This is a genomic window from Tardiphaga sp. GW822-FHT04G09 (assembly GCF_058800725.1).
Genome location: NZ_JBXAMO010000016.1, coordinates 56,616 through 112,770, shown reverse-complemented (window position 1 = coordinate 112,770; position 56,155 = coordinate 56,616). Strand labels below are relative to the sequence as shown.

Sequence of the window (56,155 nt, the reverse complement as noted above, 5' to 3'; positions counted from 1 at the left end):
GTGTCACGCCATCGACGGGCATTCTTAGCTATCGTGAAAGCAACGGCGGCCATGGTGATGGCCTGTTTTGCAGTCAACTTAGAAACGAATGACCCTGCCCACGACACCGACCAGCAGTTCACCGAGCCGGCTCTCCGCGCCGGGCGTGATCGTCACGCTGTTCGTGCTGGCGATGAGCGCGTGCGTGCTCGGGCTTGTCGTCTGGAAGGCGCTCGATGCCCGCCAAACCGTACTGGCGCAAAGCGAGACCGATAGTCGAAACCTCGCACACTCGCTGGTCGAACATGCTTCGCACACGATACAGGCCGTCGATGTCGCCATGAGCGGGATGGCGGATCTGCTGAAATACCAAAACCCGCAACCGAATCGCTTCAACACGTTTCTGGCCAATACCGCGAACGCGCTGCCACAGCTGCGCGAAATCGGTGTATTCGATACGCTCGGCAACTGGCGTTATTCCTCGCTGCCGGAAACGCCGACGCATAATAATTCCGACCGCGACTATTTCATCTATCATCGCGACCACACCGACTCCAATATCAGGATCAACGCACCCATCACGTCGCGGCTAACCGACCGCACGTCAATCATCCTGTCGAAGCGGATCGACGGCCCCGATGGCAGCTTCAAGGGCGTGCTGACGGGCGCAATCGACACCCAGTACTTCAGCGATTTCTACAAGACATTCCAGATCGGCGAGAGCGGCGGCATCAGCCTGATCCGAAGCGACGGCACGCTGCTGATTCACTGGCCATCGATGGAGGTTGGGAAGGACCTTTCCGGAACTGAGCTCATTCAGACCCGTCTGAAACAGAGTCTGGCCGGCTTCTACAAGATCGATTCACCGTTCGACGGTATCACCAAATATTTCAGCTACGAGCAAACCACGCAGTACCCGCTGATCGACACGGTCGCGATTCCGGAGGATCAGGTGCTGGCGATATGGAAGAGCAATCTGCTCTCCGACGTTATCGTTGCTTCAGTCCTGCTCTGCACCGTGATTCTGCTCGCCGCACTGCTATCGACCCAGCTTCGCTTCCGCCTCAACATGGAAAACACGCTCCGCGAGCGCGAGTCCCGCTACCGCCTGCTCGCCGACAACATCGCTGATGTCATCATTCTGCTCGATCGCTTCGGGAGCATCGTCTTTGTCTCGCACTCGGTCGAGTTCGTTTTGGGGCACAATCCGAAAGATCTGCTCGGGCGCTCCTGCTTCGAACTGGTGCACCCGGAGGATGTCGAGGCCGTGAAGGCGGCCAGCGCGCAATTGAAAGATCTCACGGCGAACCGCACCGTGATTTTTCGGACTTATCGTGACGACCATTCACTCGCTTGGGTGGAGGTTAACTTCAAACTGGCCACCCGCGAGATCGATCGCGACAAGGTCGAAATCGTCGGCGTGCTGCGCGATGTGACCTTGCGCAAGAGCATGCAGGACGAGTTGACGTCGTTGAATACAAAGCTCGCCGAACTCGCGACCACTGACGGACTGACGGGACTGGCAAACCGGCGCACGCTCGACGGCTTTCTGCGCCGTGCCTACGAGCAACATGAACAGATGTCGGTGCTGCTGATCGATGTCGACAACTTCAAGGGCTACAATGACAGCAACGGCCACCAGGCTGGCGACACCTGCCTGAAACGCGTCGCGGCCGTCATTGCTGATGCCACGATCAATACACCGGCATTGTCCGCACGCTATGGCGGCGAGGAATTTGCCATCGTTTTGCCGGACATATCCGAGGCCGACGCCATCACAATCGCGGAAGCCCTGCGTCTTCGGGTCAGGGCATTGGAGATTCCAAATATGGCATCAACCCGCGGCCACCTCTCGATCAGCGTCGGCGTCGCCAGCCGGAGCAGCCAAACTTCGAGCGAAGCCGTCCTGGTCGGTGAAGCCGACCTTGCGCTTTACGAGGCCAAACGGCGGGGCCGCGATTGTATCGTCGCCAGTTCGGCGCTGGAACGCGAATATTTCAGCGCCGGATTTTCGAACAACAGCTAGGCCGCCAATTCCGCCCGGCATTTCCCCGCCATGATATGTTCTTCGTCATCGCAAAAGGTCCCGCGACGTGCCCGGAATGGTGGCTGGACCTGACCGATAATTCAATTAAACTTCGCCCGGAAACGTGCCAGCTGGCTCAACTGGCCGACGGCTCAACATAACCAGGATGGCGCCCTCGGTGTCGCCCGCGAAGGATTGATCCATGGGAATTCTCGCAGCACTGCTGATCGGCGCCATTGCCGGCTGGTTGGCCGGGTTGATCGTTCGTGGCGCCGGCTTCGGCCTGCTCGGCAATATCGTGATCGGCATCATCGGCGCACTGGTCGCCGGCTGGCTGCTGCCGCGATTGGGCGTCAGCCTTGGCGTCGGGGCGATCCGCGACATCATCAACGCCACCATCGGTGCGGTGATCGTGCTCGTCATCCTCTCGCTGATCCGGCGCTAACCTCTCATCCAGACATTCTGCGATCGCCGACCGCGATCCCCACATTCCGGCGGCACGCCGCCGTGCGACAAGAAGAACAAGGCAAATAACTCCATGAAATTTACCGGCACCGAAAACTATGTAGCGACCGACGATCTCAAGGTCGCCGTCAATGCCGCCATCGTGCTTGAACGCCCGCTGCTCGTGAAGGGCGAACCGGGCACCGGCAAGACCGTATTGGCTGAAGAAGTCGCCAAGGCGCTGGGCGCACCGCTGCTGACCTGGCACATCAAGTCGACCACAAAGGCGCAGCAGGGCCTGTACGAATACGATGCAGTCTCGCGCCTGCGCGACAGCCAGCTCGGCGATCCCCGCGTCTCGGATATCGGCAACTACATCAAGCGCGGCAAGCTATGGGAAGCCTTTACCCACGCCGAGCGACCGGTGCTGCTGATCGACGAAATCGACAAGGCTGATATCGAATTCCCGAACGATCTGCTGCTCGAACTCGACCGCATGGAATTCCATGTCTATGAGACCGGCGAGACCATCAAGGCGGCGAAGCGCCCGATCGTGATGATCACCTCAAACAACGAGAAGGAATTACCCGACGCGTTCCTGCGCCGTTGCTTCTTCCACTACATCAAGTTCCCCGACATCGACACCATGAACCAGATCGTCGAGGTCCACTTCCCCGGCATCAAGCATCGCCTCGTCTCCGAAGCGATGCGTATTTTCTTCGAGGTCCGCGACGTGCCCGGTCTCAAGAAGAAGCCGTCGACGTCGGAGCTGCTCGACTGGCTGAAGCTGCTGGTCAATGAAGACATGTCGCCGGAGATGCTGCGGGAGCGTGACCCGCGCAAGCTGATCCCGCCGCTGCATGGCGCGCTGCTGAAGAACGAGCAGGACGTGCACCTGTTCGAGCGGTTGGCGTTCTTGAACCGCCGGGAAGTCTGAGCCGGCCATCGAGGTATACAGCCCTCACGGAAAACCGCCCTTAGAGGCGGTTTTTTAGTACCTATTTTTTGAATTATACCCAAATTCGGTATACATAAATCAGTTCTCATCCCCGAATTCTTGAGATATCGTCCCTCCAAACGCTGATCCTGTATACAGGCAGGACTCAAGAATTGCGCCATGGAGGAATACGATGCCCGCTTCATTCCCGCTGAACGCCTGGTACGCCGCCGCTTGGGACGCCGACATCAAACACCAGCTGTTCCCGCGCACGATCTGCGGGAAGCATGTGGTGATCTACCGACGCTCCGATGGCGGCGTCAGCGCGCTGGAAGACGCCTGCTGGCACCGGCTGGTGCCGCTCTCCAAGGGCCGACTGGAAGGCGACACGGTGGTCTGCGGCTATCACGGGCTGAAATACAATGCGCAGGGTCGCTGCACCTTCATGCCCTCGCAGGAGACCATCAATCCCTCCGCCTGCGTGCGCTCCTATCCCGTGGTCGAGCGGCATCGCTTCATCTGGCTGTGGATGGGCGACCCCGCGCTGGCCGATCCCGCTTTGGTGCCGGACATGCACTGGAACGACGATCCGCTATGGGCCGGCGACGGCAAGACGATCCATGCGAAGTGCGACTACCGCCTCGTGGTCGACAATCTGATGGATCTCACCCACGAGACCTTCGTGCACGGCTCCAGTATCGGCCAGGACGACGTCGCCGAAGCGCCGTTCGATGTCACCCATGGCGACAAGACCGTGACGGTGACGCGCTGGATGAAGGGCATCGAGGCGCCGCCATTCTGGGCCGCGCAGTTGCGCAAGCCCGGCCCGGTCGATCGGTGGCAGATCATCCACTTCCAGGCGCCGAGCACGGTGAATATCGATGTCGGCGTGGCGCCCGCTGGCACGGGCGCGCCGGAAGGCGATCGCTCGCAGGGCGTCAACGGCTTCGTGCTCAACACCATGACGCCGGAAACCGAGACCACCTGCCACTATTTCTGGGCCTTCGTGCGCAACCACCGCATCACCGAGCAGAAGATCACAACGGAAATCCGCGAAGGCGTTGCGGGTATTTTCCGCGAGGACGAGATCATTCTCGAAGCGCAGCAGAAAGCGATGAACGAGAATCCCGACCGCGTGTTCTACAATCTCAATATCGATGCCGGCGCCATGTGGTGCCGGCGTGTGATCGACCGCATGGTGGCGAAGGAAACTACGTCGCCCACACTGCAGGCAGCGGAGTGAGACCGTGAGCGAATCCGAACGCTCCGTCTCGCAGACCGTCCGCGCGCAGCTGGCCCTGCGCGACATGATCCTGTCCGGCACGCTGCGCCCGGGCGAACGCATCAGCGAGCTGCAGGCTGTGGAGATCACCAGCGTGTCGCGCACGCCGGTGCGCCTCGCACTGGTGCGCCTGGAAGACGAAGGCCTGCTGCAGGCGATCCCGTCCGGCGGCTTCATGGTGAAGGCATTTTCCGAACGCGACATCCTCGATTCCATCGAGCTGCGCGGCACGCTGGAAGGCCTCGCCGCGCGCTTCGCCGCCGAGCGCGGTGCCAGCGCGCGCAATCTCGAGCCGCTCAAGGAATGTCTGTCCGATCTGGATCAGCTGGTGCGGCAGGATCCGATCTCGGTCGAGGCCTTCTCGGCCTATGTCACCATGAATGCGCGCTTCCATGCGCTGCTGACCGATCTCTCCGGCAGCGCGCCGGTGATCCGGCAGATCGATCGTGTCTCGGCAATGCCCTTCGCGTCGCCGAGCGCCTTCGTGATGGCACAGTCGGCGCTGCCGGAGGCGCACAATATTCTCCTCATCGCGCAGGAGCATCACCGCATCGTCGTCGACGCTATCGAGAACCGCGAGGGCGCCCGCGCCGAAGCCGTGATGCGCGAACATGCGCGGCTGGCCGTGCGCAATCTGCGGCTCGCTTTGCGCAATCGCACGCATCTCGATTTGCTGCCGGCGCTGGCGCTGCTGACATCTGCGCAAACGGACTAAGGGAGACACATCATGCGTTTTGCAGAACACTGGATGTGGTGCAGCGTCGATGCCGTCCGCGATGTGACGCGGGGCATCCGCGAGATCACGCTGCGACCGGACGTGCCGTTGACGCCCTATCCGCCGGGCAGCCACATCAACGTCAATCTCCTGATCGACGGGCAACCGCAGACGCGGTCCTATTCGCTGGTCGGCGAACGCGCGAGTGACACGCTGCGCATCGCTGTACGGCTGGCCCCAGATAGCCGCGGCGGCTCGCAGGCGATGTGGCCATTGCAGCCTGGTGGACGGCTGGAAATCTCCAGCCCATCGTCGCTGTTCGACATCGATTGGGCCCGCAAGACCTATTGCCTGATCGCCGGCGGCATCGGCATCACGCCAATCACCGGCATTGCCCATGCGCTGCGCAAGCGATCTGTCGACGTGCGTCTGCATTATGCCGTCCGGTCCCGCCAGGACGCCGCATATCTCGACGAGATGGGTGCGCTGCTGGGCGATCGATTAAGCGTTCACGCCAGCGATGAAGCTGCGCGACTGGACCTCGATGCCACATTTGGCGCCCTCCCCGCCGACGCCATCGCGATCATGTGCGGCCCAATGCGGATGCTGGAAGCCGCGCGGCATGCCTGGAACAGCGCAGGCCGTGCACCGGCCGACCTGCGCTACGAGACCTTCGGGTCAAGCGGCCTGTTGCCAACTGCGGAATTCCGCGTGCGACTGAAAGGCTCCGGCGCCGAGATCGTTGTGCCGCAGAACCGCTCGATGCTCGACGCGCTGAATGATGCCGGACATGAGGTGATGTCGGATTGCCAGCGCGGCGAATGCGGCGTCTGCGCCATCGATGTTGTCGCCGTCGACGGCGAGATCGATCATCGCGATGTGTTCTTCAGCGACCACCAGAAACAGGGCAATGCAAAGATCTGCCCGTGCGTCTCGCGTGTCGTCGGCACGGTGACCGTGGATACGCTGTATCAGCCTGACGCTAGCTGAGCGTCAGCGCGCACTGCGCAGCGATGCGATCATCGAAACGATGGCGAGCAGGATGACGATCGCGCCATAAACATAGGCGACGACATCCAGTCCGGCATATGGCACCGTCAAGCCGGCAGCCAGCGCCGGCAGGCTGAATGCCAGATAGGACAGCACATAGAACGTCGCCAGCAGGCCGGCGCGTTGATGCGCTTCGGCCGTCGGCAGCAAGGTGCTCAGCGAACCGGCGAATGACGCACCGAAACCAAACCCCGCGATTACAGCACCGACAAACAAAGCGGCCACGCTGTGCTGCCAGATGCCGAGCAGCGAGACGGCAACACCCAGCGAGAGTGCGGCAGTGCCCAGCAACAGCAGCCGCCGCGCCGGCAACTGTCGGAGAGCACCAACGGTCAGCGCTGCGGACAGCATGAGCGTCGCTACGACGACGCCGCCGACCCACGGCGCGCTCACGCCCATGGTCGTCGCCACCACGGTTGGCATCAGCGACAGATAGAAGCCACCCAGCGCCCAGGTAGCGGTCGTGGCCGGCGCGACACGCAACAGCGCGGCCCGCGACTGGCTGGGCACGCGCACATTCGGCCGCAGCGATGCGAGCGCGCCAGTCTTGCGCGAAACGGTCTCGGGCATCACGAACAGCAGCACCATCATCAGGGCCGTCAGTCCGAACAGCACCTCGTAGACGAGATGCAGCGGATCAGGCGCGAAAGTTACCAGCGCCGCCGCACCGAGTGCGCCGACCATCAGGCCAAGAAAGGCGGTGACACTGTTAAGCAAGGGTCCACGCTTGCGGTCGGTGTCGAGGATTGCCGCGCCGAGCGCGGTGGTCGCCGTGCCGACGCACAGGCCCTGCACCGCCCGCGCCAGGATCAGTTGCCCGACGTCACTGGCATAGGAGAACAGGATCATCGCGATCGCATTCAGCAACAGACCGCCGAGAATGACCGGACGGCGCCCGACATAATCCGACAGGCCACCGACCGTCAGCAACGCTGCCAGCAGGCTGATCGCGTAGACCGCGAACACCAGCGTGATCATCAGCGGCGAGAGGTGCATGGACTGCTGGTAGAGCCGGTATAGCGGCGTGACGGCGCTGCTGCTGGCCGCGACCAGCGCGGCCCCGACGAAACTGAAGGCCGTCATGGCGGACGGTTTCAGCACCCAACCGGCTCTGCCGGGCAGAGCTTGAGCATTGGAAACACAGGTCTTTTCGGCGCTGCCTTGCATGGCTCGTTCCTAAAAGCTAAATAATTGCATTAGGCATCTAGGTTGGCCCAGGCCTTAATGCAAATATTTTGCGTTAAGAATCTCGGGTTTCTTGTGCATGCTGCGATTGCCGGAGAATGACGTGACAGTGAAGGAACGGGTCCGGATCGGTGGACGCAGCGCGCGGATACAGAGCGCTGTGCATGATGCTGTCCGCAAATTGGGGGCACTTTCCACCCGAAACCAGATCACCGTGCCGCAGATCGCTGCCGAGGCTGGCGTGACACCTTCGACCATTTATCGGCGCTGGGGCGATCTGTCCGCGCTGCTTGCCGACGTCGCCGTGGCGCGACTGCGGCCGATCGCCGATCCCGACGACACCGGTGCGGTCGAAAGCGACCTGCGCGCTTTCATCGAGCAATATGCCGAAGAGATGTCGTCCCCCGTCGGCCAGGCGCTGATGCGGGACGTATTGTCGACGTCGCGCCAGGGCCTGCCCGGCGCCTGTGCCGGCTTCACCTGCGATCACCTCACCACCATCAACGCGCGCGCCAAGGCACGCGGCGAGACGCCGTTCGATATCGACGAGGTCATCGACCATGTGGTGGCGCCGATCATCTATCGCGTGCTGTTCAGCGAACAGATCCCGACGCCGGAGTGCACTCTACTAACGCGGCTTCTCATCCAGCTGATAGGTCAGATGCGCCTTCACCGTCGGCCATTCGCCGGGGATGATGCTGTAGACAACCGTATCGCGCAGCGTGCCGTTCGGCGCGATCTGGTGGTTGCGCAGGATACCGTCCTGCTTGGCCCCGAGGCGCTCGATGGCGCGGCGGGACTGGTGGTTGAAGAAGTGCGTGCGGAATTCCACCGCGATGCAATCCAGCTTCTCGAAAGCATGGCCGAGCAACAGCAACTTGCATTGCGTGTTGAGCGCGGTGCGCTGGACCCATTTGCCGTACCAGGTCGAGCCGATCTCGACCCGGCGGTTGGCGGCATCGACATTCATGTAAGTGGTCATGCCGGCGATCTTGCCATCGGCATCCTTCACCGTGAATGGCAGCATCGCGCCTGATGCCTGCAGAGCCAGCCGACGGTCGATCTCGGCGCTCATCTTGTCGGGCGTCGGGATCGCCGTGTACCAGATCTTCGAGAGGTCGCCTGACCGGGCGGCCTCGATCAGGCCATCGCAGTGATCTTTCGCAAGGGGTTCGAGCCGGGCGTGAGGGCCAGAGAGCGTTACAGGTTCAAGCCACGGCATCGATGATCCTTCGTTCTACTTATTGAGGAAGTTGAGCGGCAATCCACCGCGCGGCCAGTCCATGGCGATCAGCTCACCCTTGCCCGACAGCGTGATGTAGGCCGTCTTCAACTCGGGTCCGCCGAATGCGATATTCGTGGTGACGCGGTCGCCGGTTTGTATCTGTTCCACCAATTTTCCATCTGGCGCAATCACCGAGATGCATCCGCTGACCAGCGTTGCAACGCAGACATTGCCGGAGGCTTCGACCGCGAGAGAATCGAACATCTGATAACCGCCGAGGCCCGCGATGGGACGGCCACGCTCGCCGCGATAGATCACGTCAGCCGGCTTCACCTCGCCGGGTGCGCCAATATCAAAGGCCCACAGCCGCGCGGTCGGCGTCTCGGCCACATAGACGGTCTTCTCATCGGGCGACAGACCGATGCCGTTGGCCGGCAGCATGCCGAAATGGCCTTCGACCACCTCCGTGGCACCCGGCTTCATGTAATAGAACGCGCCGACATCCATGTCGCGGTGCCGCCGTTTGCCGAGATCGGTGAACCAGAGCCCGCCCTGCTTGTCGAACACCAGGTCGTTCGGCCCCTTCAACGGATGTGCGCCGCATTTGTCGAACAGGGTTTCGACCTTGCCGGTGGAAAGATCGACGCGCTGGATCGAGCCACCGATATATTCGTGCGGCTCCGGCGCGCCGGGCATGATGGCCCCGCGCGACGGCGCCCAGCTGAAACCGCCATTGTTGCAGAGATACATCTTGCCGTCCGGGCCGAGCGCGGCGCCATTCGGGCCGCCGGGAATTTTCGCCACCACTTCCTTGCGGCCATCGGGCCAGACCCGCGTCAGTTGCTGCGCGCGGATTTCAACCAGGACGACGGAGCCGTCCGGCATCACCACCGGGCCTTCGGGAAATGCGAGATCGGTGGCGAGGACACGGATGTTGGGGCTGGACATGGAAACTCCCTGACATTTTCTTGGTTTGTTGTGGCGCCTTTGGCGGGTGACGCAGCGTGACCAAAGTAGAGCAAACATGTCCCGCGCTGCCAAGCCGCGCAAATGCATGGCCACTTGCGTGGAATTTCCATTCGGCTTTAGCTGCAACCAATGATAACGCGAAAAGCCTGAGGAAACACGATGCCGACCGACACCGCAGCTGCGCCTGAAGCCGATGACGAAGTGCTCTACTCTGTCGCCGATGGCATCGCGACCGTCACGCTCAACCGCCCGCAACGGTTGAACACGATCTCACGCAAGATGCTGTCGCAGCTCAGCGAGATGTTCCTGAAAGCGGACGCCGATACGGACGTGCGCGTGGTTATCCTGACCGCCGCCGGTCGCGCCTTCTGCGCCGGGCTCGACATGGCCAGCGCCACCAAGGGCACCGGCATCGGCTCCGCCAACGACGCCAACAACAGCCGCACCACGCTCGACCTCAAGACCGCGCCTCCGATCGTGATGTTCAACATGGAGAAGCCGACGATCTGCGCCATGAATGGTGCTGCCGCCGGCTATGGCATGGACGTCGCACTCGGCTGCGACATGCGCATCATGGCAGAGAGCGCAAAATTCGCGGCCGCCTTCGTCAAGCGCGGCGTGGTGCCGGAATCCGGCGGTACCTGGTTTCTCCCACGCATGATCGGCTGGGCGAAGGCAGCCGAACTGATCTTCACCGGCCGCACACTGTCAGCACGCGAGAGTCTCGCGATGGGCCTCGCCAACGAGGTGGTGCCCGATGCCGAATTGATGACACGCGCCAATGCCGTCGCGGCTGAGATCGCCGCCAATGCGCCCCTCGCAGTGCAGGCAGCCAAACGCATGATGCGCTCCGGTCTGTCCGAGAGCTTTGGCGACCACGTCCATCACGTGTTCCTGCAGTTGCTGCCGCTGTTTCGCACAGCGGATTTCCGCGAAGGCATGGCGTCGTTTCTTGAGAAGCGCCCAGCCAAATTCACCGGCAACTGAGCGCGACGCACAAACATATGACGCGGCGTTGTGCGCCGCGTCATGCTTTACTGATTGAGCCAGCTTTCCAACTTCAAGGCTTGGTGCATACTCCCGGCATTCGAGCCGCATCATAAAACCTGCGTAGACGGGCCGATGCGGTTGATCGAACCACAGGGAGGACACTTGACCATGCAGCATGACTGGAAATTTCTGCGCGCAACTTTGCTCGCCAGCGTTGTCGTCGCCCTTACATCCACTGCGAGCCATGCCCAGAAGAAATACGACACCGGCGCCACCGACACCGAAATCAAGATCGGCAACATCATGCCGTATAGCGGCCCGGCTTCCTCCTATGCGACCATCGGAAAAACCGAGGCTGCCTATTTCAAGATGATCAACGAGAAAGGCGGCATCAATGGCCGCAAGATCACCTTCATCAGCTATGACGACGGCTACAGCCCGCCGAAGACAGTGGAGCAAGCGCGCAAACTGGTCGAGAATGACGAAGTGCTGTTCATCATGAACCCGCTGGGCACGCCGGGAAATACGGCAATCCAAAAATACATGAACACCAAGAAGGTGCCGCAGCTGTTCGTCTCCACGGGCGCCGCGAAATGGGCCGATCCGAAGAACTTCCCGTGGACCATGGGCTGGCAGCCGAGCTACCAGGCCGAGGCGCGCATCTACGCGCAATACATCATGAAGAATCATCCCGGCAAGAAAGTCGGCGTGCTCTACGCCAATGACGACTTCGGCAAGGATTACATCATCGGACTGCACGAGGGGTTCGGCGACAAGGCCAAGGACTACATCGTCAGTGAAGTACCTTACGAGACCGCGTCGCCGACGGTGGATTCGCAGATCGTGCAGATCAAGGCAGCCAACCCCGACGTCTTCATCAACATCGCCACGCCGAAATTCGCTGCACAGGCCATCAAGAAGGTCGGCGAGATGGGCTGGAAGCCCGTTCATATCGTCACCAATGTCTCGGCATCGGTGGGCAGCGTGATGAAGCCCGCGGGCTATGCCAACTCGCAGGACGTGCTCAGCGCGGCCTACATGAAGGATCCCAAGGATCCGACATGGAAGAACGATCCCGGCATGCTGGAATGGTCGGCCTTCATGGACAGGTACTATCCCGAGGGCGACAAGGAAGACGGCGCTACCGTGTTCGGCTACGGCGTGTCGCAGGGCATCGTCCAGGTGCTCAAGCAATGCGGCGATGACCTCACCCGCGAGAACATCATGAAGCAGGCCGCCAATCTCAACATGGAGATCGGCATCTATCTGCCGGGCACCAAGATCAAGACCAGCCCGACCGACTTCAGCCCGCTGGAACAGCTTCAGATGCAGCGGTTCAAGGGCGAAAGCTGGGAGCTGTTCGGTCCGCTGATGTCGGGTGAGAAGAACTCGTAAGCGATACGCTCCGGCGTCCCCTCTCCGGCACCAGAGGGGACGCACACGCGCTGAGCCACGCGCTCTCGTTGCTGGCTCCCTCTCCTCAATCGTGCATACTCGGCGCAAGTCGTGGCGATCGATGTCCACCCAGATGGACCACACCGCGGACATACAAAACGTCAGAGGAAACGATGCTCAAGACACTGCCCCGCGTGACGTCTCTCGCGCTTTCCGCGCTCATGCTCGGCGCGCTTGCCACGCCATCTCACGCACAGAAGAAATACGATCCGGGAGCCAGTGATACCGAGATCAAGGTCGGTAACATCATGCCCTATAGTGGGCCGGCTTCATCCTATGCCTCGATCGGAAAATCAGAAGCGGCCTATTTCAGGATGCTGAACGACCAAGGCGGCATCAACGGCCGCAAGATCAATTTCATCAGCTATGACGATGCCTACTCGCCGCCGAAGACGGTGGAACAGGCGCGCAAGCTGGTTGAGAGCGACGAAGTATTGCTGTTGTTCAACCCGCTGGGCACCGCGACCAATTCTGCGATCCAGAAATACATGAACATCAAGAAGGTGCCGCATCTCTTCGTATCGTCCGGCGCCTCGAAATGGGCCGACCCCAAGCACTTCCCGTGGACCATGGGCTGGTCGCCCAGCTACCACAATGAGGGGCGCATCTGGGCTGCATGGATCCTGAAGAACCATCCCGATGCGAAGATCGGCGTGCTGTTCCAGAACGACGATATGGGAAAGGACTATTTCAGCGGCGTACGTGAGGGGCTCGGCGACAAGGCCGACAAGATGATCACGGTGCAGGCGAGCTTCGAGACCAGCTCACCCACGGTGGATTCGCAAATCGTCCAGATCAGAACCGCCAATCCCGACGTGTTCCTGAACATCGCCTCGCCGAAATTCGCCGCGCAGGCGATCAAGAAGGTGGCCGAGCTGAACTGGAAGCCAGTGCAGATGCTGGTCAATGTGTCGCAATCGGTCGGCTCGGTGATCAAACCGGCTGGCTTCGACAATGCGCAGGGCGTGATCAGCGCGGCCTATATGAAGGACCCTACCGATCCACAGTGGAAGGATGATCCCACCATCAAGGAATGGCTTGCCTTCATGGACAAGTATTATCCGGACGGCGACAAGAACGACATCTACACGCTGTATGGCTTCGGCATCGCGCGCACGCTGGCGCATATTCTCGAACATTGCGGTGATACGCTCACGCGGGAGAACGTGATGAAACAGGCCACCAGCCTCGATTATGAGGTCGGCATCTTCCTGCCCGGCACCCGCGTCAAGACAAGCCCCACCGACTACAGCCCGCTGCAGCAATTGCAGATGATGCGCTTCAAGGGCGAGCGTTGGGAACTGTTCGGGCCTGTGCTGAGCAGCGAGTAACGCGGCCTACTTCGCAGCGTCCTTGGACGCCGGCGCGGGCGCATCCTTCGCGGCGGCCGGAGCATCCTTCGCAGCCGGCGCTGGCTTCTTCTGCGCCGCCTGCAAGTCCTCTACCGTCTTCTGCAGAGCTGCGACCGTCGCCTTCAGCGCTTCCACCTGCCGATTGGCCGCATCCAGCCGCTGTTGCTGATCCAGGCGCAGCTTGCCCAGCGTCTGCTGCAGGAAATTGACATTGCTTTGCAGGCAGCTGGTCCGGCGCTCCATGGTCTTTTCGACCGTGCAGATCTCGATTCCCGGCACATCCTGCGCCTGCGCCTTGGCGGCGCCCAAAATAGTCAGCAATGTCATCGCAAGGATTGTTCGGCCGCGCATCGTTTCCCCCATCGTTCCCGTCATACAGCCAGACCAAGCGGTTCTGGGCCCCGGCTGTCAACCAGGCGTGATGGGAACGAAGAAGATGTCCGCCCGTTCCTTGGACCGGAGCATCTCATGGCGACGCGTGAACGACGGCTGGCTGAATTCGATGGTCAGGGTGATCCTGAGCCTCATCAGACGGTGCAAGTGCTGTGCGAGGACCACAGCGGCACCTATCAGCTGCCCTTCGCTTGCCGGTTCGTCGATGGCGAATGGCGCAATGCCGAGACCGGCAGCATGGTCGAGGCACGCGTGGTCGGATGGCGGCGGCCACGTACGGCGTGATGGCCGCTTCCCTGTTTTGGAGTGCCGGCGGCGCGCTGCGCCGGCCGGCGTCTACGCGTATAGATACCCGACCGGCTTGCCTTCGGTTCGCAGCGGGCGAATGTCCTTCCGTGTGATGATCTTGGCCGCCAAGCCGTCGATTTCGTCTCGTTGGGACGGCGTCCAGCTGCGGAGCTTCTCCATACCCTTCAGAAGGCCCAGCCGGAGGACTTGCGTATTTTCGCTCATCCCGATGAGGCTGGTCGAATTCTTGCCCGCCGTCACTACATCACCGGCCGCAAGTTCGAATGTCTTCCCCGCACTATCCCCGAATTCGGCCGTACCGCGAATGACGCGATAGATGACGACTTCGCCTTTTGCGAAAGAGGCGGCGTCCACTCCCGAGGTGCTCTTCGGCAGGAGGGATTTGCCATGCGGGTCGGTTGCGATGATGTGACCCGTAACAAGATGACCGCTCGGAATCTCGATTCCGATATCCCGCACGTAAACAGGCATGGCCGATTTGACGACACCGTCAGTCAGCGGCTTGAAGAGCGCATCCAGCGCCAGCGGATCCTGAAGCCAGAAGCCTCCATCTTCAGGGCGATCGTGCATCGCGTGAGTCCAGGCCATACGAGGTGTCTCGGCTTCGTTGATCTGATCGGGGCCTACGATCGTCGGGTTCGGGAAGGTGGTCGGATCGGTCACGAAGGCTTCGAGAAACTTGCCGGAGTAGCCCATGGAGAGTGCATCGGGCACGACCGTCTGCGGCGTCTTCAGGTTCTCCTCGGTAGACAATCCCGACCAGGTGTAAAACAGCTGACGATGAACGATCGCGCTTTGCAGCATCACTGCGCCAGGGCCGACATTATAGAAGCGCCCGTCGTAATCGAAGGTGAACATGCCCGAGGTGACCAGCACGAGCTGGAAGCCGCCTGGTGGCAGGTGAAGATGGAAATCGGTGGGGCCAGTATCTTCGCGATAGATCGGCAGATTGGTCGCCACTTCATGGAGAAGGAAGGTTTCGTTGTTGGCGTGAAAGCCCTCATTGGCGCGGCTATAGAGCGCCTGCGGGCGATAGGTTGCCTCGTATGTCGTGTCCTTGTGGCGATCGATGGCTACGAAATCCCCGTGATTCAGGCGGAGAGGATCACCAGACGGGCGCGTAAGCCCAGGCTCTTTGAGGTCGATCGCAGCATGTACATTCATGGGACCCTCCAACGTGTTCAAACAAACACCCGAGGACCGAACTGGGATTGGCGCGCAATCGATCGGCAGCCAACGCAATGCGGCTCGCGAGAAATTGCTGCTATGCGAAAATCGCGCCAGCGGTTCGCGCAGGCGTTTTGATACCAATTGAGATACCCGGCGACGGATTTGAGGCTCAAATCACGCGGAGACGCGGCGATGGCCTACAATTTCTGGGTACAAGTTGAGCAAGCCCTGCCCGATCTGTAAGCCGCCCGAGGCCTAGTATTCGACCTCGAGCTCCTCGATATCGGCCGGCTCCAACCTGGCCGCGGCAATCCATTCCTGCATTTCCGGCAGGTTCATCACCATATTCGCATAGGCCGACAGCTGCGGGTCGAGCTTCACATCATAGGTCATAAAGCGCGTTACCACTGGCGCGTACATGGCGTCGGCCATGCTGCGCTGGCCGAACAGGAATGGTCCACCGGACTTCGCGAGGCACTCGCGCCAGATCGTGCAGATGCGGTCGATATCGGCTTGCGCCCTCGACCAGATCTTGAAGTTCGGAAAGTGCCCCTTCAGGTTGACCGGCAATGACGCCCGCAGCGTCGTAAAGCCTGAGTGGATCTCGCCGGAAATCGAGCGGCAATGGGCCCGCATAATGCGATCGGGCGGTAAAAGTCCTGCTTCCGGCATGATTTCGTTGAGATATTCGGCGATTGCCAACGTATCCCAAACTACCGCGCCCTCATGGCGCAGACACGGCACCAGGATCGACGACGACAGCAGGAGAATCTCCGCCTTGGCCGATGCATCGTCCGGGGCGGTGATGATCTCGTCGAAGTCGAGGCCGGAGAACTTGGTCAGCAACCACCCCCGCAACGACCACGACGAGTAGTTCTTGCTGCTCAGTGTAAGTGTCGCCTTGGCCATGACTTGATCCCCTTACGCCCGAATCGGAGCATTGCCCGCGGCTTGGGCTGCTCTGATTTTGTTCAGCAAACCACATGCCAGTTTTCCAGACGAATTGACTCTTCTCTGGCTTCAATATTGCATAGCAACGAAGCAGGGATAGCTCCGGATGATGTCAATGATGTATCAGGCCTACCAGAACCATATGGATCTGACAGCACCTTGGCGCACCGGTGCGTCTGCCGCATTGAAGTATCTCAATCTCGTCCCGGCCGGCACATCGGAAAAACTATTCGGTCGCCTCGCGGCCGCGCTTGAGCTGATCTCGCGCTCCACCCTCACTTATCATCGGCCCGAATTCGATATCGGCAAGGTGGTGATCGGCAACAGCGAGCATGACGTCACCGAGGAAGTGGTCTTCAAGACGCCATTCGGCTCGCTCCTCCACTTCAAGAAAGAAAACGCACCGGCCCAGCCGCGCATATTGCTCGTGGCGCCGATGTCCGGACATTTCGCGACGCTGTTGCGCGGCACGGTGAAAACGCTACTGCAGGATCACGACGTCTATATCACCGACTGGCACAATCCGCGAGATATCCCGCTCAACCAGGGCAGGTTCGGTCTCGACGAATATACCGAACACCTGATCACATTCATGAATGAGCTCGGCCCGCGTTCGCATATGGTCGCGATCTGCCAGCCCTCCGTGTCGGCGCTGGCTGCAGCAGCTATCATGTCGGAGGACAATCATCCGGCCCGCCCGGCAAGCCTGACGCTGATGGCCGGCCCGATCGATACGCGCATTCAGCCGACCAAGGTCAACGACTTCGCCAAGAGCAAGCCGTTGAAGTGGTTTGAAGAGAACATGATCAACTACGTGCCGTTCCAGTGCAAAGGCGCGTTCCGGCAAGTCTATCCCGGCTTCATTCAGTTGACTGCATTCGTCTCGATGAATCTCGAGCGGCACATCAAATCGCATATCGATCTTGCCGATCATCTCGCCAAGGGCGAGACCGAGAAGGCGGACGTCATCAAGACGTTCTACGACGAATATTTCGCCGTGATGGATCTACCGGGAGAGTTCTATATCGACACCATCCGCGACGTGTTTCAGGAGCATCTGTTGCCGCAGGGCAAGCTGACCTACAAAGGCCGGACCGTGAACTGCGCATCGATCAAGCGCATGGGGCTGATGACCGTCGAAGGTGAGAAGGACGATATCTGCTCGATCGGCCAGACTTTGGCAGCCCAGGATCTATGCACCGGCGTCCGCGCCTATCGCAAAGTCCATCACATGCAGGCCGGTGTGGGCCATTACGGTGTATTCAGCGGACGCCGTTGGAACAACGAGATTTACCCGTTGCTCCGTGACTTCGTGCACGTCAATTCCTGAAACCCGGCGTTGTATACAAATAGTCGGGCGCCTCACCCGAATTGGTGACGCGGATGTCGCAGGAATAACCTAGGTCGATGCTGGGCAATTGCTTAGCGGCTGCACCAGCAGCATGACAGCGGTTTCCTATTACCGCTTCGGCGGACCGTGTATTGACGACGGCACGATTTTTTACCGGGTATACTACGCATCAAGGCCGGCATTCGTGCCGGCCTTGTTTATGGATTAGTCAGGCATCCTGGTCCGGGATCAATTGGACTCGCGGCTGGCCCGTCCCGCCTCCGCTAGCGCCGCAGCGGGCAGCCCTATCATCTCCAGCGTTGCGACAGCGATACGCGCGCGTACGAAACCGAGGCGCCCGCCAACACAGCAGCCCGCGCCAGTCACCGCCCAACTAGAACGGTCCCGTACTGCTCGCCAGTGCGAGGGGTTTTACGTCACAGGCGCTTTTGCTGGCGGCAACTCCCGCGGCAAAATCAGTGCGGCGACGATCACCAGCGCCGACAAGGCGGCAAAGGCGTGCAGCATCATGATGAAGCCGCCCTGCTCGTACAACCATGCGACCAGGCCGACCGAGGCACCGGCCGCGGTGAAGCCGACGAAGTAGCGCACGGCATAAGCGCGCGACCGCCACTCCTCGCTTGTATACTTGCCGACGATCGCCTCATTGACGGTGATCTGCCCGAACAGACCCACGATGATTCCGATCGCGACGACAATCAGCGAGATATTCGACTGCGACGCTGCGAAATACAGGAACGGCGCGAGCACCAGCGACAACGGAATGCTCACCGCCCTCAGCGAGTGCTTATCGATCAGCTTGCCGATGTTGTACTGGGTGGCCGCGCCAAAGACGTAGACGCAAGCGGCAATGATGCCGAGCAATGCCGGGCTGTCCGTCATATCGGACAGACGCTCGGCAAACAGTTTTGGCAGTGCGACGGTGATGGCGTTGAAGACAGTGGAGATCGCGACCACCGTGACCAGCAGCGCAAGGATCACGCGCCACATGTCGGACTTTGCAACACGCGCCTGCGCCGCGGCCTGTTTGAAGCCCGAGCGATCCTCGTGCGCGACCTCGCGCATGAAGACGACGCCCGCAGCGATGGTCACAAGGCCGGGAATGATGAAGGCCCAGCGCCAGCCGAGAAACTGACCGAGTACGCCGGTGATCAGTGCGGAAGACGCCACGCCGAAATTGCCGAACACCCCGTTAATGCCCATGGCACTGCCGAGCTTGTCGGCATAGGAGACGATCATCGCCGTACCAACCGGATGATAGATCGACGCGAACAGACCGACCGAGAACAGCGCTGCACCGAGCTGCAGCGGCGTCTGCACCAGACCCACAGCCATCATGGACAGGCCGATGCCGTAGAAGAAGATCACCATCATGTGGCGGCGGCTCCACCGATCGCCGAGCCAGCCGGTGACCAGCGATCCAGCTCCGAAAGCCATGAAGCCGGGCGTCGCATAGGGCAGCAGCTCGGTATAGGTCATGTTCATGGTCGGCCCCATCACGAGCACAGCGGCCGCAAAGATCAGCATCGCGTAATGGTCGATGAAATGGGCGATATTAACGAGGGTGATGACCCGGCTGGGGACGTTCATGAATCGATTCCTTGGCAACCTTGGAATGCCGTTATATGAGCTTGCTCTAACGGGATGTTGCCAATGAATGTCGCAGAACCGCCAATCCTGGACTTATCCGAGCGGCGGCGCCCGGCTACCGACGGCGTCCATATCCTGGCGACGCGCTACCCCAAGGGCATCCGGCTGGACACCCACGCCCATCGCGAAGCGCAACTCGTGTTCGCCGCTGCGGGCACCATGCAGGTGACGACCCCGAAGGGCCGCTGGCTGGTGCCTCCGGACCGCGCGGTCTGGGTGCCGGCCCACCTGCCCCACGCCATCGACGTTCTGGCCGACATCGAGATGCGCTCGCTGTATTTCAACGTGGACTGGCTTGCGCGGGATCGACGCAATAGCGATCTCGCAGCGGAGTTCGTGGTTCGCGTATCGCGCCTGTTGCACGAGTCGATCCTGGCACTATTCGATGGGCGCGACGACGTCGCGCGCAATCAGTTGTTGATCGAGATTGCCATGCTCGAATTGCATCAGGCCGGCGATCCCGCGACATTCATGCCGCTCCCGCAGGAGCCGCGCTGCCGCCGTGCCGCGGAGATCGTGCTGGCCGATCCGACGCAAACGCACGAGATCGAAACACTGGCGCGCACCGTCGGCACGTCGGCGCGCACTTTGTCGCGGTTGTTTGCGGCAGAGACGCAATTGAGCTTCAAGAGCTGGTGTCAGCGCGCGCGGGTCGCAGAGGCGATCCAACGACTGTCGATGAACCGCAACGCATCGGTGAAGCAGCTCGCTGCCGATCTCGGCTATGCCAGCTTCTCGGCGTTTTCGCACGCGTTCCGGCAAGTGACGGGCAAAAGCCCGACAGAATTTATCGAGGCCAAGTAGCGCCGCTTAACGCGGCACCACCGCAGTCGCTTCGATCTCGACGCGCGCAGCGAGCTCAACCAGACGCACGACCTGCACCAATGCCATCGCCGGATAATGCGGTCCGAAGATCTCGCGATAGGCCTGACCGAGCGCTTTCAGATTGCCGAGATATTCTTCCATGTCGACGACGTACCAGGTCAGTCGCACGAGATGCTCAGGCTTCGCGCCACCTTCCGCGAGAATGTCGGAAATGTTCTGTAGCGCCTGACGAACCTGCGAAATGAAATCCGGCTTCAGCTTCTCCTCGGCATCCCAGCCGATCACGCCACCTGTGACGACAATGCGGCCATCTGCCGTCATGCCGTTGGCATAGCCTTTGGGCTTCGGCCAGCCACTCGGCTGCAATGCGCGCGAAACGGATGCTGCGGCATCCCCCTTCGCATTTGGCACCACGGTCAATGTCGGGCCCTTCGGTGCAGTCACCAGACAATCCTCTCTGAAAAACAGCTCTTCATACTTATGCGGCAACAGTCGGTGACGCGCCAGCGGTGGCCTGCTGGCGAAGCGCAAAGCGCTTCAGCTTGCCGGTCTCGGTCTTGGGCAGCTGCGTCACGAATTCGATGGCGCGCGGATATTTGTAAGGCGCGATCTCGCGCTTCACGTGGTTCTGCAGCTCGGTCGCCAGCGCGTCGCTCGCAGCGTGACCGGCAGCGAGAACGACATACGCCTTCACGATCATGCCGCGATCGGCATCGGGGCAGCCGACAACGCCGCAATCGGCCACCGCTTCGTGGGTGAGCAAGGCAGCTTCAACGTCGGGACCAGCGATATTGTAACCCGCCGACACGATCATGTCGTCGGAGCGCGACTGGTACCAGAAGTAACCGTCATCATCCATCACGAAGGTGTCGCCGGTAATGTTCCATCCATCCTGGACGAATTTCACCTGACGCGGATCGGCGAGATACTTGCAGCCAGTAGGGCCTTTGACGGCGAGGCGACCGAGCGTGCCGGGCGCCACTTCGTTGCCTTCGTCGTCAACGACCCTGGCGACATAGCCGGGCACCGGCTTGCCGGTCGAGCCCGGACGGATTTCTTCTTCGATGGCGCAGATGAAAATGTGCAGCATTTCGGTGCCGCCGATACCGTCCATCAGCTTGATGCCGGTGGCCTTCAGCCATGCATCATAGGTGCCCTTCGGCAGCGTCTCGCCGGCCGACACGCATTTGCGCAGCGTCGAGAGATCGTACTGATCAATCTTGCCGAGGATGGCCCGGTAGGCGGTCGGTGCGGTGAAGCAAACCGTGACCTTATGCTTGGCGACGGCAAGTGGCAGCTCGTCCGGACCGGCCTTCTCAAGCACCACGAAAGATGCACCAATATGCAGCGGGAACAGCACACCACCGAAACCGAACGTGAAGGCCAGCGGAGCCGAGCCGATGAAGCGATCTTCCGGACTGGCGCGCAGCACATTGCGCGCAAAACCGTCGCATACCGCGAGCATGTCGCGATGGAAATGCATGGTGCCCTTCGGATCGCCCGTCGTGCCCGAGGTGAAGGCGATCAGGCAGATATCATCCGAGGCGGTATCGACCGCGGTGAATTCCGGACTCGCCTCGGCGATCAGTGCATCGAGTTCGGCTTCGCCGGTGCCCCAATAAACCACGCGCTTCAGCTCTGGCGAGACGGCCTTGGCCTTCTCCATCTCGTCGGCGAGCTTGCTGTCGCAGAGCGCCAGCGAGATCTTCGCCTTCTGCAGCGGATAGGACAGTTCCTTCGCACGCAGCAGCGGCATGGTCGACACACAGACACCGCCGGCCTTGATGATCGCGAGATAGGTCGCAACCATCATCGGATTGTTGGCCGACCGCAGCAGCACGCGGCCACCGGTGACGAGCCCAAGCTTGCCCACCAGCACGTTGCAGATCTTGTTCACGAGCTCATAGAGCTGACGATAGGTGTAGCTCTCATTCAGGCCGATCATGCACGGCGCATCGCCGCGCCCCTCGGCAACCCAGCGATCGAGAAACGGCACAACGCAATTGATGCGCGGCGGATAATGAAATTCGGGCCGGTTGAACAGAAACTCCGGCAGTTGCTCCGGCGGCGGCATGTTGTCCCGCGCGAACGTATCAACATGCGCCGTATAAGGCTTTGTCAGCTGCGTATCAGCGGCCATTGCAATGCTCCCGTCACGTCAGATGCCCGGCAACGTCATCCAAATATCATTTTAGACTTAAAACAGTTTTCCGCAACTGCAGAGTCTTGCGGCACGCCGAAATTTTCGGCTGACAACGTCGATTAGCGCAGTTTGTTTAGGCAACCACGCCTAAAGCGTGGCCAGCGCCTTCAGCCGCAGCACCATGGCGGACTGCGGATCGGCTAGCGGCGCGACGGCGGTAAAATGATTTGCGCCGGGGAGCGCCTCGAAGCGCGCGGGAATATGGGCACCCCAGGCATCGACGATGCTTTGGCTCTGCCGCAAGTATTCGACGCCCTCGTCGCCACCGACCACCGCATCGAGACACCCACGCGAAGGCACTGGCCAGAACAACGGGCTGACCTCACGGGCGCTGGTACCGTTCAAATGCAATGCATTGTTGATGGACGTCGGCACCAGCGGCGCCAGATCGAACAATCCGGAGATCGCATAGGCGCCGGCAATGAGATCTTGCGGCAATGCGGAATCGAGTGCGCGCCAGTCCGTCGCCAGCATGCAGGCGGCGAGATGACCGCCCGCCGAATGGCCCGATACGACAAGCCGCCGGCCTAGTTTGGCCAGCTCGCGCGTTGCCGTACGCATCTGCGCGATGATGTCGGCAACCGACACATTCGGGCACAAATCGTAGCTGGGGACCGCCACGCTGATCCCGTGGATATTCAGCCCGCGCGCCAGATGGCTGAAGAACGAGGCATCCAGCGCCTGCCAGTAACCACCATGAATGAAGACGACGACCGGGCCCTTGTCCTCGGCAGGAAAGAAATCGATCGTATGCCGCGCTCCTGAGCCATACGGGATGACGCGCATGGCGACGCCGCCGTCGCGATACGCCTTGGCATCCTGCGCCCAGCCGGCGATCAGCGCCGCGCTTTCCGGGACTTTTGCGCGATTGTTGTATTCGGCTTCGAGATCGATCACTGCAGTCACCGCGTCGCGTTTTATGGCGCCTTGCCGGTGGCTGCCTTTTGCGCCGCCTTCTGCGCAGAGGCCTTGGTCTTGGCGAGCAACCGCATCAACTCACGAACATCCTTCGGCGCCAGATCGGTGAAGATTTCGGCGATCCAGGTCTCGTGTTCTTCAGCCATCTTGCGGAATTCGGCGCGGCCAAGTTTGGTGAGCCGGATCACCTGCACCCGGCGATCGGTGTCGGAGGTGCGGCGATCGACGTGGCCGGATTCCACGAGGCGCTCGACCAGGCCGGTGACGTTGCCGTTCGAGACCATCATGCGCTTCGAGACATCCGACAGGGTCATACCGTCGGGCACCTTGTCGAGCTGGGCCATCAGGTCGAAGCGCGGCAGCGTAACGTCGAAGCGCTCGCGCAGGCGGCCGCGGACCTCGCCCTCGATCAGAGTGGTGCAGGTCAGGAGCCGGAGCCACAGGCGCAGCTCGTCACCGTGATCATCGGGAAGTTCGACGGCCTTGGTCTCGGAATCGAGAATCATGATGCAATCTTACCTGCTTGGAGCTCTCGCGGCGGCCACGAGACCGGCAATCCACAATCTCGTACCGCCCCGGCACCGATCCTTTGACCTTCAAGGAATTTCCGCCCGACCGCAAGCCAAAACGCCGCAGCCCTGACTGCCGCCGATTTTGAATATTTCTTTAAGGTTCAAATAAATTGGCCTGCGGTTTGCATGGCCAAATCGACTGATTTCTTGAGCCTGCAGATCACTTCACGCTGCTTGCGGCTGCCGCCGTGGTGAGCATAAGCTGGGCAAAAGAACAAAATTTGGGTTGGCGCATTTTTCGGCTGCCTGTCGCGGCCGAGTGGAGGAGAAGTTGATGAAGCAGTCTTTCAAACTGGCCGGTTTGGCCGCCCTGATGAGCGTCTCCGCTCTGCCGGCTCTGGCTCAGGAGAAGATCAAGGTCGGCGTGATCGTGTCGCTGTCGGGCGCCGGTGCCGTGCTCGGCCAGCAGGCCCGCGACGGCTTCAATCTCGCGGTCAAGGATCTAGGCGGCAAGATGGGCGGCAAGGATGTCGAGGTCATCGTCGTCGATGACGAACTCAAGCCCGACGTCGCTGTCACCAAGGTCAAGGGCCTTCTGGAGCGCGACAAGGTCGACTTCGTGGTCGGTCCGATCTTCTCCAACATCCTGGGCGCGATCCACAAGCCGGTCACCGAGAACAAGACCTTCCTGATCTCGCCGAATGCCGGCCCGTCGAGCTACGCCGGCAAGGAGTGCAATCCGTACTTCTATGTGACGTCGTATCAGAACGACCAGATCCACCAGATCCTCGGTAACGTGGCCCAGAAGCGCGGCTACAAGAAGATCTACCTGATGACCCCGAACTATCAGGCCGGCAAGGACTTCGTCGCCGGCGTGAAGATGGACTTCAAGGGCGAGATCGTTGAGGAATCCTTTATCCCGCTCGGCACGCTCGACTTCCAGGCCGAACTCTCGAAGATCGCATCGATGAAGCCTGACGCCGTGCTTACCTTCATGCCGGGCGGCATGGGCGTGAACCTCGTCAAGCAGTACAAGCAGGCCGGCCTGCTCGACCGCATCCCGTTCCTGTCGACCTTCACCGTCGATGAATCGACGCTGCCCGCTCAGCAGGACGCCGCGATCGGCATGTTCGGCGGCTCGAACTGGGCGCCCAATCTCGATACACCGCAGAACAAGAAGTTCGTGGCGGAATACGAGAAGGCCTATAACAGCGTGCCGGCGACGTACGCCTTCCAGTCCTATGACGCGGCGATGCTGATCAACAGCGCCGTCACTGCCGTGAAGGGCGACCTCTCGGACAAGGCCAAGGTGGCTGCAGCCATGAAGAAGGCTGACTTCCCGTCGATCCGCGGCAGCTTCAAGTTCAGCAACAACGGCTATCCCGTTCAGGACTTCTTCCTGACCAAGGTCGCCAAGCGCGCTGACGGCAAGTTCCAGACCGAGATCGTCGAGAAGGTGTTCTCGAACTATGGCGATCATTACGCCAAGGACTGCGCCGCGCAGTAACCGCCCTGGCGATCACTCATCACCGGGCCGTTGCCGCGAAGGCGGGACGGCCCGGTGTTTTATCGGCCCGTGTTTATCTCAGTATAGAAACCAAGTTATCTGATGACCCTCACGCTTGCCCTCGTCCAGATCCTGAACGGCCTGCAGTTCGGATTGATCCTGTTCCTGATCGCCGCCGGCCTGACGCTGGTGTTCGGTGTCATGGACTTCATCAATCTTGCACATGGCGTGCAGTACATGGTCGGTGCCTATCTGGTCGCCGCCTTCACCGCCATGACCGGCAGCTTCGTCGCCGGCCTCGCACTGGCATTGCCTGCCGCCCTGATTTTCGGGCTGCTGCTGGAGGTCCTGATCTTTCGACATCTGTATGATCGCGACCATCTCGATCAGGTGCTCGCGACCTTTGGCGTCATCATCTTCCTCAATCAGGCCGTCAAATACATCTGGGGCGCAGCGCCGCTGAACGTCGCGATCCCCGATGCACTGTCGGGCGCTATCGAGATTACCGACGGCATGCTGTATCCGGTGTGGCGCCTCGTCATCATCGCCGTCGGTCTGGCCGTCGGCCTCGCGCTGTATCTCGTCGTCAATAAAACCAAGCTCGGCATGCTGGTGCGTGCCGGCGCCAGCAATGCGGCCATGGTCTCCGCACTCGGCGTCAATATCCGCCTGCTGTTCACCATCGTGTTCGGCGTCGGCGCCATGCTCGCAGGCTTTGCCGGCGCCATGGTGGCCCCGATCCTTTCGGTCGAACCAGGCATGGGCGACAATGTGCTCATTCTCGCCTTCGTGGTCATCGTCATCGGCGGCATCGGCTCGATCCGCGGCGCCTTCATTGCGGCACTGCTGATCGGCCTCGTCGATACGCTCGGACGTTTCTTCGCGCCGACGCTGCTCAAGCTGCTGCTCGACCCTGCCGCAGCGAGCCAGACCGGCCGCGCCGTTGCGCCGATGCTGATCTACATCCTGATGGCTGCGGTGCTGTTCTTCCGGCCGTCCGGCCTGTTCCCGTCCAAGCAGTAACGGGAGCGAACCATGAACAATCTCGTCGACCTCGGCGCCCCCGCTACCCCTGCTCTCGTAACGCCGCCCCGAGCCAGCCGTGCTTATGTGCTGCCGTTGATCGTGTTCGCGATCTTCGCCCTTGTGCCGCTCTCCGCGCTGTGGGGCTCGCAGAGCTTCATCCTCGCGCTGGTCACGCGCATCATGATCCTGGCGTTGGCCGCCATGTCGCTCGATCTGTTGATCGGCTACGGCGCCATGATCTCGTTCGGTCATGCCGCCTATGTCGGCCTCGGCGCCTACAGCGTCGCGATCCTTGCCAGCCATGGAATTACCGACGGCTTCATACAGCTCGCGGTGGCGCTCGGTGTCTCGCTCATCTTCGCTCTCTTCACCGGCGCGATCTCGCTGCGGACCAAGGGCGTCTACTTCATCATGATCACGCTGGCTTTCGGCCAGATGCTGTTCTTTCTCGGCACCTCGCTGGCAGCCTATGGGGGCGACGACGGGCTGACGCTTGCCTCGCGCAGCGTGTTCTTCGGCTCGAAGTTCATGAAGAACGACGTGGCGATGTATTATGTCGCCTTCGGCGTGCTGCTCGGCGCCTATCTCCTGCTCCGCGCCCTCGTCGCGTCGCGTTTCGGCCGGGTGCTGCGCGGTATTCGCGAGAATCCGGTACGCATGGAAGCGATCGGCTTTGCGCCCTATCGCTATCAGCTCACCGCCTATGTCATTGCCGGCATGATCGCCGGTGTGTCAGGCTTTCTGCTCGCCAACCAGACCGAATTTGTCAGCCCGGCCTATGCGACCTGGCAGCGCTCCGGCGACCTGATTTTCGTGCTTGTCCTTGGCGGCCTCGGCTCGTTGCATGGCGCCATCATCGGCGCAGCCGTGTTCAGCCTGCTGGCGGATATCCTGTCGCATTACACCGAGAACTGGGCACTGATCTTCGGACCCATCCTGATCCTCGTCGTGCTCTACGCACGCGGCGGCATCACCGGACTGTTCTGGAGCAAGTCATGAGCCAAATCATGAGCAACGCACCGCTTCAGCTGCAGAACATCTGCAAGAACTATGGCGCGCTGCGCGTCACCGACGATGTGTCGCTGAACATCGAGGCCGGCGAGTTGCACGCCATCATCGGCCCCAACGGTGCCGGCAAGACCACACTGATCCACCAGATCTCCGGCCACGCACAATCGGACTCCGGCCGTATCATCTTTGACGGTCAGGACGTCTCGCATTTGCCGATGGCAGAGCGCGCGCGGATGGGCCTGGTGCGCTCATTCCAGATCACTTCGATCCTGCCGCGTTTCTCGGCGTTGGAGAACGTCGCGATCGCTGTTCAGGCACGCAGCGGATCGAGCTTCAGCTTCTTCGGCGATGCGTCGAAGGAACCCGCGCTGAACGACACCGCCATGGCGCTGTTGTCGCGCTTCGGCCTCGCCGCACGTGCAAGCATGCTGGCCGGACAGATGTCGCATGGAGAGAAGCGCCAGCTCGAAATCGCCATTGCACTGGCGGCGAAGCCCAAGCTGCTGTTGCTCGACGAACCACTTGCCGGCACCAGCCACGATGAATCGCAGCGGCTGATCAACACGTTGCAGGAGCTGCGCAAGGAGCTTCCCATCGTGCTGATCGAGCACGATATGGACGCAGTGTTCGCACTGGCCGACCGCGTCTCGGTGCTGGTTTATGGCCGCATCATCGCGTCCGGCTCGCCGCAAAGCATTCGCGACAATGCGGAAGTCCGCGCTGCCTATCTCGGCGAGGAGGCCACCTGATGCTCTCGGTCTCAAATCTCCAGGCCGCTTACGGCGCGGCCAAGGTGTTGTTCGATATCTCGCTCACCATCAATGCCGGCGAGGTCGTCACCCTGCTCGGCCGCAACGGCATGGGCAAAACCACGACCATCAACGCCATTATGGGCTTGATCCACCCGACCGGCGGCACCGTTACCTTCGACGACAAGCCGATGGCAGGTCTGCCCTCCTATCGCATCGCCCAGGCAGGGATAGGCCTCGTTCCGGAAGGTCGCCAGATCTTCCCGACGCTCAGTGTGGAAGAAAACCTGGTCGCTACCGCCGCCGTGCGTCATCCACCGGCGCGCTGGACGCTGGACAAGATCTACGAGCTGTTTCCGCGCCTCAAGGAACGCCGCAGCAATCTCGGCACGCAGCTGTCCGGCGGCGAGCAGCAGATGCTGGCCGTTGGCCGCGCGCTGATGACCAACCCGAAGCTGCTCATTCTCGATGAGGCCACCGAAGGCCTCGCGCCACTCATTCGCCTTGAAATCTGGAATTGCCTGAAGAAGCTCAAGGCCGAGCGTCAGTCCATTCTGGTGATCGACAAGAATGTCGATGCACTCGCCGGCTTCGCCGATCGTCACGTGGTGATCGAAAAAGGCCGCGTGGTGTGGACCGGCACATCCGAACAACTGAAGAGCGACTCCACCGTGAAGGATCGTTTCCTCCACGTTTGATCAACTGTTTTCGAGTACCACCCGCGTCGTAATGCGTGACCCAAGGAAGGACCAACCATGAAAACCGAGATCGCCGGCATCACTCGCGCCAATGAAGGCATGCAGGGCATCACCTGGAACATCCTCGGCCAGACCTATGTGCCGAAGAACTGCACCGAGGATTCGTTCTCGTGGCACGCCACTTTCCCGCCCGGCACCTTCGTGCCGCCGCACATCCATCCGGACCAGGATGAGTATCTCTACATCCTCGAAGGCAAGCTCGACTTCTTCCTGGGTGGCTCAGAGACGTCGGCGACCCCGGGTGACCTCGTGCGCCTGCAGCGCGGCATTCCGCACGGCATCTTCAACAAGTCGGACCAGAACGCCAAGGTGTTGTTCTGGGTGTCGCCGAGCCGCCGGCTCTATGACCTGTTCTGGGCAATCCACAACATGAAAGAGCAAAAGCCCGAGGACGTTGTGGCGCTCGCCGCCGAATACAACATCCACTTCCTGCCGCCACCTCCCGGCGCGTAACACGGCTCCTCGTTCAGGCCACATACCAGCATCGACGTGATGGCCGGGCTTGTCTCGGCCATCTACGTGTTTGAGCCCCTTAAAACGTAGATGCCCGGGACAAGGCCCGGGCACGACGAACACGAAGTGTCAGTTTGTGGGCGCGCTAGTTACCCGTTCACCACGGCAAGTCCCGGCGAAGCCGCAAAGCCGGCCTTGTGCGCATAGCCCTTCACGATGGCTTCGCGCTGCGCGTAGCTCAGTACGTTCTCGACATTGTCGAAACCATCCGGCGCGATCTGCTCGACCGCATCGATGACGCCTTCCGGGCCACCACGACGGTTGGAGCGCACGATCTCCGCGGTCATCGGCAGGCGCTTGCGCTCATAGGCCATCAGCGCCTGGCGCGGATGTTCGGCATGCGCCAGTGAGTCGGCCAGCGCGCGCGCATCGAGGATCGCCTGCGATGCGCCGTTGGAGCCGACCGGATACATCGGATGCGCGGCGTCGCCGAGCAGCGTGACGCGCCCACCGGACCAATATGGCAGCGGGTCGCGATCGCAGCAGGGATATTCCCAGAACTCCGGCGTCGCCGTAATCAACGCGGGTACGTCGATATGCGGCACGTTGAAACGCGCCACATGCGGCATCAGTTCTTCGCGCTTGCCGGGCCGCGACCAGTCCTCGCGACGTGGCGGCAGCGTGCCACCCTCGCCGGTCTTCACCAGCACAGCCCAATTGGTCAGCCGGTTGCCCGGCGTCTCACCCTCCGCGATCGGGTACACCACGACCTTGGCGTGGAGGCCGCCGGCGACGATCATCGAATTGCCGGTGAGGAAGGCCGGCCAATCGCGCGCACCGCGCCACAGCATCAGACCATTCCAGATCGGATGCCCCTCGTTCGGGAACAGCGTGCTGCGCACCTTGGAGTGGATGCCATCGGCGCCGATCAGGATATCGCCGCGTGCGGTCTCGACATGATTGTTGTTGCGATCGAAGAAATAGGCTGTGACGCCGCCTTCGTCCTGCGTGAAGTGACCGAGCCGACGACCGGTATGAATCGCCTCCGTGCCAAGGCGCTCTTCCACCGCACGATGGATCGCACTCTGCAGGCGGCCGCGGTGGATCGAGAATTGCGGCACGTCGTGGCCCGCACCGAAGCCACGCTTCTCGCGCCAGACCTCCTGCCCGTGACGGTTGAGGTAATGCAGCTCATCGGTGCGGATCGCCACCGCATCAAGCCTATCGAGCAGACCGAGCCCGGCGAGTTCGCGGATTGCGTGGGGCAGCGTGTTGATGCCGACGCCCAGTTCACGGATTGAATCAGCCTGTTCGTAGAGTTCGCAATTGATGCCCCGCGCCCGCAGCATCAAGGCGGTGGTCAAGCCGCCAACGCCACCGCCCACGATGATTGCCTTCATCAGCTCAACTCCACACAACATGCTTGGCGTAGGATGGGTCGAGCGTCTTCGCGAAACCCATCACCACACAGATCAGGATCGATGGGTTTCGCTGCGCTCTACCCATCCTAAAAATATGCTAAATAACCTCGCATGCCCAGTCATTCAGCTGCAAGTGGCTTGGCGGTCTCCGCCCGCATCTCGGCGCGGGTCTTCGGCTTAGCCTTAATTTTCAGGTCTTCGAAATCCTGCTTGTCTCTGACGCTGTTACGGAAAATCTGATCTTTGCCGGGCATATATTGCGGCGGGCAATAGGCGTCCTTTGCACCATACCAGGCAGCAGCCTTGATGGTGAAGGACGGATCGGTGAGATGCGGACGGCCAAGCGCCACAAGATCGGCGCGGCCGGCGGCCAGGATCGTGTTGACCTGATCCGCACTGGTGATGTTGCCGACGCACATGGTGGCGACGCTCGCCTCGTTGCGGACCTGATCCGAGAACGGCGTCTGGAACATGCGGCCGTAGATCGGGCGTGACTCTTTCACCGTCTGCCCCGTCGAGATATCAGCGAGGTCAACGCCGGCTTCGGCGAAAGCGCGCGCGATTTCCACGGCATCATCGCCGGTGTTGCCACCTTCGGCCCAATCGGTCGCCGAGATACGCACCGACATCGGTTTGTGCGCCGGCCATGCCGCACGCATGGCAGCGAACACTTCGAGCGGGAAGCGCAGACGGTTCTCCAGCGAACCGCCATATTCATCGGTGCGCTTGTTGGTGAGCGGCGACAGGAAGCTTGCCAGCAGATAGCCGTGTGCGGTGTGCATTTCGAGCATGTCGAAACCACAGCGATCGCCGCGGATCGTAGCAGCTACGAACTCCGCCTTCACACGATCCATGTTGGCGCGATCGATTTCCGCAGGCACCTGGCTGTCCGGATAATATGGCAACGGCGACGCCGAGACGATATCCCATGCACCATCGGCCAGCGGGCGGTCCATGCCGTCCCACATCAGCTTCGTCGCCCCTTTGCGGCCGGCGTGGCCGAGTTGCAGGCAGATCTTGGCGGCGGAGGTGTTGTGCACGAAATCGACAATGCGCTTCCACTGCGCTTCCTGCTCGTCGGTCCAGAGTCCCGCGCAGCCAGGCGTGATACGCGCATCGCGGCCGACACAGACCATTTCAGTGAAGACGAGACCGGCGCCGCCGATGGCGCGCGAGCCGTAATGCACCAGATGGAAATCGTTCGGCACGCCCTCTTTCGCCGAATACATGCACATCGGCGATACCACGGCGCGGTTGGCCAGCACCATGTCGCGCATCTTGAACGGCTGGAACATCGGCACCTCGGGCTTCGCGACATCGACGTCGAAGCCCTGTGCTTTCACTTTCTGGGCAAACGACCTGTCGACTTCCTTGACGAAGTCCGGCGCGCGTAGCGTCAGGTTATCATAGGTGATCGCCTTGGCGCGGGTCATGACGCCGAAGGCGAACTGCACGGGGTCGAAATCCCAGAAACGATCGACGTGTTCGAACCAGACCAGCGAGACGTCCGCTGAATGCTGGATCTTCTCGACCTCCTCGCGGCGGCCATGCTCGTAGTCGTGCAACCCGGCCTCGACAGTCGGCGCCTTCGCCATCGCATCATGCAGCGCGATGGCATCTTCCATCGCCAGTTTGGTGCCGGAACCGATAGAGAAATGTGCGGTCGCCTTGGCGTCGCCGAGCAACACCATATTGTCCTTGACCCAGCGCTTGTTGCGGATCATCGGGAAATTGCGCCACATCGAGCGGTTGATCAGCAGCTTGTGGTCGCCAAGGAATCCCTTGAAGATATCGTGCATCCGATCGGCGGATTCCTGCTCGCCGAGGCCTTCGAGGCCAGCGCGCTTGAAGGTCTCCGGATCGGTCTCGAAGATCCAGGTCGAGCGGCCTGCTTCATATTGATAGGCGTGCGCGATAAACGGACCCCACTCGGTTTCCTGGAACAGGAAGGTGAAGGCATCAAGCGGCTTGGTCGAGCCCATCCAGGTAAACTTGTTGGAGCGCAGATCCACTTCGGGCGCGAAGTGCTCGATATACTTGTTGCGGAAATGGCTGTTGATACCATCTGCAAGCACGATCAGATCGGCCTCGGCGAAACGCGCTTCGTCGGTGATATCGACTTCGAACAGCAGATGGACGCCGAGTTCGCGGGCGCGGTCCTGCAGGATCATCAGCAGCGTGCGGCGCGAGCAGCCGCAGAAGCCGTTGCCACCGACGCGGTGCACGGTGCCGCGGAAGTGCACGGCGATGTCGTCCCAGTAAGCGAATTCCTGGGTGATGCGTTGATAGCTCGGAAGATCGTATTTCTCGAAATTGTCGAGGGTCGCGTCGGAGAACACCACGCCGAAGCCGAAGGTGTCATCGGGACGGTTGCGCTCATAGACCGTGATCTCTGCCTGCGGCCGCTGCTTCTTCAGCAGGATCGCAGAATAGAGGCCCGCCGGCCCGCCACCGATAATCGCGATCTTCATGACAGCCTCCGCAGTCGTGCCTGGATGGATATATTTTAAACCTAAAACAATTCCTGGCAAGCCTGACAAACCGGCAATTCGCAAGCCTTGATGCACATCAAGTTATCACAGTGACCGGCGCGCTCGCGCCCCGATCCGGCATATTGAGGGCCTCAATTGCCCTCGAACTTCGGCTTCTGCTTGTTCGCAAAGGCATGGAACGCCCGGGCAAAATCCTCGGTCGTCATGCACAGCGCCTGCGCCACCGCCTCCGCCTCGATCGCTTCTTCCACCGACATCGCCCATTCCATCGACAGCATGCGCTTGGTCATGGTGTTGGCATAGGTCGGGCCTTCGGAGATCTGTCTGGCCAGTGTCTGCGCCTGGCTCAGTACCTCCGCCGGCGCGACGATACGGCTGAAGAACCCCCAGCGCTCGCCCTCCTCCGCACTCATGAAGCGGCCGGTATAAAGCAGTTCCGAGGCACGGGACTGGCCGATAATGCGCGGCAGGATCGCGCAGGCGCCCATGTCGCAGCCGGCGAGGCCCACCTTGTTGAACAGGAAGCCGACCTTGGTGCCGGTCGCGGCCAGCCGCATATCGGAGGCCATCGCCATGATGGCACCAGCACCGGCGCAGATGCCTTCCACTGCCGCCACGATCGGCTGCGGACAGACACGCATCGCCTTGACCAAATCCCCGGTCATGCGCGTGAAGGCGGTGAGATCCTTGGTGTTCATCTCGATCAACGGGCCGATGATTTCGAACACATCGCCGCCCGACGAAAAATTGCCACCGGCGCCGGTGACGACCACGACCTTGACCTCATCGTCCATTGCGCAGGCGCGGAAGAAATCAGTCAGTTCGCGATAGCTTTGAAACGTCAGCGGATTCTTGCGCTCGGGGCGGTTCAGCGTGACCGTCGCGATCCCATCGGCCACGGCCAGCAGAAAATGCTCGGGCTTGAACTCGGCCAGCGGCAGCGTGACGGGATTGGCGACCTTGTTCTTGACCATGACAGACATGTTGGCTCCCTGAAGACAGTTCGGTTCTTGTTGTTGCGTATCGATCAGACTTCGCCGCCGGCGACGACGATGCTCTGTCCGGTAATGGAGCTCGCGCCCGCGCCGCATAACCACAGCACCGCGTCGGCGACTTCGCCAGGCGTCACCAGACGACCCTGCGGATTATGCTTGGCCAATTCGGCAACAGCTTGTTCGCGCGTACGGCCGGTCTTGCTCATGATATTGTCGATGCTGCCTTCGAGCAGATCGGTTTCGGTAAAGCCCGGACAAACGGCGTTGACGGTGACGCCGCTCTTGGCGACTTCCAGCGCGACCGAGCGCACCAGACCGATGACGGCGTGCTTCGCAGCGCTATAGGCGCTGACATAGCCGTAGCCCTTGAGGCCAGCGGTCGAAGCAATAGCAACGATGCGGCCACTCTTGCGCTTGACCATCTCCGGCAGCACGGCCTGCGTCGCATAAACGACGCCCATGAAATTGACGTCCATCATCCGCTGGAACAGCGCAGCATCCGACTTCGCGAAAGGCGCGGATTCCGCGGCACCCGCGTTGGCGACCAGAATGTCGATTGGCTGGCGTTGTGCGGCATCCGCAATTGCGGCATCCAGCGCAGCCTGATCGGACACATCGGCGGCAATCGCGTGATGCGCGTCCCCGGCCGCGACGACCTCATTCAGTACTGCGAGGTTGCGGCCCATGACGGTGACGGTCACACCGGCCTGTACCAGTGACGCCGCAATGGCGCGGCCAATGCCGCGGCCGCCGCCGGTCACCAGGGCGTGGGAGGAGCGAGACAATCCGGACATGCGTGACCTTCCGCAGGCTCTCCATGAGCCCTTCGGATATTATTTTAAACTTCAAGCTTTTGCAAGAAAGTGGTCCGCGCGGGCTGGCACTAGCGAATCCGGCGGAGCGTATCCGAGGGACTCTCGCCATAGCGGGCCCGGTAGACGCTGGCCATCCGGCTCAGATGGGTGAAGCCGAGATCGAAGGCCATATCGATGACGCGTTCGCCAGGCGCAGCCCGCAGCAGCCGCGCGTTCAAATGCGTCAGCCTGATATCGAGCAGCGCATCGGAAATCGACATACCGAAGTGCTTCTGGAAGCCCATCTGCAGCGACCGTATCCCGATGCCTGCCGCGCGGGCGAGCCGACCGAGATCGAGCGGTTCGGCGGCATGGGCTTCGAGATAGTCCCGGGCCTTCCTCAACACGGCGGGCAGCGGGCTAAGGCGCGCAAGGGCACGGTCGATGGTGTCAGTAAGGCTGTGACGCTGGCCCGTGAGCAGAAGTCCAATCACGGAGTCGCGCAAGGTTGCCGCCATCATCGGCGAGATCTGCTGCCCGGGCCCGCGATGCTCCGCGAGATCAACGAGGTATTCGATCTGGGACCGGATCGCGAGGCCGAACGGCGTGTTCAGATCGACCTGCGGATTGAACTCAATGACCGCTCCGGATCTCTCCGCCAGTGCCGCTGCGCGCTCTTCCACCAGCCGCCGTTCGACCAGCAGGATCAGCTTGGCGCAATCATCTTGCCAGACCATCTTTGTCGGCATGGTCGGCGACAGCAAGGAGGCGACACGCCCTGCCGACGCCTCGATCGTCCGGCCACCCGTGTTGATGCGGGCACCGCCATGCACCGGGATCTGCAGCAGGAAGAAGCGATCGAGGCAGCCGGGGTCGATCGATACCGCCCCGCCATAGGAGACGTAGTTGACGGAGAAGCCATCGAACGCCGCACAATTATGGAGCGCATGAAAATCTGGCCGGGAGCTCTGCAATGGGTCCAGCGCATGCGGACAGAAAATACGTCCGATCGAGTCGACGGCCTCGTCGATATCCCTGGTGAAGACGCGGGAGAACGCCGCAAGCCTTGCGGCGCGGGCCGGCTGGGCATTCCCTGATACGGCTGCGTCCAACACCATGGTCCGATCGCCTGCGTTATTTGAAGCCTAGACTATCCATGTCCCGTCACGTCGCATAGCCGGCGGTGCGCCGCAAATATTGCCGTGCTGCACAACGAATACTCAGACCCGCGCCTTCCAAAGAGGAGTGTGCAGCGCAGCGTGGCGTGGCCGCCCCTTCCCTGCACCGGTAATTATTTCGTCGTTTGGATAGCGGATTCGTTCAACGGCTAGAGACAGACCCCAAGGCCACGCAGCATCATTGCAGACGAGAAACCCAAGGGAGCAGGACCATGGCGGCACTTGAAAAAGGCATTACCCAGAACGGCACCGGATATAACGGCACCACGTGGAATATCCTCGGACAGGTCTATTTCCCCAAGGCCGTGACCGACTCCACCTTTGCCTTCGAGACCAACAGCGATCCCGGCCAGTTCGTGCCGGTGCATATCCATCCGACCCAGGAAGAATTCATTCTGGTGCAGGAGGGCATTCTCGACCTCAAGCTCGACGGCCAGTGGGTGCGCGCCCATGCCGGCGATCTGGTCCGTCTGCCCCGCGGCATTCCGCATGGCTATTTCAACAAGTCGGACAAGCCGGCGCGCGCACTGTTCTGGGTCTCACCGACACAGAAGCTCGAAGCCCTGTTCAAGCAATTGCACAATATGAGCGACATCGAAGCCATCGTCCGCGTCTCTGCCGAGCATGAAGTGAACTTCCTGCCGCCGGAAGCCAACGACTAGGCCTCGCCGACCGAATTTCACCTTCACCTATCGCAGACGTTCCGCGCAGACACCTGTCTGCGCGCTCGAACCCGCACGCCTGCGATCCACAGCCGGATTCAACAGGAAACTAGCCATGGTCAAGCAGAAGAGTGTTTGCGTCATCGGCGCCGGCATTGCCGGCCTGGCCGCCGCAAAATCCTTTGTCGCGCGCGGCCACAAGGTAACCGTGCTGGAGCGCAGCGGCGATCTCGGCGGCGTCTGGGAGCCGGCGCGATCCTATCCGGAGGTGCAGACCCAAAGCCCGAAGGAACTCTATCGCTTCACCGACAAGCCGATGCCGACCAACTATCCGGAATGGCCGAAGGGACCGCAGGTCCATGCCTATCTCACAGACTATGCACGCGACTACAATCTGATCCCACTGATGCGGTTCAACACCACCGTCATCAGCATGAATCGGCGCGGCGACGGCCTGCCCGGCTGGACTCTGGAAACGCGCGATGCGGATGGCAACACCGCGCAGGAAACATTCGATTTCGTCGCGGTCTGCACCGGACAATTCAACGAGCGCAAGGAATTGCATCATCCCGGCGAGGACGCGTTCAAGGCCGCCGGCGGCGTGATCCTGCATTCGGCGGAGCACACGGATTCATCCGTCGTCAAAGGCAAGAAAGTCGTCGTGCTCGGCGGCTCGAAATCAGCCACCGACATCGCCGTGCACTCGGTCAATGCCGGCGCCAGCGCTGTGACCTTCGTCTATCGCGAGCCGGTCTGGCGCATTCCCTATTTCATCGGCGGCGTGATCAACTTCAAGCGCATCCTCTATATTCGCGCGCAGGAGGAGATGTTCCGCGGTTGGGGATTGAGCGCGCTGTCGAAACTGAACCATGCCATCGCCAGGCCCTTCATCTGGGCCAACTGGCGCGGGCTGGAGGCCATGCTGAAGGCGCAGCTCAAGCTCAAGAAATGCGACATGGTGCCGGAAGGACGTATTGAGGACGGCGTCAACTGCTCGGTGCCGATCGCGACACCGAACTTTTTCCCGATGGTCGCCGACGGGCGCATCAAGGCGATCCGCGGCACCTTCGATCACTATGACGGGCAGACCATCGTGATGTCAGGCGGCCAACGCGTCGAGGCCGACATTGCTGTGCTGGCCATCGGCTTCAAGCTCGGCGTGCCGTTCCTGCCGCAGGACTATCGCGACAAGCTGATCCAGTCTGACGGGCAGTATCGGCTGTATCGCGTGATTGCCAATCCGGACCTGCCGGATATGGGTTTTGTCGGCTTCAATTCCAGCTTCTGCTCGGTGCTGACGGCCGAAATGGCCGCCAACTGGCTGGTGCGTTATGCCGACGGCAAGCTGGCGAAGCAGCCGACGGCCGCCGAGATGCACGCCGATATGGACAAGATGCTGCATTTCAAGCGCGTCGAACGTCCAGCCGCCGGTGTCTATGGCGGACTGTGTGTGGCGCCCTATCACTTCAAGCATTTCGACGAACTGCTCGACGACATGGGCGCCACCAGCAAGCGGCGCGGCGCGCTGGTCGAGAAATTCACGCCACCGGATGCCGACGCCTATGCCCGGTTTCTCGCCTCCGCGCCGAACTACAAAGCGGACGCGACGGCCGCGTAGATTGTCAGGCGAGCCGTGATCGGCTCGCCTCATCGATTTACTTCGATTGGGCGTCCTTGATCAGTTCGCGGCCAATGATGACCTTCTGCACTTCGGTGGCGCCTTCATAGATGCGTAGCGCACGGATCTCGCGATACAGTTCCTCGACCTTGACGCCGGACTGTACACCCATGCCACCGAAGATCTGCACCGCGCGGTCGATCACTGTCTGCGCCGCTTCGGTAGCAAACATCTTGGCCATGGCTGCTTCACGGGTGATGCGCGCAGCACCCTGGTCCTTGGTCCAGGCCGAACGATAGACAAGTAGTGCCGAGGCATCGATGGACGTGGCCATCTCCGCGAGCCCCGCTTGCGTGAGCTGCAGATCGCCCAGCGTATGGCCGAACATCTTTCGCGTGACAGAGCGATGCAGCGCTTCATCGAGCGCGCGCCGTGCGAGGCCCAGCGCGGCCGCACCGACCGTCGAACGGAACACATCGAGTGTCGCCATGGCCACCTTGAAGCCTTCGCCGTCCTTGCCGATACGGTTTGTCACCGGCACGCGGCAATCCTCGAATTTCAGTGTGGCCAGCGGATGCGGCGCGATCACGTCGATTCGTTCCGCAATCGTGAAGCCAGGCGTATCCGCATCGACGACAAAAGCGCTGATGCCGCGCGCGCCGGATTCGCCGGTGCGCAGGAAGACGACATACTGGTCGGCAATGCCGCCATTGGAGATCCAGGTCTTGAGGCCATTGATGCGGACATGATCCGGACCATCAGGCACCGCAGTCGTCGTCATCGCAGCGACATCCGAACCTGCATCGGGCTCTGACAATGCAAACGCTGCAATCGCCTCACCACTGCCGACGCGTGGCAGATAGCGCGACTTCAAGGCCTCCGAACCGAACAGGCTAATCGGTCCTGTCCCGAGTCCCTGCATTGCAAAGGCGAAGTCGGCGAGACCAGTCTCATAGGCCAGTGTTTCGCGGATCAGACATAGCGAGCGTACGTCGAATGTCGGATACATCCCGCCATGGCTTGCCGGCACCGCCGCACGTAACCACCCGCCGTCACCCAGCGCCTTCACCAGACGCTTGCAGGAGCCATCGACGTCATGGTGATCGACCAGACCAGGCAACGTCGCCTTCGCCCAGCGCGACAGGCCCGTGGCCAGTTCGCGGTGATGGTCCTCGAAAAACGGCCAGGACAAAAATGACTGATCGGACACGGCTTCCTCCCTGGATGCATCGGCAATCGATATTGTTTTAAACCTAAAGAAATTTCGAACAAGTGCGATTGCGCGCGGGCCGTCCGAGACGTCCTCGGGGTCACAACATGGCCAAGCGACGCAGGCAAAATATCCGGCTCGGAGACTTGATCGGCTATAACGCGATTGCCTTTCGAACAGGCAGCCGCTGACCCTTTAAGTCTAAAACTATCGCTTTTCATATATCTCGGACATGCTAGGATTGTGCTTGTCCGACAGCACAGGAGGCCTATGCGTGCCAAATTCTGCAGCCCTGACGACGAAGGACGGCCGCTTCGGTTTTGAAGCCAAAGGCGATTCCGCAGCGACACCGCTGGTGTTTCTGCATGGGATCGGCGGCGCGGGCCGCGGCTGGCGCCACCAGATCGACAGGTTCGGCGACCGCTATTACGCCATCGGCTGGGATATGCCGGGTTATGGCGGCTCGGCGCAGCTGCCCGCACCAAGCATCCCGGCTTTCGCCGAGGCGCTTAAGGATTTTCTCGCACAGATCGGCGCCAGGAAGACGGTGCTGGTCGGCCATTCCATTGGCGGCATGATCGTGCAGCGTTTCATGGTCGATTATCCCGAGCTCGCCGGCGCCGTGGTGCTGGCACAGACCACGTCGGCCTTCGGCAGTTCCGATGGCGAATGGCAGAAGAACTTCATCGATGCGCGGCTCGGACCACTCGACCGCGGCGAGACCATGGTGTCGATGGCGCCGAAGCTCGTCGCCGGCCTGATCGGCGACGATCCGGATCCTGCCGGCCTTGAGCTCGCGCGCGACTGCATGGCCTCTGTGAAGCCTGAGACCTATCGCGCCTCCATGAAGGCGATGATCGGCTTCGACCTCCGCAAGGAGCTCGCCAATATCAAGGCCCCGACGCTGCTGCTGTCAGGCTCCAAGGATAACAACGCGCCGGCCAAGACCATGGCCAAGATGGCGACCTTTGTGCCCGGTTCGACCTATGTCGAACTCGAAGGCGTCGGCCATCTCGCCAGCTTCGAACGTCCGCACGAATTCAATGAAGTACTCGCCGACTTCCTCAAAACCAGCCACAATCTTTCGGGGTCATCCTCATGAACAAGCCTGCCAGCAAGCCCGACCTCGACAGCATCGTCCTCGACAAGCCGATGTTCGATCCGAAGGCCTATCGTCTCGACGACGAGCAGGCCGGGCTGATCACCAAGGCGCGCGAGCTGGCGCAGACCAATTTCGCCGGCCGCGCGGCGAAGTGGGATACCGAGGCCACCTTCCCGCTGGAGAATTACAAGGACCTGCACAAGGCGGGTCTGCTGGGCATCTCGATCCCGAAAGCCAATGGCGGCTCGGGCGCCGGCTATCAGACCTATTCCCTCGCGGCGGCCGAAATCGGCCGCTATTGCGGCGCCACTGCGCTGACCTGGAACATGCATGTCTGCTCGACGCTGTGGTCCGGCCCGCTTGCCGATGACCTCGAGATGGATGACCAGATGCGCGCCGAACAGCACCGCCGCCGCGCCATTCACTACAAGCGCATCGTCGAAGACGGCGCGATCTATTCGCAGCCGTTCTCCGAAGGGGGCGCAGCGGCCGCCGGCGGCGTTGCATTCGGCACCGAAGCCAGACCCGTCAAGGGCGGCTGGATCGTCAATGGCAAGAAGATCTTTGCGTCGCTGTCGGGTTTCGCCGATTACTACGGCGTGCTGTGCACCGAAGTCGCCGAGGGCGAAAAGGCTTCGCGCCGCAACACCCTGTATCTGGCGATCTCGGCAAAGTCGGAAGGCGTTTCCGTCGTTGGCGACTGGGATCCGCTCGGCATGCGCGGCACGGTCTCCCGCACGCTGATCTTCAAGGACGTGTTCGTTCCGGAGGATGCAGCACTGATGCCACGCGGCGTCTACTTCCAGGCTGCGATGCGCTGGCCGCACATGTTCCTGACGCTGTCGCCAACTTACGTTGGTCTCGCGCAGGCATCGTACGATTTCACCGTGAAGTATCTGCGCGGCGAAATCCCGGGTATGCCGCCGGTCAAGCGCCGCATGTATCCGACCAAGCAGATCGCCGTGGCGCAGATGCAGATCAAGCTCGAGCAGCTCAAGTCGACCTGGTTCCAGGCCGTGACCGAAGCCTGCGCCAATCCATCGAAGGAACAGGTGCTGCGCGCCTACGCCGCCCAATATACCGTGATGGAAGGCGCCAATGAGCTCGCCGCGCTGGCGATCCGCACCTGCGGCGGTCAGGCGATGCTGAAGACCCTGCCGCTTGAGCGCATCTATCGTGACAGCCGCTGCGGCGCGCTGATGCTGCCCTGGACCGCCGAACTCTGCCTCGACCGCATTGGCCGTGAGGCACTCTACGAGGCCGGCGAGAAAGACGAGTAATCGTGGATCTCTCCAGCCTTATCGCCCGCAACACCGCGTTCACGCCGGACAAATCCGCGATTCATTTCGAGGGTGCGACGCTTAGCTACGCTGCGTTCCATGCGCGGATCGAAGCGACGGCGAAGGCGTTGAAGGCGGAATGCGGTGTGGGTCGTGGCGATCGCGTCGCGATCCTGAGCCTCAACCGGCCGGACTATCTCGTTCTGCTCTATGCTTGCGCCCGGCTCGGCGCGATCATGGTGCCGCTGAACTGGCGCCTCGCGGTCGCCGAGCAGTTGTTCATCCTCTCAGACGCATCGGTGAAGGTGCTGGTGCTGGAAGAAGGCTTCGCCGCGATCCTCCCATCGCTCGTCAAGGATCTGCCGGATACTCGCGTCATCGCACTCGACTTCACGCCGCCGGCGCCCGGACAGACCTTTGATGCCCTGCTGGCGCGCGCATCGGGCGATGGCCGCAATCCGCATACCGACCTCTCCTGCCCGATGCTGATCGTCTACACGTCGGGCACCACCGGTCGTCCGAAAGGCGCCGTTCTGCGCCAGGAAGCGCTGCTGTGGAACGGCGTGATGAGCCAGCACATGCATGGCCTCACCTCCGACGACCATGTGCTGACGGTACTGCCGTTCTTCCATGTGGGCGGCCTCAACATCCAGACGACGCCGGCACTGCATCACGGCGCCACCGTCACGATCCATGCCCGCTTCACGCCGGACTCGACCCTGGCAACCATCGCCAACGACAGGCCGACGCTGACGGTGCTCGTGCCCGCAACCATTCAGGCCGTTAGCGAACATCCCGCATGGGCGACAACGGACCTATCATGCCTCAAGGCCGTCTCGACCGGCTCCAGCATTGTGCCCCCACATCTGATCGAGCGCCTGACGACGCGCGGCATTCCCGTGCTGCAGGTCTATGGTTCGACCGAGACCTGCCCGATCGCGGTCTATACGCGGCTCGGCGGCGACCAGTCGCGCACGGGATCAACGGGTTTGCCCGGCCTTTGCTGTGAAGCCATGATCATTGACGACAGTGGCAATGAGCTTCCCGCCAAGGCAACCGGCGAGATCGCCGTGCGCGGCCCCAACGTATTCTTCGAATACTGGGGCAACGAGGCTGCGACGCGCGAAGCGCTGCATGACGGCTGGTATCGCACCGGCGATATCGGCACGCGCGACGATGACGGTTATTTCTGGGTCCATGACCGCAAGAAGAACATGATCATTTCCGGCGGCGAGAACGTCTACCCCGCCGAGGTCGAACGTGTGTTGCTCGAACATCCCGATGTCGCCGATTGCGGCGTCGTCGGCGTGCCCGATCCGAAATGGCAGGAAGTGCCCGTTGCCTATGTGCTGCTGCGGCCGAATTGCAGCGTGAGCGCCGAGGCGCTGAAGGCCCATGTTCTGACGCAGCTCGCCCGCTACAAGCAGCCACGCGACATCGTATTCGTCACAGACCTGCCGCGCACCGCGCTTGGCAAGGTGCAGCATTTCAAACTGAAGCAGAATACAGAGGTCTCTACGTGAGGCCACAAACTCGATGCCTCATGGTGAGGAGGCGCTCTTGCGCCGTCTCGAACCATGAGATGTTCATCCAGCATTCGGCCCATCCTTCGAGACGCGCGCAAGTGCGCGCTCCTCAGGATGAGGTCGTGTATGTTGTACTGCTAGAAATGAAGAAGGTTAGACCATGAAGATCGCAGTATTGGGTGGCGGCAACGGTTCGTTCGCGGCAGCGGGTGATTTTGCACTGCAGGGCCACGACGTTCGCCTGTGGCGGCGCGATGCCGAGGCTGTGGCCGAACACAAGAAGGCTGGCTCGCGCATCAAGGTCAAGAATGCGCAGGGCACGCACGATACCCAGCTGACGCTGGTAACGACTGATATCGCCGAGGCGATCAGGGACGTCGAGCTGATCCTGTGCCCCGCGCCTGCCTTTGCGCAGCCTGATATCGCCAAACGGATCGCTCCGCACCTCAAGGATGGTCAGGTGGTCTATCTGCCGCCGGCGACCTTCGGCTCGATGATCTTCGCCAAGGCTGCGCATGACGCCGGCAACAGGGCCAAGATTGCCTTCGCCGAGACCGGCACATTGCCCTGGCTCGCGCGCAAGCATGGCCCGTTCGAGGTCGCCATCACCATCCGCGCCAAGCGGCTGCCGACCGGCGTGTTTCCGCTGGATATGATGGACTATGCCTGCAAGGTGATCGACAAGGCCTTCCCCGGCGTGATCGAGCCCTGCGGCGATGCGCTGTCCGGCGCACTGATGAATGCCGGTCCGATCATCCATCCGCCATTGATCGTGATGAATGCCGGACCGCTCGAGCATTTCCCGACCTGGGACATCCACAAGGAAGGCACGCAGCCGGCGATCCGCCGAGTCACCGACCAGCTCGACGCCGAGCGCATCGCGATCCGCGAGGCCTTCGGCTACAACGGTGCGCATTTCCCGCTGGCGGACCACTACGCCAAGGAAGGCGAAGAGTGGATGTATGGCCGCGGGTCGCATGACCGCCTGACTGACTCGGGGGACTGGCGCGAGCACATCGTGCTCACCGAGCATCGCTACATGCGCGAGGACCTGCGCACGGGCCTGTCGTTCTTCCTGTCCTGCGCCAGCCTCGCCGGCGTCGAGACGCCGCTGGTCAAGGCATTCCTCGCCATCGGCGGCGCGATCTGCGGCGAAAATTTCCTCCAGGGCGGCCGCACGCTTGCAAGCCTCGGCTTCGGCGATCTCGATCAGGCCGGCCTGCTGAAGCTGCTGCGCGAAGGCTTTGCCGCATGAACGCAGCCGCAAGTTCTCTGCCCGCCATCGCATGTCTCGGCGCGGGTCGCATGGGCCGCGGCATTGCCGTCGCCTTTGCGTATGCGGGCCACAATGTCGCGATCGTCGACTTCAAGCCGCGCGACGCCGACAAGTTCAAGGCGCTGGAAGCCGAGGCACTGGGCGAGATCCGCAAGACCTTCGCCAGCATGGCGCGGTTTGGCCTGCTGACCGAAGCCGATATCGAGACATTGGTGGCACGCGTCAGTGTCGTGCCGGAAGCTCATGCCGGTGCTGCGCTCAGCAGTTCGGCGATCATTTTCGAAGGCGTGCCGGAAGTACTCGACCAGAAGCGTGAAGCATTGGGGCGCGCGTCAAAGCTCGCAGGCCCCTCGCCGATCATCGCGTCGACCACATCGACCATCCTCGTCGACGACATTTCCAGCGCCGTCGAACATCCCGAGCGCTTCCTCAACGCGCATTGGCTGAACCCGGCCTATCTCGTGCCGCTGGTCGAAGTCTCGCCCGGGGCCAGGACAGATCCCGCGATCACCGCGCGGGTGAAGGAGATGCTCGAAGGCATCGGCAAGGTCCCCGTGGTTTGCGCAGCGACGCCCGGTTATATCGTGCCGCGGATCCAGGCGATGGCCATGAATGAAGCCGCGCGCATGGTCGAGGAAGGCGTCGCCAGCCCCGAGGATATCGACAAGGCAATCAAATACGGCTTCGGATTCCGCTTTGCGGTGCTGGGTCTGCTCGAATTCGTCGATTGGGGCGGCGGCGATATTCTGTATTACGCCAGCAAGTATCTGACCGGCGCACTGAACAACGATCGCTATGCATCGCCGGAGATCGTCGGCCGCAATATGGCCGAGGGCAAGATCGGCCTCAAGACCGGCGAAGGCTTTCTCAATTATGAGGGGCTCGATGTCGATGCCTATCGCGAGGGACGGCTGTCGGCGTTCGTGGATTTGCTGAAACACTTCCAGTTGCAGAAGCCGCCGGTGCTGTAAACATTCCGCTCGTCATTCCGGGGCGGCACCGACGCCGACAGGCGCCGGGGCCGAGCCCGGAATCCCGGCATGAGATTCTCTGCGAGGAGCTTCCGGGTTCGCGTCCGGCAAGTGCCGGCCACGCCCCGGAATGACGACCGAGAGGGACGGCGTTACACTTCCGGAAAGCCCCGCAGCAGATAGCTGCGCAGCCAGTGCAGCAGGCTGTTCAGGATCAGACCGAGCATCGAGATCATGATCAGCGGCACGAACATGTCCACGGTCTGGAACGTGCGCGCGGCCTGCACCAGCATGTGACCGAGGCCATCGGTCGAAGTGATCATTTCGGCGAGAAACACCACGATGCAGGAGATCACCAGGCCGATGCGACAGCCCGTCAGGATTGACGGCATCGCGGCCGGCAGCACGACTTTGAACAGGATCTGCCAGCGCGGCGTGCCTGCGGCCATCGCCGACCAGATCAGCTTCTGCTCGACCATCGAGGCTCCGTAATAGGTCGACAGCAGGATCGGAAACAGCGCGTCGGCTGTGACCAGCGTGATCTTGGAGGCGTGATCGAAGCCGAGGATCAGCAGCAGTGCCGGATAGAGCGCGATCTTCGGGATCGGCGCCAGCACGCGCACCAGCGGCTTGACGACGGCGTTGACCGCCGGGCTCACCGCTGCCGCGAGACCGATGAACACGCCGACGACCACGGCGATGCCGAAGCCGGCGAACAGCCGGATCAGTGTCGCGGCGATGTCGTGCAGGAAGTCACCGGTGAAAAAGTCCTTCGCCAGCTTTCCGAACACGGCGCCCGGCGGCGGCAACAAGCTCGTCGGCGCGAAGCCGAACGAGATCAGCGACTGCCACAGCGCCAGAAACAGCACGATCGGCGTGATGCCCAGCAGAACCGAATTGATGCGGGTCTGGTTCATGTTGCGCTCACGTAAAGCTGAGAGGCATGTCGTCGCGCGGCTGCGACCAGCGCACCAGCGACAGGCGAAGCTTCTCGAAGGCCGCATCGAAGACGATGCCCATGGCGCCGATGATCAGGATCATCGCAAACACCGTGTCGTATTGCGCCATGTCGAGCGAATTGAACAGGATATTGCCCGCGCCAGACTGGCGCGCGATCATCTCGGAGGTGATCATGGTGATCAGTGCCAGCACAAGACCGGTGCGGCAGCCCGTGAGAATTTCGGGCAATGCTGCGGGCAACACGATGCGCAGCATGCGCATCGGCGCCGACATGCCCATCGCCGCACCCGACCACAGCATCTTTTCTTCGACGGCCTTGGAGCCCTGGAAGGCGTGGTAGATGATCGGCAGGCTGACGCCGAGGAAGATGACAAGGATCTTGGAGACGTCGCCAACGCCCATCCACAGCATGATGATGGGCATCAGCGCTGCCTTTGGCACCGGATAGATGATCATCATCAGCGGATTGAAGAAGGCCGCAACGGCCTTGATGCGCCCCATCAGCAGACCGAGCGGGATCGAAAACATCACCGCCAGCACGAGGCCGATGGCCATACGACGGATCGAATCGAGAATGTTCAGCAGCGATCCCTTGTCGCCGAGAATGGACGGAATGGCCTTGATCGCCTCCAGCGCGGTCGGAAAGCTTTCGGTATCGAGCCGCAACGAAGCAACCTGCCAAACGCATAGCAAGCCGATGCAGGCGAACAGCGGCGACAATGTCTTGAGCACGCCGCGCGCGGTCATCACAGATGATCCTTGCCGTCGTCGATCATCTTCTCGATATCGACGATGTATTTCTGGAAACGTGCATCGAGCAGCAGATCGGCGCGCTTGCGCGGCCGCGGCAGATCGATATCGACGATCTCCTTGATCGAGCCCGGCGAGCGCGACATCACGATCACCTTGTCGGAGAGATAGACGGCCTCCTCGACTGAATGCGTCACGAACAGCACCGTCTTGCGCTGGCGGTCCCAGATGTCGAGCAGGTCGTTCTGCAGCCGCGTGCGGGTATGCGCATCGAGCGCGCCGAACGGCTCGTCCATCAGGAGAACAGCGGGATCATAGGCCAGCGTGCGCGCGATCGCGACGCGCTGCTTCATGCCGCCGGAGAGTTCTTTCGGATAGAAGTTCTCGTAGCCCTTGAGGCCGACCATTTCCAAGAGCTTGCGGCCCCGCGCCTCCGCTTCGGCCTTCTTCACGCCCTGCTGGCGCAGGCCATACATGACGTTGCCGAGCACGTTCTTCCACGGGAACAGTGCGAATTCCTGAAACACCGGACCGCGATCGGGACCCGGTCCCGTGATCGCCTTGCCCTTCACCTTGGCCACACCATCGGTCGGCTGCACGAAGCCGCCGACGATATAGAGCAAGGTGGACTTGCCGCAGCCTGAGGGCCCGAGGATCGAGACGAAGGCACCGTCTTCGATGGTGAGGTTGATATCCGACAGCGCCAGATGGCTTTGCTTGCCGGAGGTCTGGAAGCGCTGCGAGACGTGATCGATCTCGATCATGGCTGAAGCGGGTTTGCGGCCGGATAAAGGTTCCGACTCGGCGTGAGCGTCCGAACGTAGCGACACCACCTGCATTCCCGGTCCTTCATTTGCCATGCACGCATTGCAATCACGACGGCCCGACTGTGTCCATCATGCTGACGGACGCAGCGTAGCCGCAAACCGCAATTACTTTAAGCTTCAAATTTATGCGGGCAACGCCTTTTTGCTAGTCAGCGCCTGCTGCGAACAGGTCAGTTTCCCGCAGCAGGTCCTGGGACGTTTTCCCGGCTTCAGTCGCGGAAATACGGCTCCACGGAGCCGGTCAGCTTGATCAGCAGCGGATTGCCGTACCGGTCCTTTGCTGCACCTGCGGGCACTTTCACCCAGCCTTCGGACACACAATATTCCTCGACATTGGTCTTCTCGGCGCCCTTGAAGCGAATGCCGACATCGCGCTGCAGCACTTCGGCATTGTAGAACGGGCTTCGCGGATCGGTGGACAGGCGATCGGGCAGATCGGCTGATGCATTGGTGTTATCGGTCATAGCAGCGCCTCGATTTTCTCTCGCAGTGATTCAGGTTTGGTGGTCGGCGCAAAACGCTCAACAACCTTGCCGGAACGGTCGACCAGGAATTTGGTGAAATTCCATTTGATCCCCGCACCCAGCAATCCGGACTTTTCAGATTTCAGGTAATTATACAATGGATGGGCATTGGCGCCATTCACGTCGATCTTCTCAAACAATGGGAAGGTGACATGGTAATTGGCCTCGCAGAAGCTCTCGATCTGCCTGCTGTCACCGGGCTCCTGCGCGCCGAACTGGTTGCACGGAAAGCCCAGCACGGAAAATCCGCGCGGCGCAAAATCCTGCTGCAGCTTCTCCAGCCCGGCATATTGCGGCGTGAATCCGCAGGCGCTGGCGGTATTGACGATCAGCAGCACCTTTCCTTCGAACTGCTTCAGCGCGACCGGCTCGCCGGACAGCGCATTCGCAGAGAAATCCGAGATGCCGGTCATCGCACTGATCCCTTCTCAGGCCGGAACAGGATCGCAAGGCATCGGCGGCGTGCCACCGGCCTCGATGGCTTCGCCGGCCAGCAGACACAGATCCTCGCGGTAGCGGCCCGCAACCACCTGCACGCCGGTCGGCGCGCGGCCAACGAGGCCCGTGGCAACGCTCAGCGCCGGCAGGCCCATGAAGGGAATTCCAATCTGCGGCATCTGGGCGGCCCAGACGCGATCGAACGATTCCTGGCCCTGCATATCCAGATGATCCGGGAACGGCAGTTCGCCGGACATCGGCATCAGCACCACGGCATAGCGCTGCAGGAACAGCTCCCAGTCGCGCACGAAGGTCGAGCGGCGCACCAGGGCGCGCGAGAGCCCGCCATTGTCGAAGCCGACAAGCTTGTCCTTCTGGCCGCGCAGACAGACAAGTGCTGCGGGATCGCCCTCGCGTTCGGCCGCATCCAGCATGCCCTGATAGCCATCGCCGAACCAGATCTGCGTCTGCAGTGCCGCAGCCTCGCGCAGGGTCGGCGTGTTCTCGACTTCCTCGACGATCCATCCTGCCCGCTCCAGCCGCTTGCCGGCATCGCGCACGGCGGCTTCCACATCTGCGGTAATGGCGAGCCCGTCGGGCCGCAGACACATGGCAGCGCGCTTCTCGCGCTTGGGTCCTTCGAGCGGCGCCGGCACCCACCAGGGGTCGCGCGCATCGGGCTGCGACATCGCAGCAAGGCCGAGACGGAGATCGTTGATGGTGCGCGCCAGCGGGCCGGATACCGCGGTGATCTGGCCGGAGATGATGCGCTCGGGCAGTGCCTGATTATAGGCGGCAATGCGACCGACGGTCGGACGCAGACCATGCACGCCGCAGGCATAGGCGGGATAGCGGATCGAGCCCGCGATATCGGTGCCGTGCGCAATGTGTCCAATACCGGCGGCGACCGCGCTGCCCGCGCCGCCTGATGATCCGCCCGGCGTCAGCGAGGGATCGCGCGGGTTTTTGGTATCGCCGTAGAGCTGGTTGGTGGTGAACCAGCGATAGGAGAATGCCGGGCAGTTGGTGCGGCCGATGATGACGGCGCCGGCCTTCAACAGATTGTCGATCACCGGGCTGTTGGACGTTGCGATGATCTCGTTCTGGATCTTCACACCGTTCGATGTCGGATAGGTCGCGTAGTCGATATTCACCTTGACCGTGACGGGCACGCCGCCGAGCGGGCCGACGTCCTCGCCGCGCGCAATCGCCGCATCGACGGCGTCGGCACGCTTCAGCGCTTCATCGGGCCGATGGTCAACCACCGCATTGATGGCAGGGTTCACGGCATCGAGCCGTGCGAGACCCGCAACGGTCGCCTCTTTGGCAGACACCTTGCGGTCGCGAATGAGTGCGGAGAGGTCAGTTGCCGACAGGCGCCAGAGATCGTTCATGCAGTGCTCCATTGCTTGTCGCTTGTTAACGCAGACGGCCGGAGATTGCCAATCGGACAAGCGCTCGCAGTCTCGCGGCGCTTGCGCGTCCGAGTTTTGCGCATTCCTTCCCGCCCCCTGACGAGAGGGCGTGCGGAACGCCGGGTGCCCGATGCACCCCTGGGCCTGATGCCGATGCGGTCTTCCGCAAGTTGGCGCATCAGGACTTTCGGAAAGCACGGGCGATTGCCCGGCGTTCCGCCTGCGGTGTTTTGTCGGCTTGCTGAATGCTGGCCCAGATGACCGATCAAGGTCACCCTTGTTGGGCCCTGCGCGACAGGGCCGGGGGAGCACAAGCTATCGGGCCGGACGCGTTTCGAATCTGGTCGTCCGTCACTTGATCCGCAGGCCCGTTCCATCCGCCAGCAAGCCGTGCCGCCTGTCCCAGTGGTATCCTGACCACAGACGATGCGGCCTGCCCGCAGACAGCCGGTACCCACGCATCCCGTGACGCCGCATCTCCGGCGTCCACCGCCTCCCGCCCCGCAATCGTGACGATCGCGATCGCCCCTCTCGGTGGGGCAGGACGAAGCGGAAAATAATCAAAATGGGGATGTTGTCAATAGATATAGGAAAAAATGTTTGGCGTCATCGGGGCCACCAAACTCGCCATTCCCCGGCAAACCAATTGGTTTGCCTGAGGGCGCGGCGCCACTTGCCGGACGCCCCCCCGGAATGACGACGCGCAGGCGCGGCGTTACTTCACCCTTGCCAGAAAATAAGCCAGCTCCACGATCTGCGCCTCGGAGATCGACTGCATCACGTCGGCCATCGTCGCATCATAGCCGTGGCGGGAGTTGTCCTTGTATTCGCGCATGGTCTTGGCGAGGTAGTCCTCGCGCTGATTGGCGATGCGCGGAATGTTGTCGCGGCCGGAGAAATCCGCGTTATGGCAACTATCGCAGCGGAATTGCTGGGTCAGCGCCCTGGCGGCCTGCATCCTTGCGGGATCGCCGGCTTCCAGCGCCGCCGGTTTCGGCAGCGTCGCGAGATAGTCCGAGAAGCTGCGCAGGTCGTCATCGGTGAAATCCTTCACCATGTCGTTCATCGGCTCCGCGACGCGGAGCTTCTCACGAAACATGTAGATCTGGATCAGCGAATAAGCCGGCTGCTGCGCGCCGAGCGACGGCGTGTTCTCGGTTTCGGAGACGCCCTTCTCGCCGTGACAACCGAGGCACGGCGCAGCGCGCTCGGCGATGGTTTCGGCGGCGAAGAGCGGGGACGTCGAGAGAAAAAGAGCTACGATGACGGCAAACGGGCGCATCGGCTTTGAACTTTCTGAATACTGGAACTCCGGCGTGGCGAATTCCTTCTCCCCGCTTGCGGGGAGAAGGTGAGGATGAGGGGGACTCTCACCGCGCTCGGAGCAAGTGGAGCGTCCCCTCACCCGACTTTCACGCGCTTCGCGCGTTGCAGTCACCTCTCCCCGCCCCGCGAAGCAAAGCTTCGCTAGGCGGGGAGAGGTAAGAAAACGTCGTCACTTCTTGTCCGCAACCTTCTGCTTGCCATAGGTGATGCGATAGATCGCGCCGTTCCAGTCGTCGGAGACCAGCAGCGAGCCATCCTTCATCTGCAGCACGTCCACGGGACGACCGAGATAGTTGTTGTTCTCGATGAAGCCGGTGAGGAACGGCTCGGTGGACTTCACCGTGCCATCCTTGTTGAGCTTCACGACAATGACGTCACCACCGAGCTTCTGCGACTTGTTCCAGGAGCCATGACGCGCGATGAAGATCGCATCCTTGTAGGCCGCCGGGAACATCTTGCCGGTATAGAAGCGCATGCCGAGCGATGCCGTATGCGCGCCGAGCAGGCCGACCGGCGCGGTATAGTCGGCGCAGGATTTGCCCCAGCCGAATTCCGGATCGAGGATGTTACCCTGCAGACAATACGGCGCGCCAAAGTCCTCACCCGCCTTGGAGACACGGTTGAGCTCGTCCTCCGGCACCGCCTCCGACATCCAGTCGCGGCCGTTGTCGGTGAAGTACATCTGCTTGGTGGTCGGGTTCCAGTCGAAGCCGACGGTGTTGCGGACGCCCTTCACATAGACCTCGGCGCCGGTGCCATCGAGATTCATGCGGCGGATCTGGCCATGGGCCTCGTCATGCAGCACATTGTTGCCGGGCTGGCCGACCGGCACATAGAGCTTGTTGTCCGGCCCGATGCCGATGAACTTCCAGCCATGGGCTTCGTCCTTCGGCAGATTGTCGTAGATCATGGTCGGCTTGGGCGGATTGTCGAGATTGTCCTCGACCTTCTCGATCTTGGAGATCTTCGACAGTTCGGCGATGTAGAGCGTGCCATCCTTGAAAGCGAGACCGTTCGGGCGATAGAGGCCCGAGGCCAGCACTTTCACCTGACGTTTGTCATCCTTGTTGATGACTGCATAGACCTTGTCCACGAGACGGCTGCCGACGAACACGGTGCCCTTGTCGCCTTCGCGCATCGAACGCGCATTGGCCATGCCGGCGGCATAGACTTCAATGTTGAAGCCTGGGGGAAGCTTGAGCTTGGCGAGCGGCAGCTTGTCCGCGGCGGCCGCGATCGGCGGCGCAGAAACCGGTGCCAGCTTCGCGGCGGCGGCGCCATCGGGACGGCCGATCAGCGGCGAACCGGGCGGCAGTGCCGGTGCTGCGGCAGCGACCGGTGCTGCGGGCGCCGGAGCGGCGGCCTGTGGTGCGGCTGGCGCGGGTGCGGGAGCAGCTGCCGGAGCCGCTGGCGCAGCGCTCGGCGCCGCTGCGGGGGCCGGAGTTGCGGGTGACGTGTCGGATTGCTGGGCCAAGGCACCGCTTGCAAAGACGCCGATGAACGCACCGGCAAGCAATGCCTGACGTGCGGACGTGTAAACACTCATGAATCTCTCCCATTTAAAGGAAGCCTTCTCTGCTTGCAGCACAGAAGATGCGCCGCCCCCGAGGCTTTCCGGATCGCACTGTTGGATATTTTTGCGCCGCTGCGCAATCAAAACATGGCGTGGCCGCACCTTCGGAACAAATTGCGCAGTCAGGATGGGTAGAGAGAAGGATGGGTCGCGCGCAGGCGCACCAGCGCCGGAGCACAACCCATCACTCAGTGGATGCCGTAAAATCCGCCGATGGGTTTCGCTTCGCTCTACCCATCCTGCAGCCCTCGCTTGTCAGTGCCGCGTTGCCGACTCATCGGTGGCGTCGAGCAGCGCTTCGGTGAACGGAAATTCGAGTACGACCTCGCCGTCCTTGTCCGTGACTTCCAGTACCGCATTGAGCAGATCGCTCGGCGTGCCCTCGGAGCGCATCAGTTGCAGGATCATGGACCGCGCGACCTCCCAGGCATGGTCGGGATCCCGCAGTTCCTCGCCTTCGGGATCGACCACCAGTTCGTCATTGATGCGTGTGTTGAAGAAATAGAGCGGCATGGCAATTCTCTTGGCACTGGCTTTGGCGCGGGCGCAGAAGACCCCGGACGCCGCGAATATCCCGGAAGATGCGGCGGCTGAGTACGAATCGATGCCTCTCAATCAAAGGCCTTCGCTATCTATGGAACGTTCTCGCCTTTGCAATGTTGCACCGCGATCCGATTGTGCATTGCACGCATATTGTACCCCCGTCGCTTCACATTGTGATGACGAAGGTGTTGGCGAACCCTGGGGCAGGGATTAGAGTTGTGGTTATGCAGTACCTGACTGCAGAGAAGCAGGAGAGAAATATGGCCTGGAAAGCACCCAAGATCGTTGAAGTTGCAGTCGGCATGGAAATCAACATGTACGCCTGCGCAGCGCGCAAGTAAGACTTGAGCTCACGCTAAGACCTTAAGTTTTGGGGCGCTTCGTCACTGACGGGCGCCCTGCGTCTTTTCGCGAGACGCGAATGGCATAAATTACAAATAGCCGGATTCAGGGCGATCTCATGTTGCGTGTTGTCGTTCTTGGAGCTGCGGCCGGCGGTGGTGTTCCGCAATGGAATTGCGGGTGCCGGGTTTGTCGTGCGGCGCGCAGCGAGCGACCTGATCTGCGCAGCGGCCAGGCCTCCATCGCGGTATCTACCGACAACGCCAACTGGTTTCTGGTCAACGCCTCGCCCGACCTGCGACAGCAGGTGACCGACACACCTCAGCTTCATCCCCGCCCCGATCATGTCAGACATTCGCCCATCGCGGGCGTGATCCTCACCAATGGCGAGGTCGATGCGGTGGCCGGGCTCTTGTCGATGCGCGAAGGTTCGCCATTTACAATCTATGCGCATATGCGTGTGCTGGCGATCCTGAAAGCCAACAGCATCTTCAACGTGCTCTCGGACAAGAACGTGCGCCGCGAAGCCATCGACCTCGACACATCCTTTGAACCGAAACTGCAGGACAGCACGCCCTCCGGCCTTGAGGTGCTGCCCTTCACCGTGCCCGGCAAGAGCGCATGGTATCTCGAAGGACAGGCGCATCCGGCCGGCGAGGATGGCCAGATTGACATTGATGGCGATACGCTCGGGCTGCGCATCGCCGAGAAAGCCACCGGCAAGTATTTCTATTTCATCGCGGCCTGCGCGCGGGTGACGCCCGAACTGAAGACGCGCATCTCCGGCGCACCGCTGGTGTTCTTCGATGGCACAGTGTGGCGCGACGACGAACTGATCGCCGCGGGACTGGGCCAGAAGACCGGCCAGAGCATGGGGCATCTGTCGATGTCCGGCGCGCAGGGCGCGATCAGCGAACTGGCCGATGCCGGCATCGCCAGAAAGTTTTTCCTGCACATCAACAATTCGAACCCGGCGCTGCTGCATGATTCCACCGAGCGCGCCGCATTGACCACCGCCGGCTGGCAAATCCCCGGCAATGGCATGGAGATCACCCTGTGAATGCCCCAGGCGCTACCATGACAGGTGCAAACACGATCAGCGACAACGCCATTTCCGCCTATTCGATTTCAGCCGCAGTGCCGCTGGAGAATGCCGCGCAACTGGAAGAGACGCTGCGGCATATCGGCGCGACGCGCTATCACAGCCTGCATCCGTTTCACAAATTGCTGCACGGCGGCAAGCTCAACAGGGGCCAGGTGCAGGCCTGGGCGCTGAACCGCTACTACTATCAGAGCACGATCCCGATCAAGGACGCGGTGGTGATCTCGCGTTTCCGCGACCGCGCCACACGGCTGGAATGGCGCCATCGCATCGAGGATCACGACGGCGACACTGGCGCTGAGGGCGGTATCGAGCGCTGGCTGAAGCTCACCGAAGGCCTTGGCCTCGACAGCGCCTATGTGGAATCCACCGAAGGCATCCTGCCGGCGACGCGTTTCGCCGTGGAGGCCTATGTGCATTTCGTGCGCGACAGGA

The 56,155-nt window shown here is 61.5% G+C and carries 55 protein-coding genes and 1 pseudogene (2 of these 56 only partly in view); 30 read left to right on the top strand and 26 right to left on the bottom strand.

The features are described 5' to 3' along the window. The 7 genes from AC1RLZ_RS23080 to AC1RLZ_RS23050 form a co-directional block, all read left to right on the top strand. Positions 1–92, top strand: the 3' portion of a protein-coding gene (locus AC1RLZ_RS23080) for a hypothetical protein (protein ID WP_493190486.1). It extends 214 nt beyond the left edge of the window; 92 of the gene's 306 nt are visible here — the last part of the coding sequence; the start codon falls outside the window, past its left edge; the stop codon is at positions 90–92. After that, complete coding sequence (locus AC1RLZ_RS23075) at positions 89–2,005, top strand: diguanylate cyclase (protein WP_493190485.1); 1,917 nt, start codon at positions 89–91, stop codon at positions 2,003–2,005. The genes AC1RLZ_RS23080 and AC1RLZ_RS23075 overlap by 4 nt, the downstream gene beginning before the upstream one ends. Before the next feature lie 202 nt (positions 2,006–2,207). Next, the gene (locus tag AC1RLZ_RS23070; RefSeq protein WP_068732215.1) at positions 2,208–2,450 is read left to right on the top strand and encodes a GlsB/YeaQ/YmgE family stress response membrane protein; all 243 of its coding nucleotides are present in this window, start codon (positions 2,208–2,210) and stop codon (positions 2,448–2,450) included. A gap of 93 nt (positions 2,451–2,543) precedes the next feature. Next, complete coding sequence (locus AC1RLZ_RS23065; RefSeq protein WP_493190484.1) at positions 2,544–3,386, top strand: AAA family ATPase; 843 nt, start codon at positions 2,544–2,546, stop codon at positions 3,384–3,386. Positions 3,387–3,579: 193 nt separating this feature from the next. Then, the gene (locus AC1RLZ_RS23060; protein ID WP_493190483.1) at positions 3,580–4,629 is read left to right on the top strand and encodes an aromatic ring-hydroxylating dioxygenase subunit alpha; all 1,050 of its coding nucleotides are present in this window, start codon (positions 3,580–3,582) and stop codon (positions 4,627–4,629) included. 4 nt (positions 4,630–4,633) lie between these two features. Beyond that, positions 4,634–5,383 carry a GntR family transcriptional regulator gene (locus AC1RLZ_RS23055; protein WP_493190482.1) on the top strand — a complete coding sequence of 250 codons (750 nt, stop codon included), beginning with the start codon at positions 4,634–4,636 and terminating at the stop codon, positions 5,381–5,383. Positions 5,384–5,395: 12 nt separating this feature from the next. Then, positions 5,396–6,373, top strand: coding sequence for a PDR/VanB family oxidoreductase (locus AC1RLZ_RS23050; protein ID WP_493190481.1), 978 nt, complete (start codon positions 5,396–5,398; stop codon positions 6,371–6,373). Positions 6,374–6,376: 3 nt separating this feature from the next. On the opposite strand, the gene AC1RLZ_RS23045 is transcribed toward AC1RLZ_RS23050, so the two are convergent. Continuing rightward, entirely contained in the window at positions 6,377–7,600 is a 1,224-nt protein-coding gene (locus AC1RLZ_RS23045) for an MFS transporter (protein WP_493190480.1), read from the bottom strand. Positions 7,601–7,721: 121 nt separating this feature from the next. On the opposite strand from AC1RLZ_RS23045, the pseudogene AC1RLZ_RS23040 reads away from it, so the two are divergent. Continuing rightward, a pseudogene (locus tag AC1RLZ_RS23040) lies at positions 7,722–8,261 on the top strand (TetR/AcrR family transcriptional regulator); the annotation flags it as partial. Here AC1RLZ_RS23040 and AC1RLZ_RS23035 read toward each other — a convergent pair. After that, positions 8,247–8,840, bottom strand: coding sequence for a GNAT family N-acetyltransferase (locus AC1RLZ_RS23035; protein WP_493190479.1), 594 nt, complete (start codon positions 8,838–8,840; stop codon positions 8,247–8,249). The pseudogene AC1RLZ_RS23040 and the gene AC1RLZ_RS23035 sit on opposite strands and share 15 nt — an antisense overlap. 15 nt (positions 8,841–8,855) lie before the next feature. Further along, positions 8,856–9,791 carry an SMP-30/gluconolactonase/LRE family protein gene (locus tag AC1RLZ_RS23030; protein ID WP_493190478.1) on the bottom strand — a complete coding sequence of 312 codons (936 nt, stop codon included), beginning with the start codon at positions 9,789–9,791 and terminating at the stop codon, positions 8,856–8,858. A 180-nt stretch (positions 9,792–9,971) separates the two neighbouring features. On the opposite strand from AC1RLZ_RS23030, the gene AC1RLZ_RS23025 reads away from it, so the two are divergent. The 3 genes from AC1RLZ_RS23025 to AC1RLZ_RS23015 all read left to right on the top strand — a co-directional run bounded on the left by AC1RLZ_RS23025 (position 9,972) and on the right by AC1RLZ_RS23015 (position 13,588). Continuing rightward, positions 9,972–10,799, top strand: a complete 828-nt coding sequence (locus tag AC1RLZ_RS23025) for an enoyl-CoA hydratase/isomerase family protein (protein ID WP_493190477.1) — start codon at positions 9,972–9,974, stop codon at positions 10,797–10,799. 171 nt (positions 10,800–10,970) lie between these two features. Continuing rightward, the gene (locus tag AC1RLZ_RS23020; RefSeq protein ID WP_493190515.1) at positions 10,971–12,197 is read left to right on the top strand and encodes an ABC transporter substrate-binding protein; all 1,227 of its coding nucleotides are present in this window, start codon (positions 10,971–10,973) and stop codon (positions 12,195–12,197) included. A 185-nt stretch (positions 12,198–12,382) separates the two neighbouring features. After that, complete coding sequence (locus AC1RLZ_RS23015; protein ID WP_493190514.1) at positions 12,383–13,588, top strand: ABC transporter substrate-binding protein; 1,206 nt, start codon at positions 12,383–12,385, stop codon at positions 13,586–13,588. A 6-nt stretch (positions 13,589–13,594) separates the two neighbouring features. On the opposite strand, the gene AC1RLZ_RS23010 is transcribed toward AC1RLZ_RS23015, so the two are convergent. After that, positions 13,595–13,960: a hypothetical protein gene (locus tag AC1RLZ_RS23010; protein ID WP_493190476.1), complete on the bottom strand. Its 366-nt coding sequence runs from the start codon at positions 13,958–13,960 to the stop codon at positions 13,595–13,597. Between the two features lie 117 nt (positions 13,961–14,077). Here AC1RLZ_RS23010 and AC1RLZ_RS23005 point away from each other — a divergent pair, with 117 nt between their 5' ends. After that, complete coding sequence (locus AC1RLZ_RS23005) at positions 14,078–14,287, top strand: hypothetical protein (protein WP_493190475.1); 210 nt, start codon at positions 14,078–14,080, stop codon at positions 14,285–14,287. Between the two features lie 51 nt (positions 14,288–14,338). On the opposite strand, the gene AC1RLZ_RS23000 is transcribed toward AC1RLZ_RS23005, so the two are convergent. Together AC1RLZ_RS23000 and AC1RLZ_RS22995 are read right to left on the bottom strand one after the other, a co-directional pair. Then, complete coding sequence (locus AC1RLZ_RS23000; RefSeq protein ID WP_493190513.1) at positions 14,339–15,475, bottom strand: hypothetical protein; 1,137 nt, start codon at positions 15,473–15,475, stop codon at positions 14,339–14,341. Between the two features lie 261 nt (positions 15,476–15,736). Next, on the bottom strand, positions 15,737–16,390 hold the full coding sequence (locus tag AC1RLZ_RS22995; RefSeq protein WP_371420040.1) for a glutathione S-transferase family protein: 654 nt from the start codon (positions 16,388–16,390) through the stop codon (positions 15,737–15,739). Positions 16,391–16,538: 148 nt separating this feature from the next. Between AC1RLZ_RS22995 and AC1RLZ_RS22990 the strand changes: the two genes are divergently transcribed. Beyond that, on the top strand, positions 16,539–17,762 hold the full coding sequence (locus AC1RLZ_RS22990) for a polyhydroxyalkanoate depolymerase (protein WP_493190474.1): 1,224 nt from the start codon (positions 16,539–16,541) through the stop codon (positions 17,760–17,762). Between the two features lie 432 nt (positions 17,763–18,194). On the opposite strand, the gene AC1RLZ_RS22985 is transcribed toward AC1RLZ_RS22990, so the two are convergent. Further along, positions 18,195–19,373: an MFS transporter gene (locus AC1RLZ_RS22985; RefSeq protein WP_371420042.1), complete on the bottom strand. Its 1,179-nt coding sequence runs from the start codon at positions 19,371–19,373 to the stop codon at positions 18,195–18,197. A gap of 63 nt (positions 19,374–19,436) precedes the next feature. Here AC1RLZ_RS22985 and AC1RLZ_RS22980 point away from each other — a divergent pair, with 63 nt between their 5' ends. Next, complete coding sequence (locus AC1RLZ_RS22980) at positions 19,437–20,237, top strand: AraC family transcriptional regulator (RefSeq protein WP_493190473.1); 801 nt, start codon at positions 19,437–19,439, stop codon at positions 20,235–20,237. 6 nt (positions 20,238–20,243) lie between these two features. On the opposite strand, the gene AC1RLZ_RS22975 is transcribed toward AC1RLZ_RS22980, so the two are convergent. The 4 genes from AC1RLZ_RS22975 to AC1RLZ_RS22960 form a co-directional block, all read right to left on the bottom strand. Then, positions 20,244–20,702, bottom strand: coding sequence for a RidA family protein (locus tag AC1RLZ_RS22975; RefSeq protein WP_493190472.1), 459 nt, complete (start codon positions 20,700–20,702; stop codon positions 20,244–20,246). A gap of 34 nt (positions 20,703–20,736) precedes the next feature. After that, a complete protein-coding gene (locus tag AC1RLZ_RS22970; RefSeq protein WP_493190512.1) occupies positions 20,737–22,404 on the bottom strand; it encodes an AMP-binding protein in 1,668 nt (555 codons plus the stop codon). 144 nt (positions 22,405–22,548) lie between these two features. Continuing rightward, positions 22,549–23,367, bottom strand: a complete 819-nt coding sequence (locus AC1RLZ_RS22965) for an alpha/beta hydrolase (protein ID WP_493190471.1) — start codon at positions 23,365–23,367, stop codon at positions 22,549–22,551. A gap of 11 nt (positions 23,368–23,378) precedes the next feature. Then, entirely contained in the window at positions 23,379–23,885 is a 507-nt protein-coding gene (locus tag AC1RLZ_RS22960) for a MarR family winged helix-turn-helix transcriptional regulator (RefSeq protein ID WP_493190470.1), read from the bottom strand. Between the two features lie 340 nt (positions 23,886–24,225). Here AC1RLZ_RS22960 and AC1RLZ_RS22955 point away from each other — a divergent pair, with 340 nt between their 5' ends. The 6 genes from AC1RLZ_RS22955 (at position 24,226) to AC1RLZ_RS22930 (ending at position 29,395) form a co-directional block, all read left to right on the top strand. Beyond that, positions 24,226–25,398, top strand: a complete 1,173-nt coding sequence (locus AC1RLZ_RS22955) for an ABC transporter substrate-binding protein (RefSeq protein ID WP_493190469.1) — start codon at positions 24,226–24,228, stop codon at positions 25,396–25,398. Between the two features lie 102 nt (positions 25,399–25,500). Beyond that, positions 25,501–26,421: a branched-chain amino acid ABC transporter permease gene (locus tag AC1RLZ_RS22950; protein ID WP_371425977.1), complete on the top strand. Its 921-nt coding sequence runs from the start codon at positions 25,501–25,503 to the stop codon at positions 26,419–26,421. Between the two features lie 12 nt (positions 26,422–26,433). Further along, a complete protein-coding gene (locus AC1RLZ_RS22945) occupies positions 26,434–27,423 on the top strand; it encodes a branched-chain amino acid ABC transporter permease (protein WP_493190468.1) in 990 nt (329 codons plus the stop codon). Between the two features lie 8 nt (positions 27,424–27,431). Beyond that, entirely contained in the window at positions 27,432–28,184 is a 753-nt protein-coding gene (locus AC1RLZ_RS22940) for an ABC transporter ATP-binding protein (protein WP_493190511.1), read from the top strand. Continuing rightward, a complete protein-coding gene (locus AC1RLZ_RS22935; RefSeq protein WP_493190467.1) occupies positions 28,184–28,882 on the top strand; it encodes an ABC transporter ATP-binding protein in 699 nt (232 codons plus the stop codon). The genes AC1RLZ_RS22940 and AC1RLZ_RS22935 overlap by 1 nt, the downstream gene beginning before the upstream one ends. Before the next feature lie 57 nt (positions 28,883–28,939). Next, entirely contained in the window at positions 28,940–29,395 is a 456-nt protein-coding gene (locus tag AC1RLZ_RS22930) for a cupin domain-containing protein (RefSeq protein WP_089267419.1), read from the top strand. 149 nt (positions 29,396–29,544) lie between these two features. Here the strand turns inward: AC1RLZ_RS22930 and AC1RLZ_RS22925 are convergent, their stop codons facing one another. The 5 genes from AC1RLZ_RS22925 to AC1RLZ_RS22905 form a co-directional block, all read right to left on the bottom strand. Beyond that, positions 29,545–30,795, bottom strand: coding sequence for a flavin-dependent oxidoreductase (locus AC1RLZ_RS22925; RefSeq protein WP_493190466.1), 1,251 nt, complete (start codon positions 30,793–30,795; stop codon positions 29,545–29,547). A gap of 140 nt (positions 30,796–30,935) precedes the next feature. Continuing rightward, a complete protein-coding gene (locus AC1RLZ_RS22920; RefSeq protein ID WP_493190465.1) occupies positions 30,936–33,287 on the bottom strand; it encodes a bifunctional salicylyl-CoA 5-hydroxylase/oxidoreductase in 2,352 nt (783 codons plus the stop codon). Positions 33,288–33,439: 152 nt separating this feature from the next. Further along, positions 33,440–34,282, bottom strand: coding sequence for an enoyl-CoA hydratase family protein (locus AC1RLZ_RS22915; protein WP_493190510.1), 843 nt, complete (start codon positions 34,280–34,282; stop codon positions 33,440–33,442). 53 nt (positions 34,283–34,335) lie between these two features. Next, positions 34,336–35,097, bottom strand: a complete 762-nt coding sequence (locus AC1RLZ_RS22910; protein WP_493190464.1) for an SDR family NAD(P)-dependent oxidoreductase — start codon at positions 35,095–35,097, stop codon at positions 34,336–34,338. Positions 35,098–35,186: 89 nt separating this feature from the next. Next, positions 35,187–36,215, bottom strand: a complete 1,029-nt coding sequence (locus AC1RLZ_RS22905; protein ID WP_493190463.1) for an AraC family transcriptional regulator — start codon at positions 36,213–36,215, stop codon at positions 35,187–35,189. 272 nt (positions 36,216–36,487) lie between these two features. Here AC1RLZ_RS22905 and AC1RLZ_RS22900 point away from each other — a divergent pair, with 272 nt between their 5' ends. Together AC1RLZ_RS22900 and AC1RLZ_RS22895 are read left to right on the top strand one after the other, a co-directional pair. Further along, positions 36,488–36,937, top strand: coding sequence for a cupin domain-containing protein (locus AC1RLZ_RS22900; RefSeq protein ID WP_175367248.1), 450 nt, complete (start codon positions 36,488–36,490; stop codon positions 36,935–36,937). Between the two features lie 115 nt (positions 36,938–37,052). Next, positions 37,053–38,555 (top strand): flavin-containing monooxygenase, encoded by a 1,503-nt coding sequence (locus AC1RLZ_RS22895; RefSeq protein WP_493190462.1) that lies wholly within the window; start codon positions 37,053–37,055, stop codon positions 38,553–38,555. A gap of 37 nt (positions 38,556–38,592) precedes the next feature. On the opposite strand, the gene AC1RLZ_RS22890 is transcribed toward AC1RLZ_RS22895, so the two are convergent. Next, positions 38,593–39,765 (bottom strand): acyl-CoA dehydrogenase family protein, encoded by a 1,173-nt coding sequence (locus AC1RLZ_RS22890; protein ID WP_371425995.1) that lies wholly within the window; start codon positions 39,763–39,765, stop codon positions 38,593–38,595. Between the two features lie 274 nt (positions 39,766–40,039). On the opposite strand from AC1RLZ_RS22890, the gene AC1RLZ_RS22885 reads away from it, so the two are divergent. From AC1RLZ_RS22885 to AC1RLZ_RS22865, 5 genes are all read left to right on the top strand, one after another. Continuing rightward, positions 40,040–40,867: an alpha/beta fold hydrolase gene (locus tag AC1RLZ_RS22885; RefSeq protein WP_493190461.1), complete on the top strand. Its 828-nt coding sequence runs from the start codon at positions 40,040–40,042 to the stop codon at positions 40,865–40,867. Then, positions 40,864–42,147: an acyl-CoA dehydrogenase family protein gene (locus AC1RLZ_RS22880; protein WP_493190460.1), complete on the top strand. Its 1,284-nt coding sequence runs from the start codon at positions 40,864–40,866 to the stop codon at positions 42,145–42,147. Before AC1RLZ_RS22885 ends, AC1RLZ_RS22880 begins: the two co-directional genes overlap by 4 nt. 2 nt (positions 42,148–42,149) lie before the next feature. Further along, a complete protein-coding gene (locus AC1RLZ_RS22875; RefSeq protein WP_493190459.1) occupies positions 42,150–43,670 on the top strand; it encodes a class I adenylate-forming enzyme family protein in 1,521 nt (506 codons plus the stop codon). A gap of 163 nt (positions 43,671–43,833) precedes the next feature. After that, the gene (locus tag AC1RLZ_RS22870; protein WP_493190458.1) at positions 43,834–44,928 is read left to right on the top strand and encodes an NAD/NADP octopine/nopaline dehydrogenase family protein; all 1,095 of its coding nucleotides are present in this window, start codon (positions 43,834–43,836) and stop codon (positions 44,926–44,928) included. Positions 44,929–44,978: 50 nt separating this feature from the next. Further along, a complete protein-coding gene (locus AC1RLZ_RS22865; protein ID WP_493190509.1) occupies positions 44,979–45,920 on the top strand; it encodes a 3-hydroxybutyryl-CoA dehydrogenase in 942 nt (313 codons plus the stop codon). Positions 45,921–46,072: 152 nt separating this feature from the next. Here the strand turns inward: AC1RLZ_RS22865 and AC1RLZ_RS22860 are convergent, their stop codons facing one another. From AC1RLZ_RS22860 to AC1RLZ_RS22820, 9 genes are all read right to left on the bottom strand, one after another. Then, positions 46,073–46,837: an ABC transporter permease gene (locus AC1RLZ_RS22860; RefSeq protein WP_493190457.1), complete on the bottom strand. Its 765-nt coding sequence runs from the start codon at positions 46,835–46,837 to the stop codon at positions 46,073–46,075. A 7-nt stretch (positions 46,838–46,844) separates the two neighbouring features. Next, positions 46,845–47,627, bottom strand: coding sequence for an ABC transporter permease (locus AC1RLZ_RS22855; RefSeq protein ID WP_493190456.1), 783 nt, complete (start codon positions 47,625–47,627; stop codon positions 46,845–46,847). After that, entirely contained in the window at positions 47,627–48,469 is an 843-nt protein-coding gene (locus tag AC1RLZ_RS22850; RefSeq protein ID WP_493190508.1) for an ABC transporter ATP-binding protein, read from the bottom strand. The genes AC1RLZ_RS22855 and AC1RLZ_RS22850 overlap by 1 nt, the downstream gene beginning before the upstream one ends. Before the next feature lie 197 nt (positions 48,470–48,666). Then, entirely contained in the window at positions 48,667–48,921 is a 255-nt protein-coding gene (locus AC1RLZ_RS22845; protein ID WP_089267433.1) for a DUF3297 family protein, read from the bottom strand. After that, positions 48,918–49,394 carry a glutathione peroxidase gene (locus tag AC1RLZ_RS22840; RefSeq protein WP_493190455.1) on the bottom strand — a complete coding sequence of 159 codons (477 nt, stop codon included), beginning with the start codon at positions 49,392–49,394 and terminating at the stop codon, positions 48,918–48,920. The genes AC1RLZ_RS22845 and AC1RLZ_RS22840 overlap by 4 nt, the downstream gene beginning before the upstream one ends. A gap of 15 nt (positions 49,395–49,409) precedes the next feature. Continuing rightward, entirely contained in the window at positions 49,410–50,813 is a 1,404-nt protein-coding gene (locus tag AC1RLZ_RS22835; RefSeq protein WP_493190454.1) for an amidase family protein, read from the bottom strand. Positions 50,814–51,549: 736 nt separating this feature from the next. Continuing rightward, entirely contained in the window at positions 51,550–52,116 is a 567-nt protein-coding gene (locus AC1RLZ_RS22830; RefSeq protein WP_493190453.1) for a c-type cytochrome, read from the bottom strand. Between the two features lie 213 nt (positions 52,117–52,329). Then, the gene (locus AC1RLZ_RS22825; protein WP_493190452.1) at positions 52,330–53,706 is read right to left on the bottom strand and encodes a PQQ-dependent sugar dehydrogenase; all 1,377 of its coding nucleotides are present in this window, start codon (positions 53,704–53,706) and stop codon (positions 52,330–52,332) included. Positions 53,707–53,988: 282 nt separating this feature from the next. Then, positions 53,989–54,246: a DUF6894 family protein gene (locus AC1RLZ_RS22820; protein WP_493190451.1), complete on the bottom strand. Its 258-nt coding sequence runs from the start codon at positions 54,244–54,246 to the stop codon at positions 53,989–53,991. Between the two features lie 290 nt (positions 54,247–54,536). On the opposite strand from AC1RLZ_RS22820, the gene pqqA reads away from it, so the two are divergent. The 3 genes from pqqA to pqqC all read left to right on the top strand — a co-directional run. Next, positions 54,537–54,617: a pyrroloquinoline quinone precursor peptide PqqA gene (pqqA, locus tag AC1RLZ_RS22815; protein WP_089267584.1), complete on the top strand. Its 81-nt coding sequence runs from the start codon at positions 54,537–54,539 to the stop codon at positions 54,615–54,617. Between the two features lie 119 nt (positions 54,618–54,736). Then, entirely contained in the window at positions 54,737–55,678 is a 942-nt protein-coding gene (pqqB, locus tag AC1RLZ_RS22810) for a pyrroloquinoline quinone biosynthesis protein PqqB (protein ID WP_493190450.1), read from the top strand. A 17-nt stretch (positions 55,679–55,695) separates the two neighbouring features. Next, positions 55,696–56,155 carry the 5' portion of a pyrroloquinoline-quinone synthase PqqC gene (gene pqqC, locus AC1RLZ_RS22805; RefSeq protein ID WP_493190449.1) on the top strand. It continues 326 nt past the right edge of the window, so 460 of the gene's 786 nt are visible here — the first part of the coding sequence; the start codon lies at positions 55,696–55,698; the stop codon falls past the right edge of the window.

Excerpts from the sequence above, each read along its gene's own strand:
- AC1RLZ_RS23005 (WP_493190475.1), top strand. The coding sequence starts at position 14,078 with ATGGCGACGCGTGAACGACGGCTGGCTGAATTCGATGGTCAGGGTGAT.
- AC1RLZ_RS23025 (WP_493190477.1), top strand. The coding sequence starts at position 9,972 with ATGCCGACCGACACCGCAGCTGCGCCTGAAGCCGATGACGAAGTGCTC.
- AC1RLZ_RS22950 (WP_371425977.1), top strand. The coding sequence starts at position 25,501 with ATGACCCTCACGCTTGCCCTCGTCCAGATCCTGAACGGCCTGCAGTTC.
- AC1RLZ_RS22910 (WP_493190464.1), bottom strand. The coding sequence starts at position 35,097 with ATGTCCGGATTGTCTCGCTCCTCCCACGCCCTGGTGACCGGCGGCGGC.
- AC1RLZ_RS23035 (WP_493190479.1), bottom strand. The coding sequence starts at position 8,840 with ATGCCGTGGCTTGAACCTGTAACGCTCTCTGGCCCTCACGCCCGGCTC.
- AC1RLZ_RS22870 (WP_493190458.1), top strand. The coding sequence starts at position 43,834 with ATGAAGATCGCAGTATTGGGTGGCGGCAACGGTTCGTTCGCGGCAGCG.
- AC1RLZ_RS22880 (WP_493190460.1), top strand. The coding sequence starts at position 40,864 with ATGAACAAGCCTGCCAGCAAGCCCGACCTCGACAGCATCGTCCTCGAC.
- AC1RLZ_RS23060 (WP_493190483.1), top strand. The coding sequence starts at position 3,580 with ATGCCCGCTTCATTCCCGCTGAACGCCTGGTACGCCGCCGCTTGGGAC.
- AC1RLZ_RS22860 (WP_493190457.1), bottom strand. The coding sequence starts at position 46,837 with ATGAACCAGACCCGCATCAATTCGGTTCTGCTGGGCATCACGCCGATC.
- AC1RLZ_RS22985 (WP_371420042.1), bottom strand. The coding sequence starts at position 19,373 with ATGAACGTCCCCAGCCGGGTCATCACCCTCGTTAATATCGCCCATTTC.
- AC1RLZ_RS22990 (WP_493190474.1), top strand. The coding sequence starts at position 16,539 with ATGATGTCAATGATGTATCAGGCCTACCAGAACCATATGGATCTGACA.
- AC1RLZ_RS23070 (WP_068732215.1), top strand. The coding sequence starts at position 2,208 with ATGGGAATTCTCGCAGCACTGCTGATCGGCGCCATTGCCGGCTGGTTG.
- AC1RLZ_RS22905 (WP_493190463.1), bottom strand. The coding sequence starts at position 36,215 with ATGGTGTTGGACGCAGCCGTATCAGGGAATGCCCAGCCGGCCCGCGCC.
- AC1RLZ_RS22995 (WP_371420040.1), bottom strand. The coding sequence starts at position 16,390 with ATGGCCAAGGCGACACTTACACTGAGCAGCAAGAACTACTCGTCGTGG.
- AC1RLZ_RS22900 (WP_175367248.1), top strand. The coding sequence starts at position 36,488 with ATGGCGGCACTTGAAAAAGGCATTACCCAGAACGGCACCGGATATAAC.
- AC1RLZ_RS23010 (WP_493190476.1), bottom strand. The coding sequence starts at position 13,960 with ATGCGCGGCCGAACAATCCTTGCGATGACATTGCTGACTATTTTGGGC.
- AC1RLZ_RS23020 (WP_493190515.1), top strand. The coding sequence starts at position 10,971 with ATGCAGCATGACTGGAAATTTCTGCGCGCAACTTTGCTCGCCAGCGTT.
- AC1RLZ_RS23075 (WP_493190485.1), top strand. The coding sequence starts at position 89 with ATGACCCTGCCCACGACACCGACCAGCAGTTCACCGAGCCGGCTCTCC.
- AC1RLZ_RS22945 (WP_493190468.1), top strand. The coding sequence starts at position 26,434 with ATGAACAATCTCGTCGACCTCGGCGCCCCCGCTACCCCTGCTCTCGTA.
- pqqB (WP_493190450.1), top strand. The coding sequence starts at position 54,737 with ATGTTGCGTGTTGTCGTTCTTGGAGCTGCGGCCGGCGGTGGTGTTCCG.
- AC1RLZ_RS23000 (WP_493190513.1), bottom strand. The coding sequence starts at position 15,475 with ATGAATGTACATGCTGCGATCGACCTCAAAGAGCCTGGGCTTACGCGC.
- AC1RLZ_RS22850 (WP_493190508.1), bottom strand. The coding sequence starts at position 48,469 with ATGCAGGTGGTGTCGCTACGTTCGGACGCTCACGCCGAGTCGGAACCT.
- AC1RLZ_RS22915 (WP_493190510.1), bottom strand. The coding sequence starts at position 34,282 with ATGGTCAAGAACAAGGTCGCCAATCCCGTCACGCTGCCGCTGGCCGAG.
- AC1RLZ_RS22980 (WP_493190473.1), top strand. The coding sequence starts at position 19,437 with ATGAATGTCGCAGAACCGCCAATCCTGGACTTATCCGAGCGGCGGCGC.
- AC1RLZ_RS22920 (WP_493190465.1), bottom strand. The coding sequence starts at position 33,287 with ATGAAGATCGCGATTATCGGTGGCGGGCCGGCGGGCCTCTATTCTGCG.
- AC1RLZ_RS22940 (WP_493190511.1), top strand. The coding sequence starts at position 27,432 with ATGAGCAACGCACCGCTTCAGCTGCAGAACATCTGCAAGAACTATGGC.
- pqqA (WP_089267584.1), top strand. The coding sequence starts at position 54,537 with ATGGCCTGGAAAGCACCCAAGATCGTTGAAGTTGCAGTCGGCATGGAA.
- AC1RLZ_RS22830 (WP_493190453.1), bottom strand. The coding sequence starts at position 52,116 with ATGCGCCCGTTTGCCGTCATCGTAGCTCTTTTTCTCTCGACGTCCCCG.
- AC1RLZ_RS22845 (WP_089267433.1), bottom strand. The coding sequence starts at position 48,921 with ATGACCGATAACACCAATGCATCAGCCGATCTGCCCGATCGCCTGTCC.
- AC1RLZ_RS22855 (WP_493190456.1), bottom strand. The coding sequence starts at position 47,627 with ATGACCGCGCGCGGCGTGCTCAAGACATTGTCGCCGCTGTTCGCCTGC.
- AC1RLZ_RS23045 (WP_493190480.1), bottom strand. The coding sequence starts at position 7,600 with ATGCAAGGCAGCGCCGAAAAGACCTGTGTTTCCAATGCTCAAGCTCTG.
- AC1RLZ_RS22955 (WP_493190469.1), top strand. The coding sequence starts at position 24,226 with ATGAAGCAGTCTTTCAAACTGGCCGGTTTGGCCGCCCTGATGAGCGTC.
- AC1RLZ_RS22865 (WP_493190509.1), top strand. The coding sequence starts at position 44,979 with ATGGGCCGCGGCATTGCCGTCGCCTTTGCGTATGCGGGCCACAATGTC.
- AC1RLZ_RS23050 (WP_493190481.1), top strand. The coding sequence starts at position 5,396 with ATGCGTTTTGCAGAACACTGGATGTGGTGCAGCGTCGATGCCGTCCGC.
- AC1RLZ_RS22935 (WP_493190467.1), top strand. The coding sequence starts at position 28,184 with ATGCTCTCGGTCTCAAATCTCCAGGCCGCTTACGGCGCGGCCAAGGTG.
- AC1RLZ_RS23065 (WP_493190484.1), top strand. The coding sequence starts at position 2,544 with ATGAAATTTACCGGCACCGAAAACTATGTAGCGACCGACGATCTCAAG.
- AC1RLZ_RS22835 (WP_493190454.1), bottom strand. The coding sequence starts at position 50,813 with ATGAACGATCTCTGGCGCCTGTCGGCAACTGACCTCTCCGCACTCATT.
- AC1RLZ_RS22960 (WP_493190470.1), bottom strand. The coding sequence starts at position 23,885 with ATGATTCTCGATTCCGAGACCAAGGCCGTCGAACTTCCCGATGATCAC.
- AC1RLZ_RS22895 (WP_493190462.1), top strand. The coding sequence starts at position 37,053 with ATGGTCAAGCAGAAGAGTGTTTGCGTCATCGGCGCCGGCATTGCCGGC.
- AC1RLZ_RS22820 (WP_493190451.1), bottom strand. The coding sequence starts at position 54,246 with ATGCCGCTCTATTTCTTCAACACACGCATCAATGACGAACTGGTGGTC.
- AC1RLZ_RS22825 (WP_493190452.1), bottom strand. The coding sequence starts at position 53,706 with ATGAGTGTTTACACGTCCGCACGTCAGGCATTGCTTGCCGGTGCGTTC.
- AC1RLZ_RS22930 (WP_089267419.1), top strand. The coding sequence starts at position 28,940 with ATGAAAACCGAGATCGCCGGCATCACTCGCGCCAATGAAGGCATGCAG.
- AC1RLZ_RS22840 (WP_493190455.1), bottom strand. The coding sequence starts at position 49,394 with ATGACCGGCATCTCGGATTTCTCTGCGAATGCGCTGTCCGGCGAGCCG.
- AC1RLZ_RS23030 (WP_493190478.1), bottom strand. The coding sequence starts at position 9,791 with ATGTCCAGCCCCAACATCCGTGTCCTCGCCACCGATCTCGCATTTCCC.
- AC1RLZ_RS22925 (WP_493190466.1), bottom strand. The coding sequence starts at position 30,795 with ATGAAGGCAATCATCGTGGGCGGTGGCGTTGGCGGCTTGACCACCGCC.